The organism is Lewinellaceae bacterium, assembly GCA_020636105.1.
Classification (GTDB): Bacteria; Bacteroidota; Bacteroidia; order Chitinophagales; family Saprospiraceae; genus BCD1.
Window position 1 is genome coordinate 3,979,335 of record JACJYL010000001.1, and the last position, 57,671, is coordinate 4,037,005.

Below are 57,671 nucleotides of genomic sequence, written 5' to 3' on the forward strand. Positions count from 1 at the left end.
ATTAAAGAAGTCAAATAACTTTTCCCCTTCGGTAATGCCTTTCCAGCATAAATAATTTACCATTTTTCGCGAAATGCGGATTAACAATTTGGGATCTGTTTTTTTTAACATATCCAAAATTACTCTCCACTCTGGCTTTTTTTCTTTGCTTTTTAGTTTCTCCTCTTCAAAGACTGATTTTAATTGTTTGTGGAAATAATAGGCTCCCATTAAATCGGAAATGGTTTTAATAAGTTTTTTTTCTTCTTTTAAAAAAGGGCCATAATCGCATACGGGTCTTTCTTCGGTATAGAAAACTTGTATATTCCCGAGTTTTTCATCTTGTACTATAACATCTGACTCTAACACCCAGGAGGTTTCTTTATAATCAGGAGATTGAAAAACTGAATTTCGATAAGTAATTTTTACGGTGCAAATTTCAGGATATTGCCAACCCTGTGGAATGACTTTAATGATTCCTTTTGAGATCTCTTCCTCAGTTAAATTTAGATCACTTAAGAGTTCCTGAATTTGGTACAGGCAGTTGAGTTCTTTGGCTCTTTCCTTTAATTCATTAATTAAATCATTTTGGATGATTGACTTTTTCATATTTTAAAAATTACCCAGGCTTATTATCATTTAAAATGACTCCTTTTCCTTTACTGCCCGCTGCCTTAATAATCAATGGGTTTTTCGTTTTTACATGTTTTAGGAATGCGGTTTCTTCTACTATTTCAAAATCTGATAACCGGGCTATAATATCGCTATAGGGTTCCGAAGAAGGGACAGAAAAATAAAGCACCTGAAAACTTGATACATTATGAAAAAAATGAGATGCCTGGCTCATTTCCTGAATCATATTTTCCATAGTAGCCTCCACAATTACCTTTGCGCCGGAAATCTGGCTCCAATCAACAGGTATGCCTGCCCAGGAGTCTGTTGTACCCCAGCGGCCAAAACCGATTAATAAATATTGTCTCTTTTCGTTGACGATTTTCTTATTTATGGTCTCTATTTCTTTGGCAATTTCAAAGGTGTATTTTGCATCAAACGATCCGAGTTTAACAAAAACAATATCCGTCAAAGAATCGACTACCCCATTACCCAAAACACTTTCAGAAGCAATTAACACATTACTTCCTGTCATTTCATTGTCCGATAAATCAATTTTTTCCGATGAAACGACCATAGGTCTTACCTGCAAAAAACCGAATCTGTGGGGAGCCTCCTCAATGTTTTCAGAAAACGTAACGGCGAATTCAATTTCAACGGGAGCTTTAACTGCTTTTTCGCAAGCATCAATTAATTTTATAATGAGATCGTTTAAAGGAATACTTGACATTTTTAGGATAGGCGCAAAGTTCAGTATTTTTGCGCCCTGGCCTGACTGCCCCATCCGAATGCGATCGTTCTGTGCATCGTAAGTTGACACAATATTTTTTAAAGTGCCGTCTTTTTGAGCTTCGCTAATATGGTGCTCAAACATATACTCTGTTTCATTAATAGGGTCGTAAGCAGGGAGTTTACCTAAATTTACTGCCCAGAACTTCAACTGGGTATGTTTGAGCATTTCACCTATTGACTTAAATGGAGGGTCATTCCGTGGGGAGGCGGGAGTATAGGCCCAGGAGACTCCACCATCAACGATGGTTTTACCTAAGCCAAGAGCCAGGTTGACAACGCCGCTTTCCGGGGCAGCTCCTCCTGTAGGGTAAAAATTAAACGAACGCGCGACACCTGATATTTCAGGATAAAATTTTTCATCATGTTTTTTACCGACAACCTCCTGGATGATAACCGCCATTTTTTCATTGGCTGTTTTGTGTCTGGTAACTTTTATATAATTTTTTGGGGCTTTAAAAAATGTTGACGCATAAACATATTTTATTGCCTCAACCAATTTACGAAAACGGGTGTCAATATCCGGTTGATTATTGGGGGTCATTTTAGTACCATAAATTCCGGCAAAAGGTTCGTGCAAGGCATCTTCAAGCATACTCGAAGAGCGAATGGCGAGCGGACGTTTTACCTCCGATACAATCAAACGCAAATCTCCGAGAATATTAAAGGGCAGGTCTGCCTTTTGAAAGGCAAGCGCTATGCGGTCATCGGGCATATCAGATAAGGCTATCTGCGACAAGTCATTTAATTTCATGAAATCGTCAAAAACATCCGTTTTGATGACGATCATTTTTGGAATACTAATATCAAAATCGGGAAATTCTTCTTTGTTTATGCCAGATGTTAATATGTCATTGATGAATTCCAAACCTTTTGCTTTTCCTCCAAGTTCCCCTGTGCCGAGGTAGCAAATTTGATTGGTTGAAGTAAAGAAATTTTTATCTAGTTGCATTTTTGTTGATTAATCATGCTTCCCAATAAAAAGTCATTCAGAAAGCCATTAATGGGTTATCTGTCAAAGTATTATGAAAATTGAGTTTTACACAAGCCCAAACTTATCAAACCCAACCTCTTACATGGCATGCCCGTGCAACTCTGTCAACAGAAATGGCATAGGCTGCATCTCTCATGCCCAAATCATTTTGTTTGGAAAAATCACTCACCGCCGCAAAGGCTGTAGTCATTTTTACATCTAATTTGGCAAGCACCTCATCCTTTTCCCAATAATAGTTCATATTATTTTGCACTTGTTCAAAATAGCTGCAAATAACACCACCGGCATTCGCAAGAAAATCCGGGACAATGAAAATGTTCTTTTTATTTAAAATGATATCTGCTTCAGGAGCCGTAGGTCCATTGGCTCCTTCGGCTATTATTTTTACTCGCTTACTTATTTTTTCAGCATTTTCTCCGGTAATTTGATTTTCCAATGCTGCCGGCACAAGGATATCTACCTCCTGTTCCAGCCATGCTTCGCCTGGTAAAACTTCATAACCTAACGCTTTAGCTTTAACTTTATCAATACCGCCAAAAGTGTCCGCTATGCTGCGTAATTCCTCAAGATCGATGCCATCTATTTTCCTAAAAGAGTTGCTCTGTTTTTCTTCATTATCCCAGGAAGAAACGCACAAGGCTTTACCCCCCATTTTTTCATATAACTCAATGGCGTATTGAGAGACATTCCCAAATCCCTGGAAACTGGCTGTGGTATCCTCGGGTTTAATATTTAATTCTTTCAAAGCCTCTCTGACAGTAATAATGGTACCATAACCTGTTGCCTCTGTTCTTCCTTGAGATCCTCCCATACCAATGGGCTTCCCTGTAATAACACCCGGATATTTCGCCCCGGTAATCGTTTCAAATTCATCGAGCATCCAAAGCATATGTTGAGCGTTCGTCATGACATCAGGAGCGGGGATGTCGGTAAAAGGCCCTATATTTTTTACAATTTGACGAATCCACCCCCTGCATATTTGTTCTTGTTCAAATGGACTCAAATGGTGGGGATCACAAATGACGCCACCTTTTCCTCCTCCCAATGGGATATCGACCACCGAGGTCTTCCAGGTCATCCACATCGACAAAGCTCTTACGGTATCAACTGTTTCCATCGGGTGAAATCGAATACCTCCTTTGGCAGGACCGCGGGCATCGTTATGTTGTATTCTAAATCCACGGAAAATTTGTTTCGTACCGTCATCCATATGTACCGGAATAGTAAAATGAAATTCACGCATCGGGTTACGTAAAAATTCGCGTGTCGCTGTGTTTAATTCGAGTAAATCAGCTGCCCGGTCAAACTGTTTTTGTGCGGTTTGAAACGGATTATAAGTTTTCGTAGTCATAATTTCAATTGTCCAGATGGTTTTATTACCTAGACTTTATTTAAATAAATAAAAAATCTTAAACTTCAATTGTTCCAAAGCTCATCATTTTTCAGCACATTTCAAAGGAATATCGAGACCAATATTGAATAGGATTGTCCTTCCAAACAAAATAAAAATAGGCTTATTTGTTGGGAGGTGTTCAGAGGGGATTTCTACGTTAAAAAACATGATTAATGGGTATGTTCACATACTTATCAATGGCCTTTAAACAGCAATTGATGAATGGGCAGCCCTTTCAATTTAAAAGCCCTGTCACCATACTTTTTTTCAACCAAAGACACCTTGATTTGTCCCTCCCTTTCGCCCGGTAAAAATGTTCCTGTTTGGATCGTGTCCCATTTTTTATTCAATGGCCAGAAGTGTTGAAAAAATGGGACACGAACACCCCTTCATTTACATGGGCTTTGATACCTTTCATGTCTCCGCTAAACAGATAGTTATTTGGACCAATATCATTCAGATTCCTGTTTTATTTTTTGCGCATAGTTTTTAATGATTTCGATCGTACTTTCATCCTTTTCATAAACAGAGTACCAACCCTGGGATTCATGGGGAGGGTCTCCAATAAGCGGATCTCCTTTTTTCCAAAAGGCTCCCGGTTCCTTTGGCCTTCCTTCCCCTGCCCACGACCAGAAGTTGCAGCCCATAAATGCGGAGCCTGTGCTGATATTTTGAAGAAGCACATCAAAAAAGAAGGTGTAATACTGATCCCGGAGGATGGTCGGTGCTTCCGGATCATAATCTCGCCCGTCCCTGGAAACGCCGAACTCTTCAAAAACAAGGGGTTTTCCCAATTTTCCGGCAATGGCAATATGGTCATTCAAATACGCCAAAGAATTAACCAGCGCCTGTTCAAATGTCTCCGGTTGGTCAGGAGCATACCAGCTCCAGTTTTCCGCCCATAAATGGGCCGTGAGGTAATCGAGATTTTTAGATTTACTGACGTTTTCAAAATCCGTCCCGGTACTTTCGGCGGAAGTTTTTCCTTCGCCGCCAAGGCTGACGAGGTGATTTTTATCTTTTCGCTGGATGACCCCGGCTGTTTTGTCGGCCCATTCCAGGTAGGCCGGTACCTGGCCGAACCCACGGGGCTCATTTGCCAGTTGCCAGGCCATGATAGTGGGATCTTCCCGGTATTGAATACCGGAAACTGAATTGCGGCGGCGCAGGAGTTTTTTCATAAACTTTTTGCTGATCTGCTGCGCTTTTTTGTTGGAATAAAACTGAGCAGAAAACTGCTGGAATTCATCCCAGCTATGGCCCTCCAAATGAGGATAGGGAATAGGCTCTCCCGTAGCCCAGGAAACATATTGGGCCATTCCTCCCGACCATTGGAAAAAATTATTCAGGACCAGGACGGCCTTCATTCCCCGTTTATCCATTTCTGCCAGCAAAAAGTCCAACCCTTCCAAAAGGGTCTCGTCGTATTTTTTGGCTTCATATTGCACCGCGGGTTGTACCCGCCAGGGCGCATCAACAGGGCCTTCGCTTCCCGCTGTTACCCTTAGATTATTTACGCCTAAGGCCTGTAGTCGATCCAGCTCTCTGACCAGCCGTTCCCGGTCACCGGCGGCTCCGGCTGATCCCAGCCACATGCCAAACCATAAATTGGTGCCGATGAAATAATAAGGTTTCTCATCCAATACAAATTTTCCATCCTCAACGGTGATGAAAGGATTTTGCGCAGACAAACCAATAGATAAAATCAGTAAAAGAAATGCGGTGGTGATGAATTTCATAAGCCTTTAAAATGGTTGTGATTCCGTAAAAATAAAAATATAAAAAAAGACAGGGGCTAAGATAGGCCTGGAAAAGTGACTGCCAGGGGGGAAGTCATGTACATTTTAGGGGCTTTTGTTGCAAGGGGGGGTATTTGATCAAAGTTGAATTAGCATGAAACCGATTTTCTTCATTGCTCCGACTCACTTCTAAATGGAATATTGGTTATTTTGCGGAGTGTTTATTTTTTGCGCACGATTGGCGGATGCCGGTGGCGGCAAAATGGTGGCCGGTTGCGGAGATCGGGATATTTGGGTTGGTCGGGCAGGTATTTATGACGAAAGCCTTTCAGTTGGAAAAAACCAGTGTACTGGCGCCTTTTAAATACATGGAACTCGTGTACGCTCTTTTGCTGGGATTTATCTTTTTCGGAGAAACCTACCGATGGCTTCCTTTTGTTGGTATTCTGCTTATTATCCGGGACAACGGAGGGGATCTGCGCCCCAATCAACTGTTCCTTCGTCAATTGTACCGGCAATACAGCAGGCGGAGTAGCGGGAGGTTATACTGTTTTTACACCGTCATAAACATTGTGAGTATGATCAGGCATTTAATGTTCGTCGTCTTTATGTTATCCTTCTTTGATCTTGTATCCCAGGATTCCGGGCCCATTTACGATGTTTATGCTTTTGGAGCCATGGGAAACGGAATAGCCAATGATCAAAAAGCCATCCAAAAAGCCATTGATACCTGTAGTAAAACCGGTGGAACGGTATTGCTGAGAAATGGAACATTCCTGACAGGTCAACTCCTGTTAGTCAGCAATATGACGTTACGAATAGATTCCACAGCAGTCATTTTGGGGATCAAATCTGATGAAGAGATTTATTATCCGCATCACCTCATCGAGACTGAATATCCTAACCGGATGTTGGAAGATTGCCAAAGAAGACTGATCTATGGAAACAAGGTGAAAAACGTGATCATCACCGGCGGCGGCACCATTAACGGGCAGGGGGATCATGCCAAATGGGTGAATGTCAAAGGATTAGGGACTGAAAAAGACCGTCCTTCCCTCCTGGCGTTTGTGGCAAGCAAAAATATTACCGTATCCAATATCACCTTACTTTATCCTGCCTGCTGGACTCAGGTTTACATCGAGTCAGAGAATATTATCATTCAAAACATCAAGGTTAATACCGGGAAATTATCTCCTAATCGGGATGGGATCGACATTGTGGACTGTCACCACGTACTGATTGAGGATTGTTATATTCAGTCGGAAGATGATGGCATCTGTTTCAAAAGTGGTAGCGAGTATGGTTGTAAGGATGTCGTGGTAAGGCGATGCACGATGGATAAACTGAATGTGATGGCTGGTAACTGTATTAAACTTGGAACCGATGGATTGGGAAGCTTCGTTGACTTTGAATTTTCCGACCTGAAATTGATAAATGCGTATGCTCAAACCGCCATCGTCATTGAATCCATGGACGGAGCTTTGATCGACAATATCCAAATCCGGAATTGTGACATTGAAAATTGTGGCCAGGCCTTTTTTATCTTGCTTGGCGACAGGAAAAGAACGGTCCCCGACCGAAAACCCCGTATTGGTACCATTTCAAATGTTTATTTTGAAAATATAAAGGGGCGTCGGTTTACCCAGCAGTTCCCTTCGATTATTACCGGAATAAACGGTCATAATATTCAAAATGTCACTTTTGAAAATATTGACCTCGAGTTAAAAGGAGGCATCCGCTCCACGGACCAAAGTGTCATGGAATACGAAGGTAAGTATCCCGAAGGCAATAGGTTCGGAGAAACCAATGCCTACGCCTTTTTTGTCAGGCACACCGATGAAGTGTCATTTATTAACTGCAAAATCAATGCGGAGGAGAATGATCTGCGTCCGTGGTTGATTCCGGAAGATGTGAAAAAGTTGATTGTCAAATAGTGAGCACAAAAGCTGTCATTAGTATATTTCAATGAGTGATTACAATGGGAATACAAAGTTGTTCATTCATTTTTTTAATTGGATCAAAATTTAAAATTCAAAGTAATATTTCAATCAAAAAAATAACATTCATAAAATATGAAACTTATTTTCTCAACGATTACGATACTACTGCTCTCAGGAATACTTAATGGTCAAACGAGAGATACGATTTATTTATGGCCGGATGAAGTGCCAGGAGAAACAGGAGCAAAACATGCCCCCATCCAAACGGATAATACAAGTGGCGATGTCATTCGATTGACGGATATTACCAACCCCGCTTTAATCGTTTTTGAACCTGACAAAAAATCTGATTCGGGAGCCGGTATAATCATTTGCCCGGGAGGTGGTTATAATATTCTGGCAATTGATAAAGAAGGTTACGAAATAGCAGCATGGTTTAATAACCTTGGGCACACCGCTTTTGTCTTGCAATATCGTGTGCCAGACAAACAAAAAGGTGCATTAAATGATATTCAGAGAGCGGTACGAATTGTCCGTGATAAGGCTGAGTACTATAACATAAATACAGAAAAAATAGGTGTGTTAGGCTTTTCTGCAGGAGGAAGTTTATGTGCCCGGTCATCAACCATGTTTACCGAAAATTCATATTCTCCAATTGATGGTATAGACACCTTGTCTTGTCGTCCGGATTTTTCAATGTTAATTTATCCGGCCTATTTGGATATGGGAGAAAATAATAGCCTTACCCCGGAATTAACCATAACGGAAAAAACACCTCCTTTTTTCATTTTTGGAACTGCCGATGATAAATATGGTAACAGTTCTTTGATCATGGCAAAAGCCCTGAGAGATAACAACATATCTGTTGAATTACACTTATTACCAAAAGGAGGACATGGTTATGGTTTGCGCCCGGGAAATATCGCTGCGGAAACATGGCCTTCACTGGCGAAAGACTGGCTAAACAAGTTAATAAACTGAGGGACTTAAAAAAATACGTAACCATGGCTAAAATAAAAATTCTACTACTATTGATTTTATTTTCCAATAGTATTTATTCGCAAGCCGGTTATCCTGTTGATACTTCCTATACGGTTCGAAGCGCTTTTGAAAAAGAGGTAAAAAATATCCCTTCATTGAAATCGTAAAACCGGTTAAACATAAAGGTGTAAAGCAGAAAAAGGGTATCGTTTATTAAGAATTTGGACATAGATCCCTTGTTTTAGACGCTTTTTATCCAAAAACCCAAAGACCCAAACCATCAGTTATGCTCATACACGGTGGCGGATGGAAATCGGGCAATAAATCCCACATGGAACCTTTGGCGTGTATTTTATCTTCAAAAGGTAATGCCTGTTTCACTATAGAATACCGATTGTCTCCGGAAGCCATCTTTCCAGCCGGGATCTATGATGTCAAAGCGGCTATTCAATTTATCAAAACCCATGCAAACGAATTTCATGTGGATACCACAAAAATGGCCGTATTTGGATGCTCTTCCGGAGGACAGATGGCCGCCTTGACAGGGAGACAACAAACGGGATGAAATATTTAAAAGCCATGCAGCGTTGAAGAAAACAACTGAAAGAGCAACCCCGAACTTCGGAAGGCGGTTTTTGGCATAAAAAAAGATATCCGTCGCAAATGTGGCTGGATGGGGTATTTATGGGTTCGCCCTTTTATGCACAATATACCGTCCAGTTTGAAGAAGGGAATTACCTGGAAGCTTCAGGAACCGCCATGTTTGCTTACGCCCTGGCAAAAGGGGTAAACAAAGGCTATTTGCCGGAAGAATACAAAGCCGTTGCCAACAAAGCTTTTGATGGATTGACCAGAGATCTTGTTAAGCTTGGCGAAAATGGCGAGGTCATTATTACCCAGGTCTGCGCCGTAGCCGGATTAGGTGGCGATCCTTACCGGGACGGATTCTTTGACCGGTAAGGGAAAAACTTCGTGCCTGTGTAGCCCAAACACCTGGATAATTCAATAAAAACAAAATTATGGAACCCATCAATACAGCTTTATGCTCTTTTGGAATGAGCGGATATGTCTTTCATGCACCCTTCATCAACGTCCATCCCCTGTTTAATTTATATGGTGTTTGGGAAAGGACTAAAAACGAAGCGGAGCAACAATACCCGGGAGTAAAAACTTTCCGGACACTGGAGGAACTGTTAGCCGATACGCACATTGAACTGGTTGTAGTCAATACCCCGAGTGTTACGCATTACGATTTTGCCAAACAGGTACTACTGGCCGGTAAACACCTGGTGGTGGAAAAACCCTTTACCGCTACCGTTCAGGAGGCAGAGGAATTAATTCAATTGGCTGAAGCGAAAAATCTAAAACTCTCCGTTTTCCAAAATCGCCGATGGGACAGTGATTTTCGTACCGTAAAAAAAATCCTGGACGAAGGCTTGCTCGGAGCAATTGTGGAGGCAGAAATCCATTTTGACCGTTTCTCCCCGGAGCTGAGTCCCAAGATCCACAAGGAGACGCCAACCCCTGCCGTCGGCGGGTTGTACGACCTCGGTTCACACCTCATTGACCAGGCGCTCCAATTGTTTGGACTGCCCATCGCTTTATTTACCGATTTACAGGTAACACGGCCCGGTTCACAAGTGCAAGATTATTTCGATCTGAAACTCTATTACCCTTCCCACCGGGTGATCCTCAAGTCGAGTTATTTTGTCCGGGAAGCCCTGCCCGGATTTGTTTTGCACGGCACCAAAGGCTCTTTTTTGAAATCCAGGGCTGATGTCCAGGAAAAACAACTCATTGCCGGAAAAATACCCGGAACAGCAGGTTATGGCATAGAACCGGAAACAGAAAAAGGATTATTGCACACAGAGCAGAATGGGAAGATTATCCGCGAACAGGTTCCCACCCTGAATGGCAATTATATGGATTATTATGAAGGGATATACAATGCGATACGAAATGGCGAGCCCGTACCTGTGTCTGCAGCCGATGGCATGAACGTGATCAGGGTGATTGAGGCGGCGGTTCAAAGCAGTAGGGAAAAGAGGGTGGTTGAGTTGTGAGGATGAGGCTTGATTTTTTAATTACGAAATCTTGTTGGTTGTTTTTTTGATGTTTGCACTTTGCCCGGAACAGGCCCCATCCTGATCCTGACAAAAAAAAGACCCATCCGCAATGATTGCAAATGAGTCTTTTACTTGCGCCCCTTCTAGGACTTGAACCTAGGACCTACGGATTAACAGTCCGGCGCTCTAACCAGCTGAGCTAAAGAGGCTTTTATTGTATTGGAGCATCTTTCTCTAAAAATGCGAGTGCAAATGTAAACTATTACTTACAAATGTGCAATAGTTGCCTCTTAATTTTTTCATTTTTTTTATCCCTTGTTCTCGGGCCTGGCCATAATATCCATTAGATCAACTCATTCCAAAGGAAGAAAACAACAAGGCATTCCGTTTACTTGCTCAACCGTAATACCTGCCCGATGCTGATGGTATTGTTTGAAAGACCATTCAACTGTTTAAGATCATCGACCGTCAGATTATGCCTCTGGGAAATATTCCATAAGGTATCTCCTTTTTGGACTGTGTAGGTCAAAACCGTTACTGCAGGAACCGTTTCCGTTTCCGGAATGGTCGCCCTTTCCGGCAGTTCGGTAATATTGGGCAAAACAGGATTAACGGGTGGATCGATGGCCCAGTCCATAAAAGTTTCATCGGTTTCCTCCCCGGGTCTTTCGGGCACTTCGATTCCGGTGGCCAGCTTTGGCCTTACTTTTACCCGTGCTCCCCGCAGCATGATCTGGCTTCCGGGAGCGGGTTCCATGCCTTCCTTCATCCTGTTTTTATAGTTCAGCCAGAATAAACTGACGCCATACATCTGTGAGATATCCAGCATCGTCTCCCCGACCATCACCTGGTGGTAAGGCAACTCACTTTCCATATTGTTCCATTTCTTCTGCTTGAGAAAAATGATCTGCCTATCCTTAAGGTTTTGATTGTCATCCTTCAAACCATCGTTGTACTTAATCAACTGACGGACTGAAACGCCAATCCTGGAAGCCAGCACTGCAAGGGTTTCCCCGGCATTGGCCGTCACATAGGGCAGGCCATTGATGTAGAGGAAATCAGTCTCAACATTGGCTACCGGAGGCAAAACATAATTATCCGCATCATACTGTTGCAGTGCGTAACGCTCGATAATACCAATCAACAGTTGCGGGTAGTCCGGATTGGTGGCATAACCCGCCTGGAGCAAGCCTTTGGCCCATGCCACATAATCTGTGATACTGAGTTCGAACAAGGGTTTGTACCAGGGCTTATTGGGATGCCTCAAAAAATCGGAATGCGCCACGAAACTCTCTTCCGGGGTATCGTATTTTCTAAAGCAGGACATGACGAGGTCACCATTGGCATTCCGATCATCGTCCTTCTTGTAGAAGGTTTCTCCATACCAGTCGCTGCCGCATTTGATCCCAAAATGGTTGTTGCCTTCAACGGCCAGCCAGCTCGTTCCAGCACTGGATTCCAGGATGCCCTGCGCCAGGGTAATACTCGCCGGTATGCCTGCACGGTGCATCTCCTGGATAGCTATAAATTTGTATTTTTGAATGTAATCGAGATGAGCCTGGCTTGGGATTTGAGCCACAAGGCCTGTGACGCAGGTCATTACCCATGCGATGGGGAGAAAAATGATTCGATTGCACATGTCTTTCTTATTAGGTTATGTAGGTTTCCTGTGCATAATAGAATGGTTTGGTTATTGATTTATGATCCGATTGAACTATAAAACGGTTCCCTTTATGGTAAATTTCAGGAAAAAGGAATTTTAAAACGGATTTAACAGGGTGGTAAAATTTTTAACGTTTCCGGCGTTGTTTGCAAAAGGCTTGATATTTTGTTTATTTTCAAATCCCCAATCATACCAATCCTAAAATCAGGGAAATCCTGATCCTGACAAAAAAATAGGCCATTCAATTAAATTTATATTGATGGTAAAGTCGAGCGTAGTTCTCCTCAAAAAATGATTAAATTAGCCGAATTAACATTATTTTAGAGCAATCATTTTTCGCCAAGACTCGTGAAAACTATTGTCCGATGTACAAAACACTTTTGAATGCCTTATTTTTCTTTTTGTTGGTAGTACCTGTTTCAGGCCAGGAAATCCTGAACACTTCAAACAACTGGTATTTTGGTGACCGGGCAGGGCTGGATTTCAACACCTCCCCACCGACAGTGCTTACCGATGGCCAATTGGACACCCAAGAGGGCGTTGCCACCATTTCCGACAATAACGGAGCCTTGTTGTTTTATACGGACGGCGTAACCGTCTGGGATCAAACCCACCAAATCATGCCGGGGGCCAACGGAGTGCTTAATGGCCACTTTTCTTCCACACAGTCCTCGATCATCATCCCCAATATCGGCAACAACCACCTGTACTATATTTTTACAACGGACGAACTGGGCGGCAGCGACGGTCTGGCTTACACCACCATCGATATGTCGCTCCCGGGCAACGGTTCTGCGGGGACTCCTCTGGGGGATGTAATCCCCGGAACGCTCAATATTCAACTATCCACTCCCGTCACCGAAAAACTCACCGGGGTTCTGAAACCCGACTGTACCGGGTATTGGGTCATCGCCCATGGCTGGAACAACAACCGGTTTTTGGTGTACGAGGTAACTTCTGATGGGGTAAACCCTGTTCCGGTGATCAGCAATGTCGGAAACATCCATTCCGGGGGTAGTAACAACAACAATGCTGTTGGTTACATGAAAATTTCATCCGATGGACAAAAACTTGCGCTGGTCAACAGGGCCAACGGAACAATCGATGTGTATGATTTCAACAATGTCAACGGTGCTGTATCCAATGAGGTCGAAATTGTTCCCAATGATCCTTTGACCTATGGCATTGAATTTTCGCCTGGAGGCCATTACCTCTATATCGGGGGAGAATTTCTTGTTTCGAGATACGAATTTGGTTCCGGGACCCTGACTGACGTTCCGATAGACGATCCCTTCGCCTGGGGTGGCTCGGAAGTGGTTCGTGCGCTGCAACTCGGCCCTGATGAGAACATCTATATTTCCGTCAGATACAGCGAGTATTTGAGTGCCATTTATGACCCGGATGGGATGAACCCCACTATAAGCGCCTACGCCATTTTTCTCGACCCCGATAATACAGGCAGGAATTGCCGATTCGGATTGCCAAATATTTTTTACCGCGACTTCAGTCCAAACGCGGGAACCGGCATTACCCTAAACACCTGCCCCGGGGGAGAGGTATTTTATAACGGCAGTTTTTACCCGGAAGGTTCCGTCAATGAAATCAGCCTCATGGGAACCAACGGTTGTGATTCTTCGGTGATATTAACCGTTGAACCTTTTGTTGTTTCCAACGAAATAATCGAGACAACAACCTGTGAAGGCCATTTTTATGACTTCAATGGAAACTTAATTGAAGCAGGCAGCCAGCAAACGTTTACTTTTTCCGATGCAAACGGCTGTGATTCTGTCGTTACCGTGGTAGTGAACATCAGTGATGAAGAATCGGATCTGGCGATCAGTCTGTGTCCTGGGGAAACCTACCTGTTCAATAATGCCATTTATACAGCAGGTACGGACACCACATTTTTCTTTCAGAATGCAAACGGCTGTGATTCCCTTATTAATCTAACCGTTTCAGCCAGCTCGGAAGTGAATTTTAGTTTAAATACAGAAAACGCCTGCTGGAATATGAATACGGGAAGCATTTCGGCTCAGGACATAAACGGTGGGGTGCCTCCTTATACATTTTCTTTGGATGGCCAGCCTTTTGTGGCGCAACCTGTTTTCGAAAACCTCCCATCCGGAGTATATACCTTTTTTGTGCGTGATGCCAATCAATGCCTGTTCGAACAAACTATTGAAATAGCAGAGACCAATGAACTTCAAATCGAAGTGACCGATCCGGTCTTTCCCTGCGATTTGGACAGCCTCATAATTTCCGTGAACCTGCTCAGCGGGGACCCTAACGGCATTTCGTGGAACTGGTCCAACGGATCTGATCAGCAACAGACAACCATTTTCCAGACAGGAACCTATTCATTGATCATGAGTAATCCATGCCAAACATTGGAAACAACCATAAACGTACAACGTGAAGGAGAGAATCCGGAAAATTTTTTTTACATCCCCAATGTATTTTCACCTAATGGTGATGGCTTCAACGACCGGTTTGAGATATCTCCAAAAAAAGACCTGGAAGTAGTGGATTTTGAAATCCACATATTCAATCGTTGGGGAGACCTGCTTTTTGAATCCAGGGACCTGGATTTTTCCTGGGACGGCAGTTTTTTAGCCACAAAAATGAACAACGGGGTTTATGTCTGGTGGATCAGTGCTACAGTCATTTCCTGCCATGAACCCATTGAAATTTTTGACAAAGGCGATGTCGCGGTGATCCGGTAAAGGTGGAACAGGCTTTTGCAAAAAAAAATAAGTCCGAAAATTCCATTTCCAGTGACCAACCCTTATCTTGAAGCGTCCAAATGTTAAACTTAGTTTAAAAATAAAGCTAAGTAAGTAAAAAACCGTTATCTTTGTACCGGCAATGATGCCCAAAACTATTACACCATGGATATTTACACTTATGCAGCCACCAAACTCGATCAAACCGGCTTCCTCGATGTAGAGGTAGATCCTACCCTGGACCTGGTCGCTGAGATCAAGCGATTGAAAAAAGAAAAAAATGCCGTCATCCTGGCCCACTACTACCAGGATTCCGAGATCCAGGATGTGGCCGATTATATTGGAGACAGTCTCGGGCTTTCCCAGCAAGCCGCGGCCACAGATGCGGATATGATCGTTTTTGCAGGCGTACACTTTATGGCCGAAACAGCCAAAATGCTCTCTCCCAATAAAAAGGTTTTGTTGCCCGACCTTAAAGCCGGGTGCTCCCTGGCCGACTCCTGCCCGCCGGCGCTGTTCAGAAAATTCAAAGAAAAATATCCCGATCATGTGGTCGTCAGTTACATCAATTGTACCGCAGAGCTTAAAACATTGACGGATATTTGCTGTACCTCTACCAACGCCAAACATGTGATCAACAGCATTCCCAAAGACAAAGGCATCATTTTTGCGCCTGACAGGAACCTGGGCCAGTACCTCATTAAGGAAACCGGCCGTGACCTCGTGCTCTGGAACGGCAGCTGTATGGTGCACGAAATTTTCTCCCATGAGAAGATCACCAAACTCATGATGCGTCACCCGAATGCCAAATTCATCGCCCATCCGGAATGTGAAGCACATTTATTGGAAAAAGCACATTTCATCGGTTCCACTACCGGACTGTTGAAATTCACCCAGCGCGATGAAGCCACTGAATTCATCGTTGCGACGGAACCCGGCATCATTCACCAAATGCAAAAAGCTTCTCCCGACAAAACATTCATCCCTGCGCCACCCACCAATAACTGCGCCTGCAATGAATGTCCGCACATGAAACTCAATACCATGGAAAAACTATACCTGTGCATGGAACATGAATTGCCGGAAATTATCCTGCCTCAATGGATCATCGAACAGGGCGTGGCTTCCATTGATCGTATGCTGGAAATTTCTGCTAAAGCGGGATTGTAATTTCCATCAATACTCACGGTTTCAGAGAAGTATGTGGGCAAAAATAGGTTCAAATTGTTTCAAGTTGAGCAAAGTGAAATCGTATCCGGAGGTTAGAGTAGCAAATCACTTCTACATTCGGTGCCTGCCTGCTACTGCGTGAAGCGGAAGGCAGGTTCATTATTCGGTGTTCTGCGGTTCTGAGCCGTTATTCCTTGTTGAACCTTCCATCAATCAATAAGATTGGGAATGTATGGAAGGCATTACTGAACAACTGAAAATCGAATATCGAATAATGAAGTATTGTCATTCACTGATATAGATTGACTGCTTTTTAGGCAAATTCATGTATTTTTGTTCTCCACCGCAAACCACTAAAACGAAGTCATTCAAATACATAAAATTTACTCCTTGTTATGAAACCTACTTTATTGATACTCGCTGCCGGAATGGGCAGTCGCTACGGCGGACTCAAACAACTGGACGGCGTTGGCCCCAATAACGAAGCCATTATAGAATATTCCATTTTTGATGCCATGCGTGCTGGTTTTGGCAAGGTGGTTTTTGTTATTAGGAAAGATATTGAAGATGTATTCCGGGAAAAAATCGGCAGCCAGTTTGAAGGCAAAATAAAAGTGGAGTACGTATTCCAGGAACTCGACACGCCCGTCAAAGGGATTACAAAATGGCCCCACCGGGAAAAACCATGGGGTACTGCCCACGCCATGCTGGTCGCTCATGAAGTGGTCAAAGAACCCTTTGTAGTGATCAATGCTGATGACTATTACGGCGTTTCCGCTTATACGGATATGGTCAGGTTTTTGACAACATCCTGCACCCCCGACCATCATGCCATGGCCGGTTATTTTCTGGACAATACCCTTTCCGAACATGGGGAGGTCAACCGGGGAGTTTGTGAAATGAATGAAGACAATTACCTCATCGATGTAGTGGAAAGACTCAATATCCGCCGGAATCAAAATGGGGTAGCGGAATATTTAGAAAATGGAAACCGTTTCCCGCTCCAGGACGGCACCCTGGTTTCCATGAATTTCTGGGGTTTCCATCCCGCCATTTTTGAAGACATCCGTGAAGAATTTGTCAAATTCGTCGAAGCCAACCAAAACAACCCTAAGGCTGAATTCTTTATTCCGCTTTTTGTCAACGCTTTTATCAAAAGGGGCAAAATAAAAGTCAGCGTGCTGCCCTGTAACGACAACTGGTATGGGGTAACTTATATAGAAGATAAGGAAAAAGTGCAGGAAGCTTTTGCAAAATTGATCGCCGATGGCGTTTATAAAAAAGATCTTTGGTAGATCAGCTGAATGGCGGACCTGACTTAAAGCCAGGCCCGCCATTCATGATCATTATTTTACCAAAACCAGTTTTTCCACCACTCTTTTACCTTCGCTAATCATTTCCACAAAATACATCCCTCCCGACTGGCCACCGAGGTCCAGGCGCTCTTCCAGCGATTTACCTGAAACTTCCCGGGAAAGCACCACCTGTCCGGTTACATTCCTGACTTTAAGTTCCACTGTTTTGTAGGTACTAAAACCTGCCGTGAAATAAAACAATCCGTCCGTCGGATTCGGCGATAAACTCAAATATTCCAGGCCCGCTATCTCGTGGATTCCATTGACTACACAAGTGGCCGTAGCCTCCGAGGTACAACCATTGGCATCCTCCACACTGACCAAAATTTCATCCGTCACCACCTCCGGTGTCCAGCTGATGGAAAACGGAGCCACTCCGCCTGAAATATTAATAAACGGCACACAACTTTGATTTTCAGAATCAGGCATCAGTTGGATATTGATCACTATCTCATTCGGATGTTGAATTTCTACCGCTACGGATTCTGTCTGAACCTGATTGGCATCAATGGCCGTCAATGAATAAACTCCCGCAGGAATATTGGCGATACATTCTCCTTCAAGGGTAAAACCGTTACCATCTTCCCACAGGAAAGTATAAGGAGGCAACCCTCCGAGGGCCGCCGCACAGGCCATTCCGTCATTTTCACCAAAACAGGAAACACCTGTCGTAGAGGTATTTTCAACAGAAAGGGCCGCACCACAATCGGCAAGAACCACTGCATCCGACCAGATAAACTGACGTTCCGTAAGCGCTTCGAAGGTCACAAAAGGAGGATTGGGGAAATAGGTCTGAACGAATCCAGCATAAAAAGTCTGGAAAAGATTTCCCGAACAATCAAAGAATGAGGTATATCCTCCATCATCTGAGTTGCCATGCGAAGCCAGGAAAACCGTACGGCCATTCCAATTCGCTTTTTCTACCCAATCGTACAAATCCACATTATGACTAATGGTATCCCGCAGCCACTGCATGCAATGAAAATTTTCCTGGCAATCGGCACAATCCACTTCCGAATCACGGACCGTAAGCAATTCAACATTGTTATCATTGATCAACAAATGCCATTCAAAAACAAAACCATTATCATTCCCCCAGGTATCCTCGATCTCCAATGACCAGGTACCATTCAGCGGGCATCCGATAAAATTATCAAATGATTCATAAGCAGAATAAGTTCCCGCCGGCAATGTCTGCAATCCCCCTTTTATATTTTGAAGGATCGTTCCGCTAATGGAAGTGGATTTCCAGCAATACTGGTAGCCCGTTCCTGGTATCGCCACATCATTATCATTATCAATGGGCTCCCCCATAAAAACTTCTCCACCCACATTTCCGGGGTGGTCATGCAGGATGATCTTTGTGCCGTCAGGGCATCGCAATCCAATAGCCAGATCTCTCAACCAGGAGTGCTCCATCGTTACACAAATCTCAAAATCATCCCCTGAAGTGACTACAGCATCCGCCGCAAACTGATCGACCACCATAGGAACGATTAGCGACTGGCCGGTAGCATCAGGAATGAGTAAAGGCATCTCTATGGTATTGACTGCGGGGAATTGAGCCACACATCCTAAACTGTCCGTCACCGTAACCGAATATCCCCCGGGAGAAAGCCCGGCGATATTTTGAGTAGTAGTTCCGGTATTCCACTGGAAACTATAAGGAGCCACCCCGTCTGTAACCGATATATTGATGATTCCATCGCTGGCTCCGGCACAGGAAGCCCCCAAAACCTGGGCTGAAACATTCGGACAATTCACCTGGGCAGAAAGGGAAAACAGCAGCAAAAGAAAAGAAAGGGTCGTAAAAAACTTCATACGGAAATCATTTTAAGCGTAAATAATGCGCCTAAAGATATTAATTTTTATTGCTCGTTGATTTTTATTTTCAAAACAATGCTTTGGGCGTGTCCCCAAGGGGCCGGGCTGTTTCGGGGTTAATCAGCCTGCGCCGCTTCGCGTCTTGTCCGGTGCCCTGCACCGCCCCTGCTCATCCCTCACGCAAAAAATCCCTCCAGCAAACAAACAATTTTCAAACCTCCACCTTACTTCCGTTTCCCCGGAGGTTTGCTCCTCGACCGTTTACTCCTGTCGTAAAAAGAAGGCCCTTTAGAAGAAACCCACTTCAGGAATTTTTGAATTTCCGGATGCTCCCGGAGTTTTTCAGCCGTTTTGTATTCGGCGGCAAGTTCTTTTTCGGTAAACAATGAATGGATCTTGGAGTGGCACACTTTATGGATATACTCGGTTTCCCGGCCTCCCTTGCTTTTGGGAATAAAGTGATGTTTATCCACCGAGCCGTCATCATACATGAGCCTTTGGCAAATCGGGCAGGAGCCCAGTTCTTTCTTCATAACCAAAACATATTTTCACCAATAAAAGCCACTGACAAGGAAAAAGTTCAGGTATCTCACCAAAAAAAATCCCGAATTTTGACAAAAGCCAAAATTCGGGATGATTCAATCTGTTATTTGCAAATATTCCTTACAACTCAAATTTAATGCCCTGGGCCAAAGGAATACTGGTGCTGTAATTCACCGTATTGGTCTGCCTGCGCATATAAGTTTTCCAGGAATCCGAACCGCTTTCGCGACCTCCGCCTGTTTCTTTTTCACCTCCAAAAGCGCCTCCGATCTCTGCACCACTGGTGCCGATATTTACATTGGCAATACCGCAATCTGAGCCGGCACAACTGAGAAATGCCTCTGCTTCTCTGACACTATCCGTTAAAATAGCAGAAGAAAGCCCTTGAGGAACATCATTTTGCATGGCAATGGCCTCATCGATATCCTTATATTTAATCATGTATAATACCGGGGCAAAAGTCTCTTGCTGAACAATTTCCCAGTGATTCTCCACCTCTGCGATACATGGTTTGACGTAGAATCCTGTTCCATACTGCGCTCCTTCCAGTACACCGCCTTCTACCACAAATGAACCTCCTGCTTTTTTTACTTCTTCAATGGCACGTAGGTAATCATTAACAGCCGTTTCATCAATTAACGGGCCTACGTGGTTGTTCATATCCAAAGGATCCCCAATCCTTAACTGGGCATAAGCATTTGCGAGTTTCGCTTTCACTTCATCGTAAATAGCTTCATGTACGATGATTCTGCGCGTACTGGTGCAACGCTGCCCTGCCGTACCTACCGCTCCAAAAACAACACTGGGTAATACCAGTTCCATATTGGCATTAGGCGTAATAATTATCGCATTGTTTCCTCCTAACTCAAGGATGGAGCGACCAAAACGATGAGCGATCTTAGGAGCGATCAATTGTCCCATGGCGGTACTTCCTGTAGCAGAGATCAGTGGCACTCTTTTATCATCCACCAACAGTTGTCCTGCTTTACGGGAACAAACCAGGCTTACGACTCCTTCCTGAATATTGTTGTCTTTCAAAATAGATTTAAAAAGATTCATGCAGGCTACAGCACTGACCGGCGTTTTAGAAGAGGGCTTCCAAACGACCACGTCACCTGCAATCAAAGCGATCATCGTATTCCAGGCCCAAACGGCTACCGGGAAGTTGAAGGAAGAAATAACCCCAACGATTCCAAGCGGATGCCATTGTTCCATCATCCGGTGCTCCGGACGCTCAGAGTGCATGCTCAATCCATACAGCTGGCGTGATTGCCCTACGGCAAAATCACAGATATCGATCATCTCCTGTACTTCGCCCCAGCCTTCCTGGAGGCTCTTTCCCATCTCATAAGATACCAGGCGGCCGAGCGCATCTTTATGCTTGCGCAAAGCTTCTCCATACTGACGTACGATCTCTCCCCGCTGCGGTGCGGGCATTTTTCTCCAGGTCTTAAAAGCCGCTGCTGCGGTACTTAAGGTAGCTTCATATTCCGCTTCCGTTGATTCACTGACGCTTCCGATAAAAGCCCCGTCGACGGGAGAATATGATTTTATATAACTTCCTGAATTAGAGGATTTAAGTCCGGTGCTTGTCCCGTCATTTTGTTCCTTAATCCCCAATTCTGTTAAAAAACTTTTGTCCATGAATGATTTTATTTTGGTAAGAAAATGGTAGCGCAAAGGTAGTAAATCTTAAAAGAAAAACAGTCTTGAAACCGGTATTGATTTTGGGTAAAACCCATGCTGATTAGCAGCTTTCTGTTTTAAAAAACATCTAAAATCAGTGCCATACAACATCCTGTTTTTTCTAAACAAAATGCTTCAACATAATTATTTCCCGATCTGTGAGATGGCGGAAGAATCCGCGGGTAAGGTCTTTTTTAGTCAGCCCTCCTATATACACGCGATCCAGGCGTTCCACAGTATAACCGAGGTGCTCAAAAATTCTGCGGACGATACGGTTTTTGCCTACGTGGATCTCAATGCCGATTTCATTTTTTTCCTGTCCTTTGACATAATCGACACCATCTACTTCCACGAGGCCATCTTCCAGTGTCAGCCCAGTTCTGATTTGCTGGAGATGTTCTTCCGTAAGTGGTTTATCTAAAATAGCGTGATATAACTTTTTGACCCCATGGCTGGGGTGGGTCAGTTTTTTGGCCAGGTCACCGTCATTGGTCAGGAGTAATAACCCCGAGGTATCCATATCCAGCCTTCCTACCGGGAAAATGCGTTCTTTGACCTTGCCTCCGATGATATCCATAACCGTTTTCCGCCCGCGGTCGTCTTTGACGGTGGTAATCACTCCTCTCGGTTTATTCATCAAAAGATACACCAGGTTTTCTTCGGGTTCTATTACCTTGCCTTTATAGGCCACCACATCTCCTTCCTGTATTTCGTATCCGGGCCGGTCGAGTACTTCGCCATTTACAGTAACCTCCCCATCTTTAATAAAATCAGCGGCCTGACGACGGGAACAAACCCCGCAATGAGCTACATATTTATTCAACCTCATGCCTACAACCTCTACCGGCGGGTTCACCTTGAGGGGTTTATCCCTGAAAGAGCCCTTGTTTTTATTTGGCGTAACCTTCTTCTTGTTCCTTTGCTTCGACATAAATCCTTTTGAAATGAACCACAAAGATAACGATTACGGTTGGGATTTGTAGATTGGTTTTGAAAAATGGAATAAATGTTAGGTTGGAGAGGTTTCTGGATGGTTTCAAGGTAGTTCCAGGTGTTTCAAAGTTGTGTCCTGGCAATGCGTGCACGAGGATCTCTCTTTGGTCGATTTCAAGCTGGTTTCAGAATAAGGGAACGGGAATCCTGCCGTTATTTTCCGGGGGCAGGTTTTCGTACCTTATTTAGGGCGAAAGGTTTTTCAGCATTTTAGGGAGCGACAAATTAGTTTTTGAAATTTACCAAGGAAAAAGCGTAAAAAAAGAGGTATTGTTGTATCATTGAATTCCTAAAATTTAATGTCAAAATAATGCGCTTTTTATTCTCTTCATCACTTTTACTTTTGCTGTTTTCCTTTACCGGTTTTGCCCAAAACGGTGCCTCCTCCTTTCAATCCCCCATAAAACATACGATAAGGCTGTCGGGTACTTTCGGGGAGTTACGTTCGAATCACTTTCATTCCGGTATCGACATCAAAGGCATGGTTGGCGAACCGATATTGTCTGCCGAAGACGGATATGTTTCAAGGATAAAAGTAAGCGGCTCCGGTTATGGAAAAGTACTGTATGTTACCCATCCCAACGGGTATACCAGCGTATATGCCCATTTAAGGGAGTTTAAAAAAAATATTCAGGAATACATTGAAGATTACCAGTATAAGAACCAAAAATTTGATATCGAAATTTTCCCTAACCCGGAACAATTTGTGGTCAAAAAGGGAGAAGAAATCGCAAAAATGGGGGTGACCGGACACAGTTTTGGGCCACATCTTCATTTTGAGGTACGTGAGACTGATTCGGAAAAACCGGTAAATCCGCTCCTCATGGGTTTAAAGGTGGAAGATAATCTTGCTCCGCGTTTGCATGAAATAAGGGTCTACGAAATGACGGATCATTTCGAGACCATCGATGCCACCACCTTTGCCCTGTTCAAAGGCAAAAATTCGCAACAATACCAAGTCAAAGGAGACACGGTTTTCGTTAGATCCAATGTGGTGGGCCTGGCGCTAAAAGCCTACGATCACATGACAGGGGTTACCAACTGGAACGGACTTTTTTCATGTTCCATGCTCAGGAATGATTCCCTTGTCTTTGAATTCAAACTAGACGGCTTTTCTCTTGATGATACCCGCTATATCAATGCCCATCTTGATTACCAGCAACAGCTTACAAAACAAAGTTATTTCAACCGGTGCTTCCAGTTGCCCGGCAACCTGCTCCCGATTTATCATCATGTGAAAAATAAAGGTATAATTACCCTAAAGGAGGGCAAGGCTGAGCGCATCACGCTGATCGCTGCTGACGCCAACGGCAATACAACAAAGGCCGAGTTCTGGATCAAAAAAAGCCGCCTGCCCGAGAAGAAATTTCAACCCGTTTACAATTATTTTCTTCCTTATGACGAAGAAAATATGATCGATAACGGCTCCATGATCCTGTACATGCCAGAGGGCACCCTTTACGAAAACCTTTACCTGGATTTTGCTTCCACTGCTGAAGAATCGGCTGATATCTATTCGAGTTATTTCCACATTCACGATTACAAAACTCCGGTTCATAAGTTTTATGATCTGAGTATCTTTCCTTACAAACTGCCAGAAGCCATGAAAGACAAAGCATTCATTGCTTATTGCCCGCCAGGAGGTTCAGTGGTCAATTACGGAGGCAAATGGGAGGGCAAAATGCTTAAAACCAAAGTCCGTGATCTGGGTGATTTTACGGTCATGATTGATACGATTGCCCCGACGGTCAAGCCCTACCAGTTCAAGGCCAATATGCAGGGGATAGCGTCCATGATGTTCACCATCCATGACAATTTTAGGACAGCAGGAAATGCTGAAGGCTTATCCTGGTATGCCACCATTGATGACCAGTGGATACTTATGGAACTCGACGCGAAAAAGAATCGGCTCATTTATACTTTTGACGATAGGATCCCCAGGGGGAAACATACCTTAAAACTATCGGTATGGGATGGGAAAAACAATAAAACAACATTGGAAAAAGATTTTTTGAATTAACAGGTTGTAACGAGCATTATTTTTTTTATGAAACGTCATTGATTGCTTTTTGGCTTGTAGGCTCGTTTTTTACCGTTGATCATTGCTCAGCAGAAACCATTCCTGCCCATTCTAAAATCCTGATCCTGACAGAAAAGAAGCGGGCGGTTGTAACGAGCATTATTTTTTTAATCATGAAACGTCATTGTTTGCTTCTTGAATTATAGGCTCATTTTTATCGTTAATCTTGCTCAGCAAAAAATAATCCTGCCAATCCAAAAATCCTCCCAATCCTGATCCTGACAGAAAAGAAAAAGCGAAATTTCTTGTTGGTTTCCTTTCACCTTTTAAACGTTGCCTGGAACGAGCCATGCCAATCCTGCCAATCCTCCCAATCCTGATCCTGACAGTTTCCGGTAAAAAACAATCCCAAAGTTTGAACAATCCTCATTAAAAATCCTTTATGTTTATGTCAACCATTTAAAAGGCAATCCCGGGTCTCGTGAAAAAAATCAACACGGGCAACCAGTAACCAGTATCAAGTAACCAGTATCAAGTAACCAGTAACCAGTAACCAGCAATATGACACAATTAAAACCAGGCGATAAAGCTCCTGACTTTTCGGGCTTCAACGAAAAAGGAGAAAAGGTTTCACTCGGTGATTTCAAGGGCAAAAAACTGATTTTGTTCTTTTATCCAAAAGACAATACCCCGGGCTGCACGGCAGAAGCCTGCAATTTACGGGACAATTATGCCCTGCTGCAATCAAAAGGATATGCCCTGCTCGGGGTGAGTCCGGATGGTGAGAAGCAACACAAAAATTTTATTGCCAAATACGACCTGCCTTTCCCACTTTTGGCAGATACGGAACAGGAAACATTGAATGCCTATGGAGTATGGGGGAAGAAGAGTATGTATGGCCGGGAATACATGGGCGTATTCCGGACGACTTTTGTAATCGATGAAAAGGGAATAATCGAAAAAGTATTTGAGAAGGTGAATACTAAATCACATGCCGAGCAGATTCTCGAATAATCTTGGAGAAATCATGACTTTGGGCTGCTGTTGAAAATGGCAATGAACACCATTGCCATTTTTTCTGCAAAAGAATAGGCATCGCCTAGTTCGTCCTGTATGATCCAGTCACGGGGGTCACCATCCCAGTTGGCGTAAACCATGAAAAAGTCGGCACCGTTTTTCAGTTGCCACTCATTCCAGTTATTCCCATAACGGCAGATGAAATCATACTGCCCCCCGGAACCAGCAATACGCCATTGCCGGAAATCGTCTTTCCAGATGGCTCTCATGGTGATCAATTCATTTCCGCTCCTCAATTCCCACTGCGAGGGGTCATCGCCCCATTTTTGTTTGATCGTTCCGAATTGTTCCCCGATAGAATATTGCCACTCCGTCCAGTCTTTACCGCCACTCCATCGCAGCGACAAAGTTCCGTCAGGCGCTTCCTCTGGTGTATAGACCGTCCATTCCATGAAAGAATCGTTCCATTGGGTCGCAATACCGGTAAGTATTTGGGCATTGGAAATTCCTGAAGTGGCCATCATCAACAGGAATGGCAGGATGCATCGGAGCGGATTCAATTAAAACGGTAAATCGTCATCAGCCGCCACGGAAGGCTCATCTCCTGCTGAAGGGAAGGCACTGGCATCTGAAGGTGGTGGGGTAGCAGCAGCTTGTGCGGCGGCCGCGTTTTCAATACGCCAGGCATTGAGGTTGGTGAAATACTTTTCGTTCCACTCACGTCCTCTCAGGTCGAAATGAACCTTAATAGTATCCCCCACTTCATACTGATCCACCAGGGCACAACGATCCTGAACAAGTTGGAATTTAATGAATTGAGGATATCCTCCACCATCTATTTCAATGACAAATTCTCTTGCCTGGAAAGATTCCGTTTTATTTTCAGTGTCAAACTTCCTATGGAGTCGACCTTCAACTTCAAATGACATGTGTTATTTTTTTTATTTTTAAAAATATGGTGCCAAAAATACGAATTCAGCACCGATAATTAATCAAGTTGGCGGATGAAAAATTATTTTAGAATACTATTCCGCTCCTCTCGACGAACCCGGCGCCGACAGTTCATTGATGGCTTCCCTCAATTCCTTCCAGTCCGGGTATTTTTTATACAACTTCATCAGGGCATCATAATCGAATTCCAAACGGGCAATATGAAAAGCACAGATAGCCTTTTTCCGGGTTCCGGGCTGTAGCGTATCCCCGTGCTCATCCGTCAATGATTTATGGGAAGGAAAATGACCTTTAGCCCGATTGATGATTTTAGATTGAATCCTCCAGAAATTGGTATTTTCCAGTAGGCTGGAAGACAGATAAAACCAGTCGCGTTGACTCAGGCGAATATTTCCTTTTTTGAGCTCCAGTGCTTCCCAGCATTTCAGCGCTTTGTCGGTTTTTCCCAAAAAAGAATAACAACTGGCTTTGAGCAGCAAAGCTTTTTTGGACGGATCGTCCTTGAGTAACTTCAGGGCACTTTGAGCATCTCCTTTGGCAAGTAATTCACGGCATTCCATACGTGTGGCCGCTTTTTCCCTGAGGGTTAAGCCATCGTTAACCTCATCCTCCATTTTTTCAAGTTCCTCAGCAGGGTAAGCATTTTCCTTATCGTACTTCACTGCCTTTTTATAAGCAATTGCGGCCTGCCGGGGGGCTTCCAAAATATCGAAAAAATCGCCGAGTTCCGTCCAAAAATCAGACAACAACTCTTTATCCCGACAAACCTTTGCGGAGATATTCATAACGTCGCGCAGGGTATTTTCAAACCACTCAAAACCCTGCTCCCTCACCCAGGTAAAACCGTTGTCCACAACGGTTTGCATCATCTCCGTGACAAATGATTTCTTCATCCGAATGTTTAATTTAATGGCCGGTTAAAATGATTATTTTGGTTGGCTTTGCATTTTGTTTTTCATTCAGTCCATAGGCCTTTGATTATTAACACCATTTTATTCTGTTTGTTGGAGCAAAAATCCAACAAACAGAAAATTTAGGCAACTATTGCAGCAGTTGCTTCACCACAAGGGAGATGGCTTTCCCATCGGCTTTCCCGGCCAGTTCTCTTGAAGCAAGTCCCATCACCTTTCCCATATCATTCATGGAGGAAGCACCTGTTTCTGTAATAATGTTTTTGATGAACGCTTCGAGTTCCGCAGCATCCATTTGTTTAGGGAGGTACTTTTCGATGATGGAAATCTCTTCTCTTTCCGTCTGGGCAAGGTCTTCCCGGTTTTGTTTTTCGTAAATATCTAGGGAATCCTTCCTTTGTTTGACGAGTTTCTGGAGTATTTTAATTTCCTTATCCTCTGTCATTTCCTCGTGACTGCCGTCCGTTTGCGCCAGTAACAACGCCGCTTTGATGGCTCTGATTCCTCTTAAGGCAACCTTGTCTTTGGCTCTCATAGCCTCTTTAAGATCCTGGGTGATTATTTGTTCTAAACTCATTTTATGATTGTTTATGATGATTGTTTTTTATTTATTAGGTACCTTTTATCAAATTCTAAATAAAATTTCATCAAAAAAAGTTCCCTTCCTGACTCTTGGCTCAACCCCTTGCCTCACTCACCCTGTTCGTCAATTGAATAAAGTCTTCTACGCTTACTTTTTCCGGCCGCTGCAAGAAAAAAGGTTCTTCCAGCATAGGGTTATCTTTCAAAAAAACCTTCATCGTATTGCGTAACATCTTACGCCGCTGACTAAAGGTTTGTTTGACAATAGTTTTAAACAACTTTTCGTCACAGCCCAGGTTGCTTTGAGGTTTTCTCTTGAGCCGTATAACGGCGGATTGTACTTGAGGGGGCGGATCAAAATTTTCCTTATCCACTGTAAACAAATATTCGCCCTCATACCAGGCTTGTACCAAAACACTGATCACCCCGTAAACCTTGCCACCGGGTTTTGCCACCACTCTTTCTCCGACCTCTTTCTGGAACATTCCCACCATTTCCGGGATACTTTCCTTGTAGTCCAGCATTTTGAATAAGATCTGGGAAGAAATATTATAAGGAAAATTCCCAATGAGGCCAAAAGGTTCCCCGGGGAAGAATTTTTCTAAGGGAACCTTTAAAAAATCAGCGGAAAGAATCCGATCCCTGAGCGCCGGATAATGCTTTTTAAGGTATTGCACCATATCCGGATCGGCTTCCACAACCAGTAAATCGTAGGGTTTTTCAAGCAAATACTTCGTCAGCATCCCTTTTCCCGGTCCTACTTCCAGTACTTTTTTGAAGGCCCCGTCATCGGTAAAACTATCAGCAATTTGCCGGGTAATTTCCTCGCTTGTTAAAAAATGCTGTCCGTAAGACTTTTTTGCCTTCAAATCTGATGGTTTTAAAAAAAAAGCAAGTTACGGTAAAATTAGAAATAGCTTAAGTAATTGATTAAATTTGTGACCACGTAAAAAACAATAGCATGGAAAAGCTTAGAATTGGAATAAGTGTAGGAGATATTAATGGGATTGGATTAGAGACGATCATTAAAACGTTTTCAGATGAAAGAGTGCTGAACCAATGTATTCCGGTGGTGTATGGATCAACAAAAGTAGTTTCTTATCATAAAAATATTGTCGGGATCGAATTTAGATTCAATGCCGCCAGAACAGCTGAAGCTTTGATGTCTGACCGGATCAATGTCGTAAATTGCTGGCAGGATAATGTCAACATCACCTTGGGTAAGGCTTCCGAATCAGGAGGTATTTGTGCCTTAAAGTCACTCGATGCTGCAACCGATGATCTCAAAAACGGGCTTATCGACGCTCTGGTCACGGCGCCTATCAACAAACATGCGATGCAAATGAGTGGCTTTAAATTTCCCGGTCATACTGAATATCTGACCGATAAATTTGAGGTGGACGAAAGCCTGATGCTTATGGTCAGCGACAGTTTGAGGGTGGGGTTGGTTACCAACCATCTTCCGGTTTCGGCAATAGCAGAATCCATCAGTAAAGAACTCATTATTAAGAAGATAAAAATAATGAATGAGACGTTAAAACTGGATTTTAACATTGAACGCCCGCTTATTGCAGTGCTGGGACTGAACCCTCATGCCGGAGATGAAGGAGCCATTGGTGATGAGGAAATAAACCTTATTCGCCCGGCCATTATAGAAAGCAAGAAAAATGGCATTTTCGCCATGGGACCTTTTGCCGCAGACGGTTTTTTTGGAAGCGGTCAATTTTCAAAATTTGACGGGATTCTTGCCATGTATCACGACCAGGGACTCGCCCCTTTCAAAACGCTTTCTCTTCAAAACGGGATCAATTTTACGGCAGGGCTCCCTTACGTCAGAACGTCCCCGGATCATGGAACCGCATATGAAATTGCGGGTAAAAATGAAGCAGATGAATCTTCTTTCCGCCAAGCCATTTTTTCAGCACTGGATATTTGCAAAACACGAAATGCAAATCTCGATCTAAAGAAAAACGCTTTGGTCAAACAGGGAGCACTGGCGGATGCAGGAGGAGACGATGGTGTTATTTTGGAGGATTAAATTTTTTGATTATGGAAAATGATATTAACAAAAACAGGTATTCTGATCAGGAACTTGAAGAATTTAGAGAAATCATTGAAGAAAAACTCCATATTGCTAAAGAACAACTGGAATTTTACGAACAACAGCTGGAAGATTTGGGCGAAAATCCGGACATTAAGCTTCGAGGGCTTGAAGATGGTACCGGAACCGTGGAAAGCGAAAGATTGATTGGCCTGGCCGGCAGGCAAAAAAAGTATATTCAGCACCTGGAAAATGCATTGATTCGCATCAAAAATAAAGTTTATGGCGTTTGCCGCGTTACCGGAAAGTTAATCTCCAAAGAACGCCTGCGTGCCGTGCCGCATGCTACGCTGAGCATTGAAGCCAAGGAAACCCGATAAATATTAAAAGTTTGAAGAAGTCTGTTATCATCATCTCCGTTATTTTTTTAGTGCTTTTGCTAGACCAGTCTCTCAAGATCTGGGTAAAGACCAATATGGTCTATAACGATTATTTTTCCCTGCTTGGCCTCAACTGGGCACGCATCCATTTTGTAGAAAACAACGGTATGGCCTTCGGCATTTCCCTGGGAGGTGAGTATGGCAAACTGGCTCTCAGCCTGTTCAGAATTGTCGCCGTGGTTGCTCTGGCTTATTATATTCGGTTACTCATTAAAGCAGGGGTTGCTACAGGCATCCTAGTTAGTTTTGCCTTGATTCTTGCCGGAGCAGTGGGCAATATTCTCGATAGTGCTTTTTATGGATTGATTTTTTCAGAATCCTATCATGGGCAGGTAGCGATGATTTTCCCTGAAGGCGGCGGATATGCCGGTTTTTTGCATGGCAAGGTAGTAGACATGTTGCACTTCCCTCTATTTACAGGAATTTATCCGGAATGGGTTCCTTTTTTAGGCAACTCAACCTATACTTTTTTTAGTCCTGTTTTTAATCTTGCCGACTCGTCGATAACCATAGGCGTATTGTATATCCTGATTTTTCAAAGGAAATTTTTCAAAACTACTGCCAAAGAGGAGACTACAGGAGAAGAGGGAAGTCAAGCCAATGAAGCAATGTCCGTCCCGGTTGACGCCGCGAACGAAATCCTTATTTCTGAAACAGAGAATAAGGAGAATCAATCTGAAAAAGATATTTAGCAGCGGTTATAAAAGGGGGAACAAAATCAATTTAGATTAAGGAGGAGAAGTCCAATAAGGCTAAATATCTTCATCCAGAAAATTGCGAATCGCTTGAATAGCCTGTCCGATTTTTTTATAATCTAGACTATAATGCATGTATTTTCCGTCTTTTTCGGCAATGACCAGCCCTGACATCCTGAGTACTTTCAGGTGCTGCGAAGTAATAGATTGTTCCAACTTTAACGTATTGTAAATTTTATTGACGTTGATGGTATCATGCTGGTCAATAAAATGAAGGATTTTCATCCTTAAAGGATGGGCCAATGCACGCAAAATCTGAGTGGAATCATCAAGCTTTTCGTGATTGATGTTTATCACAGTTTTTCTCATAGTATGTATAGTTTCTCAAATAGACCCGGAATGAAGTGGTGTAGTGTGTGTGTAGTTTCCTTCATCCCGGACAGCAAATATGCGTCTTTTTTTTATTCTTTTCAAATTCACAGAGAATGGATTAAGATAAAAGGCCTTATTCTTAAACTCATTCATCGTTGAAAGTGCTATAAATCATTGACCCTCTGGAGGGGACCCCTTCCCTCCATGATTAACTCAAAATCAGTTTTTTCTGATTTAATTAGCTAATTCATCGATTAGTTTTGAAATTTGCTCCATGCGATCTTTATCTACTGAATAGTAGATGAATTTCCCGTTACGCTCTGTTTTTAAAACGCCTGCCCTTCTAAGAATGGCAAGGTGCTGAGAAGCCACTGATTGCTCGAGGCGCATTTTTATGTAAATATCCGTAACGGTCATATTTTCATTATGCTCGAGTAAATCAATGATTCTTTGTCTTAATTTATGATTGATGGCCCTAAGTACCAAAACTGCTTTTCGTAATTCGGCATAATCAAGTGAGATGTTGGCGTTCCCTTTTTTTAACAGGACAGTTTCATTTTTTGACTTTCCCATATGGTATGTTTTTAAAATCATTGAATATTTTTGTCGATATTGTAAAGCCAAATATCGTGCCAAAAACATTACAACAACTTTTAATACAAGATTAAACTTGTACCTATTTAGACGAATTGGATTGATTGTATATATGCAAATTTAATAAAATATTTATATAAATAAAATATATCAACCACTGAAATTGAGAGAATATGAAGGCAATTATTTTTGCAGCGGGGTTGGGGACCAGGCTCCGGCCCTTAACCGATACCCGTCCTAAAGCCCTTATTGAAATAAATGGGGTTCCTCTTCTTGAAATTGCCGTTCGGAAATTAATAAAAAACGGTTGCCTGGATATCATCATCAATGTCCATCATTTTGGAGAACAAATCATTGATTTTTTAAAAACCAATGACAACTTTGGAATCAACATAGCGATTTCAGACGAAAGGGACTTGCTGCTCGACACTGGCGGGGGATTGAAAAAAGCGGCCTGGTTTCTCCACGACGAGCCTTTTATGGCCATTAATTCCGACATACTCACCGATATGGATTTCAAGGCCTTTTATGAAATACATTGCAGGTCAAATGCCCTGGCCACCCTGGCCGTGCGTGATCGGGCGAGTTCCCGTTATCTTCAGTTTGACCAGGAGAATAAATTGTGTGGCTGGAAAAATATCAAAACAGGAGAAGTTAGGGCCTCAAGGGATACTGAATCGCCCCGGCATCTGGCTTTCAGTGGCATTCAGGTAATACACCCCGATATTTTTAAACTCATGCCCGATGAAAGTAAGTTTTCCATCATTGATGTTTATCTCGAAGCCGCTAAAAAATACGATATACTGGCTTATCCCCACGATGAAGATTTATGGCTGGATGTGGGTAAACCGGAGGCTCTGGAAAAAGGGCGAAGTCTTTTTATTTAGGCTGAAAAAGGAATGGGTGGATTTGGGCGCGGTGCTAAAGAGTGCCGTTTAAAAAATGAAGCTAAAGCTAATCCAGGGTATTCTTATAAAAATGGAACATTGGTTTAAGGATATTTAAAAATCCGTTTTACCCGTTAAATCCGCGTGCTATTCTAATCAATAATTTAAATCTATCTATTGCCAAATGACCTCTTCCGCTACAATTCCTTTCTGAGGCGCGCCACCGGAACGCCCAATTGCTCCCTGTATTTGGCCACGGTTCGGCGGGCAATGTTGTACCCTTTTTCCTGAAGGATGTCTTTGAGCTTTTCGTCCGAAAGGGGTTTTCGTTTATTTTCTCCTTCGATCATTTCGTTAAGGATCTTTTTAACTTCCAGCGTGGATACCTCAGCGCCGTCATTCATCTGAAGGGATTCGGAAAAAAACTTTTTCAATTTTTTTGTGCCGAATTCGGTTTGTACATATTTGCTGTTCACTACCCGCGAAATGGTTGAAATGTCGAGGCCTGTGATATCGGCAATATCCTTGAGGATCATGGGCCTCAGTTTCTTTTGATCCCCTGTCAGGAAATAGTCGTACTGATATTGCATGATGGCATACATCGTATTGTGGAGCGTGAGCTGCCGCTGACGGATGGCATCGATAAACCATTTGGCCGAGTCGATCTTTTGTTTGATAAAGATTACGGCTTCTTTATTTCTTTTGTTTACTTTTTTTTCTTTCTGGGCGCTGCGGTAGCTCTTCAGCATATCCATATAATGGTCATTGATATGTAAATCCGGGGCATTCCTTGAGTTTAGGGTGAGTTCAAGCTCCCCGTCACGATTGGAAATGATAAAATCAGGAACGATGTATTGTAAATTCCGCTGGGAGGAATCTGAAAATCCGCTGGCCGGTTTAGGATTTAATTTGATGATCTCGTCGATGGCTACTTTGAGGTCGTCCGAACTGATATCCATTTTCCGCATCAGTTTTTCGTAATGTTTTTTTCCAAACTCATCAAAACTATTCCGGATGATTTCAAGGGCCAGAGCAATGGATCGGGCCTGGTCTTCATTTTTAAACTGCTCATTTTCCAGCTTGAGCTCCAGCTGGATGACAAGACATTCCTGTAAATCCCGCGCTCCGGTTCCCGGTGGGTCAAAACGCTGTATCTGTTTTAAAATATGATTGATCTTCTCCTCGGAGGTGAAAATATTCTGGGCGAAAAGCAAATCGTCCATAATGGACGCAGGCTCCCTTCTCAAATAACCGTCCTCGTCAATGGAGCCTATGATCTGCAGGGCAATGATTTCCTCATCCTCACTTTGCAAATCGAGCATCCCGATCTGTTTTTCCAGGTGATCGTGAAAAGAATTTTCGACGGCAATGGGAATCGTTTTATCCTCCTCATCTGCCCCCGCATAACTATCTCCTTTTAGTTTATAGGAAGTAGGATCATCTTCCATATAGTCTTTCAAATAGTCATCCAGTTCAAAAGCTTCTTCCTGGTCATTATCATTCTCCTGGTCGCCAAAATCATCTTCCATCGGGCTTTCCAGGTTATCCAGATCATCATCTTGCATACCTTCTTCAAGGGCAGGGTTGATCTCCAACTCTTCCTTGATACGCTGCTCCAGGTTTACTGTCGGTATTTGCAACAATTTCATGAGCTGAATTTGTTGCGGAGACAGCTTTTGCAGCATTTTCTGGCTTATGGTCTGCTTGAGCATGAATTAATTATTTCTCCGGCTTTTTATGCTAAAACTACTTAAGTACTTTGATCCAATCAATAAAACATTCCTAAATATTGTAATACGAGCAATCAATAAAAATGTTTGGTTTTTTACTCGCAATTTACAATTTTTAATAGAAAACTGCACCGGCAAAGGTTGCAGGGAGCCATTTTTAACAAAACAAATGGTGAATTGTTCAGGGCATTTTTGTTGCACGGGATTAATTTTGTTACAGAAATACAGAACCGAGAAGGAAAGGTTTGTTTATTGCATGGCTTACACTCGCTTTTTACCTTCAGTTTTTCAAAAAATCATAGGCTGATTTGTGATTCAAAGAAAAGCCCGGACCTTTTTTATATTTTTGCAAAAAACAATCAACCCATGCTGGAAAACTGGCTTTCTCCCATATCTCCGAATCCGTTTAAAGACAGTCATCTGCAGGATTATCAACTGGGCACCAACATCGGTTGCCACACCAGTGAAATTCCTGATCTTACCCATACCAAACTGGCTATTATCGGAATCGGTGCCGAGGAGGCGAATATGGTACGCAATGCGCTGTATAAAATGAGTTTTCCTTTCAAGGGACTTGGTATTTCCGACCTGGGTAATTTCAAAAAAAATGCCCATGCCTTTATCATTCCCCTGATTAAAGAGTTGCTCGAAAGTAAAATAATTCCTATCATCATTGGGGATTCCGCTGATTTTATCGCTCCTCAATACAAGGCTTTCAAAAGCCTGAAGGAAATGATCAACGTGGCGCTTGTTGATGATAATATCCCTTTTTCCGGTAATCCCGACGGCCCGAATGCCCTTTATCTTGATGAGATCCTCACGGAAAAAAGATCCCACCTTTTTCACCTGGGGATCATGGGATGCCAACGCCATTACATCAACCCTGAATCGAAAAAATTCTTTGACAAACTTCATTTTGAATATATCGGCCTCGGCGATGCCCGCAACAATATGAGTGAAATGGAACCCGTGGTGCGCGATGCAGACCTATTGGGGTTTAATATTTCAGCCATGAAGCAGGCCGAAGTGCCTGCACAATCCCGTCCCACTCCTACCGGATTTACCGTTGAAGAGGCCTGTAAAATTTCCCGGTATGCTGGCATGAGCGATAAGCTGCGCTCCTATGGCGTTTACGGGTTTAAAAAACATGAGTATGGCAACGAGCAAACGGCAGAAGTCATCGCACAGATGATCTGGTATTTCATCGACGGGTATTACAACCGTAAAAATGACTTTCCCGTTTCCACTCAGGGCCTGATGGAATACATCGTCAATTTCAACCATGAGCAGATCGTCTTTTGGAAAAGTCAGCGCAGCGGCCGGTGGTGGCTCCAGATCCCGGTTATGAGCAATAAAAAATACCAGCGCCATTATCTCGTTCCCTGTTCCTATAATGACTATAAACTCGCCTGCAATGAAGAGTTACCGGATAGGCTGGTCAATGCTTTTAAGCGATTCCAGTAGTGTCATTCCACAATCTTAATGCCCATATTCTGCATCAGCAGGGTGGCATTGAAGCTTTTACTCACGCCTTTTTTTAGTTTATAGTCAAAGTGAAGTTGTCCGTCTTTGATCTCTACCTCGATGCAGAGATTTTCTATACGTCCATCGTAGTTTTTTTCAAGCCCTCCAAGTTCGAGGTCGTGTGTGGCGATGATGCCAGAGCCTTTGCTTTCAATGAGTTGCCGAATGAGGGCTTTTGAGCCGGTATGACGATCGACAGAGTTGGTACCTTTGAGGATTTCATCCAGCAGGAAAAACACGTGTTGCTTTTCAAGGGATCCCTCCGGAAGGTTGGCCTGTTCCTCCACCGCTTCGATGATCAGCTTCAGTCTTTTAAGTTCGGCGTAAAACGAAGAAGTACTTTCGTGTAGGGCATCCTGGGTGCGCATGCTGGTGTAAACGGTCATTTGCGGAAGGGTCATCTTTTTGGCGCAAACCGGAGCCCCGGCATGTCCAAGCACGATATTCAGGCCTACCGTGCGCAAAAAAGTACTCTTTCCGGCCATATTGGAGCCGGTCACCAGTTTGATATGGCCATCGAGCGGAATGTTGATATCGTTGCAGACACGCTCCGCCGCTGAGATGAGGGGATGGCCGAGGTCAACCGCCACGAATTCACTGAAATCCCCGACTGCCGGGAAGGTCCAGGACGGATTGTTGTGATACAAATTCCCAAAACTGCACAAGGCTTCAAAAGTAGCCAGGGATTCGAACCATCCGGGCAGGCGGGCCTTTTCTTCTTTCTTCCATTTTTCCAGTTGATAGACCCATTGCAAATCCCAAATGGCGGATAGGTTTAATACAATAGCAAAAGCATTGTACCGGACATTCAACTGGCTAATGATATAAGAGAGCCTGGCGATTCTGCCGGAAGCCAATACATTACTTTCGACAAAGGCACTTTGTAAACTTTGCAGGTAAGGCGCCTCGAAAGTGCCCGATTCAATGTGTTGGATCAGTTTTGAGTAATGGCCGAGCATTCCTTCGGCATGAGTGGTTCGCCGGTGGGTATCGTTCACTTTTTCCAGGGTTGTTTTTAAAATAAACGCGATCGGCAGCATCCACACCAAAAATAATTGCCAGGAAAAAACAAATATCCACATCAGCACTCCGGCGAGAAACCATAGCGGAGCCAGGTACAATGCTGCTTTTAGCCAGGGTGTTTTGGATACAAAAGGCTCGTCTTTTAGCCATTGTTCCAACGCCAGTAGGTGAACGGGATCGTCTTTTGTTTCTTGTCCGTAAGCCTGAAAATGCTGACGCCATTCCAGTTTTGCCGACAATTCCTTCACGGCCTCATGGCGTTGTTCGATCATGATTTTGGGAACGCGGTTTAGCAGGAAATCCGCCAGTTTCCTTCTGCCAATGAGAGAGGTGGTTCGATTGCAATATTGAAAAAAAGAAAAGTCTCCGAAAAGATCGAGATCCAGTGCGTAAGGATGCTGAGGGTCGAGAAATTCTTTTCCTGAAGCAAAAACGCCGAATTGATGGTCGATCACCCCGGCCTCCTGTTCATTGATGAGAGCGAGACGGTCTTGGTGTAATGCACTGGTTTTAATGGCCTGGTGCCACTGAACAAACCGATAAAAAAGAAAAAAGAGCAGGGCCAGTATCCCGATTCCCCAAAGGTAATTCAGCGACCAAATGAAAATAATGGCTGCGACAGCAACGATAAAAAACGCCAGGCGTGCGTAGGAGAATCTGCCGTATCGGGCATTGAGTGCCTTTGCGGTATCCCGGAAAGTGGTACTTCTTTGAAGGTATTTGTCTTTGAGTTGTTGCATTTTCCTTTTTTTCAGGCGTTTTGCCGGATGCTGCCCGGTTAACAATTTATCTCAAAGGTATAGCCATTTTAAAAAAAAGCCACTCGGGCGCGAATAGGATTTAAAAATTATTCGTGCCCGAGTGGCTTTACCGTATTTCTTTAGATGTTAGATACTACATATTATCGTTACCTCCAGCTTCTTTCTGATCATCATTATTGATCTTGCTGTTCACTCTTTTCTGTTTGAAGTCCAGCTTGCCAAAGCGGTAGCTGAAACTGATGCCGAATGAACGGAAAGGCAGTTTGTAATCACTTTTCTGGCTGAAATTTTCACCGACGAGTTCGGAAGGGAATGATTTGTATTTGCTGAACGGCTCAACAATGGTGATGCCCAGGCTGGCACGTTTGTCCCAGAATTCTTTTTTCGCTCCTACGCTGAACATGCTGAAGGAGGAATTATATCCCTGGATGGTTCTGCTTTTCGGGCGGAAAAAGCCGAATGCTTCCACCTTAAAGCCTTTTTTGAAGGATAAGGTGGAATTGAGGTTCGCGTTCCACAGGATTGCTTGTTGGCTCAACTCAACGCCATTGATGGTGCCTTCGGCATTGTAAGTTGAAATGTTCCCTCCTCCACGGATGGACCAAATTTTGGCGATGGTCATGGAAGTGAAAAAATTGAACCCAACGGAACTGTTCGTTCCAATATTCTTGTAGGTAGTAACAGAAACGCCATCATCGTTAATATCGAGGAAATTTTCAATGATGTCAGTAGTGTAACGGTAGTACAGGGAACCATTGAGCATTACTCCTTTGACCATGGTATTGTAACCCAGTTCGACCTGGTTGGTCACTTCCGGCTTCAAAGCAGGGTTTCCGTAAGAGATATTACGATTGTCGGATTGATCCACGAAAGGGTTGATGTTTCTCAACCCGGGGCGTTGGATGCGCTGGGCAAAACTCAGCTTCAGCATGCTGAAATTTTTGAGCTTGCGGCTGAATACGATGCTGGGCAAAACATTTTCATACCCTTCGCTGAATGGTTCCGTCTCTCCGGAATCGACATTTCCGCTGATTCCTGTATGCTCGTAGCGCGCGCCGGCCACCATTCCGTAATTTTCACCCAATTTTACATTGAAGGACGCATACCCGGCATAGACATCCTGCTCGTAATTAAATACGTCTGAACGCAGATAATCCGGTACAAATTCCTGGGTTAAAAAGTCGTAATTTTCAAAATCATAGGTACTGGTGATCTTACGAAAAACGCTTTTTGCTCCTGTTTCCAGCTTTATTTTTGCACTCAGGGGATGTACGTAATCCAGTTGCAGGGTCGTCTCCAGGTTCAAACTCTTATTGTCCTGGTTTTCCTTGAAAATAAGATCGGTGTTACTGCCCAGATCATCTGACTGATCTATCTCGTTTTTGGTGTCGCCTTTGGAGCCACTGAGCTGGATGGCGAAAGTCAGTTCTTTCTCAGGCTGCTTGAAGGTTTTGCGGTAATCCGTCGTCCAGTCAAAACCGCCCCGAATAGAGTTGCTTTTATTGTCGCGGGAATATTCCTGGTGGATTCCGGCGATGGGATCGTCGAATAAAGCATTGGTCACTCCGTCACGGCCACCTGCGTGAGCCCGCAAAGAAAAAGAGGTGGACAAGGTATTGTAAGCGTTAAAATCGTAAAAAGCTCCGAGGGAGGCATTCGGGCCATAAAAGGAGGTTTCTGTAGTACCTTCCTGATCCAACACCCTTGTTTGTCCGTCGATGATATCTTCGCGGTGAAAAGTCGTGATCGCTTCCCGTGGCCACGAATACCAGGTACCAAGGTTGGTATTAATGCCGAACCTTCCTTTTGCTGCGGAAAGATTGAGGGTTCCACGGTTTTGTCGTGTGCCAACAGAACCGTCAAAAGAGCCGGTAAATCCCTGGACGTCTTTTTTCTTGGTAATGATATTGATGATGCCCGCCGTACCTTCTCCGTCGTATTTGGCAGAAGGCTGGGTGATGACTTCAACGGATTTTATCTGATCTGCAGGGATAGTTTTTAGAGCATCTGCCAGATTTTCTGAAAAGAAATTGGAAGGCTTGCCATTGATCAGCACCCGTATGTTGGAAGATCCTCTCAACTGCACATTTCCGTCAAAATCGACCACGAGCATAGGCACCTTACGCAATACATCTGCCGCATCACCTCCTGCCGAAGTCACATCCTTATCCGCATTGTACACCATTTTATCGATCTTGTTTTCGAAAAGGCCCGCTTCTCCTGTAACAGTGACTTCGTCGAGGGTCAATCCATCCGCGGCTAGAAAAATATCGTCCATCCTCACATCGGGATGTTCTGGAGTCAATTCAACATTCTGAATTATTTTGCTGGTATATCCGAGGAATGAGACATATAACTGGTAATTCCCCATGTTGATATCCTGTAATTTAAACTGCCCCTTATCATCGGTAATACCTCCGTCTATCTGTTCTCCGCTTTTGGTATTGACTAAAACCAGTGTAGCAAATTCAATGCCTGTCTGACTCATTGTATCGACGACCGTTCCGGTAATTTTGCCTTTTATCGTAGGGCCCTTTTGGAAATTTTTTGCTGCGTCTCCTCCCTGCCATTGGGCAAAGGATGAAAAACTTAAGAGCATGATGAAAAGCAATAGATTTAGCTGCTTCATGGTTAGATTTAGTTAAAAGGTGATTCCAAATTTTATTTTCATTCAAAAATCCGCGCAAAAGTACTCATTTTCAATAAAGTAAAATGTTAAAAATAAGCCCTACGAAATGAGAAAGCCGGATTTCATCTTTTAGGTGTTTAATGCAGAGTGTCCGAATACCCTCCGGGGAAATGCATAAAGTGGTCTTTTTTCAATTTATGTCAAAGGGTCTCGTCATGACATTTCCTAAAAACGTTAAATACTGTTAAATAGTTTAATGGTTTGTTAATGCAGGGGGGATGAAGGCTTCCTGAATTGTGTTAAATAGAAAAAAAATGACAACTTTGCGTGTTTTCTAAAAAATACAAACAAGATACGATGCACGTTGACATAGAAGCTCTCAATCAACAAATCTACGCAGACAGTGCGATAGTTGAAAAAATAAACCATGAGACCAGTAAGGTCATTGTAGGTCAGGACAGTATGATCGAGCGGCTAATGCTCGGTTTGCTTACCAGGGGCCATGTCCTTTTAGAGGGGCTGCCGGGGTTGGCCAAGACCCTTGCCATTAAAACCCTTTCGAGCGCCATTGATGCCAAGTACAGTAGAATACAATTCACCCCTGACCTTCTTCCTGCCGATATCATTGGTACGATGATCTACAACCCGGGGAAAAATGATTTTTCGGTACGTAAAGGTCCCATTTTCGCCAATTTCATTCTGGCTGATGAGATCAACAGGGCTCCCGCAAAAGTTCAAAGCGCCTTGCTTGAAGCCATGCAGGAACGCCAGGTGACCATCGGCTCGGATACTTTTTTGCTGGAGGAGCCTTTTTTGGTTTTGGCCACTCAAAACCCCATTGAACAGGAAGGAACCTACCCGCTGCCGGAGGCACAGGTGGATCGTTTTATGCTCAAGGTTAAAGTGGGCTATCCTAATCAGGAAGAAGAAAGAGAGATCGTAAGACGAAACCTCTCTCTTGACGGTTTTGGCAAAGTTAACCCGGTGGTCAAACCGGCAGAGATCATCAAGGCAAGGGAATCCGTCCGTAAAATATATATGGATGAAAAGATCGAACAATACATCCTCGACATCGTTTTCGCTTCCAGAAATCCCGGGGAATATGGACTTAAACATCTGGAATTACTGATCAACTATGGAGGATCGCCACGGGCGAGCATCAACCTGGCGCTGGCCGCCAAAGCTTATGCCTTCCTGAAACGCCGCGGATATGTCATCCCGGAAGATGTGCGAAACGTATGTCATGATGTGATGCGTCACCGTATCGGACTGACTTATGAGGCTGAAGCCGAAAATATCACTCAGGAAGATATTATCAATAAGATCCTCGATACTGTTGAAGTGCCTTAGGGAAATGTAAAATGATAAATGTAAAATGTAAAAGTGCTGATTTACAGTGATTTACAAGATTATGGATGTCATTTTTTTTATAGTTCCTTAAGCAATATTAAATGATAAATTTTAAATTTTGAGTACTTCATTCATCGTCATATTAACCGTTGTTGGATTCATCCTTTTGGTCGGAGGAGGGTTTTTCTATTTCCTGTGGCGCAGGCGAATGGAAGAATCGGCCCGTGACGAACCCGGGATGAATGAACAGGAGGATCCCACGATTGAGCTGCTCAAAAAGGTGCGCAAAATTGAGATCAAGACCAAAGGCATCAGCAGGCATATCTTTTCAGGGGAGTACCACAGTGCTTTTAAAGGCCGGGGAATGTCTTTCAGCGAGGTGAGAAGTTATCAATACGGGGATGATGTCCGGAATATTGACTGGAATGTGACGGCGCGTACCGGCGATCCTTATGTCAAAATTTTCGAGGAAGAACGGGAATTGACGGTTATGTTGCTCATTGATATGAGCCGATCCGCTTTTTTCGGTACCAAGAATCAGTTCAAGAACGAAATTCTCACAGAGATTTGTGCCATTCTGGCTTTTTCAGCGATCAACAATAACGATAAGGTAGGAGTGATCTTTTTTTCCAACCGTATCGAAAAATACATCCCTCCCAAAAAGGGCAGAAGCCATATCCTGAGAATCATCCGGGAACTGATCGACTTCAAGCCCCAGGGGCGCGGTACCGACATTGGCAAAACACTGGAGTATTTTAATAATGTAGTGAAAAAGCGAAGCATTTGCTTCCTGTTGTCAGATTTTCTGGACAAAGATTATGAACAGGCGTTGAGGATTGCCGCACGAAAGCACGATATCATTGGCATACAACTTACCGACCCCAGGGAGCTGGAATTGCCCAATGTGGGGCTTTTAAGGGTCGAAGATGCCGAAAGTGGTAAAATTAAATGGCTGGATACGGCTTCAGCTACAGTGAATGCGGAATATCTCAAACAGTTTAAAGATTACCGGGAATACAGCCGGGAGGCTTTTGTGAAAACCAGTGCTGATTTTGTCTCCATCAATTCTGAGGATGACTATGTAAATGAACTGCTGAAATTCTTCAAGAGGCGGACAAAATAAGCACGAAAAAAACAGGACAACCAACAGCATAGAAACGCTTTGAAAATAAATTAACCTCTTTAGGAACGGGGCGAGACGGCGGCAAATAGGTCAATTTATTTTTATCAAAGCCCATAAATTGAGAAAGCGTGTTTAATTTTTTGAACAACCGCTAAATTGATACAACGTCCATGAAAAAAATATTGACATTATTGTTTTTGTTTTTGGGGGTGCTAAAGGTGACGGCACAGGTGAGCGTTAGCGCAGCACTGGACTCTACTTCTATGCTCATCGGTGACCAGATTAACATAACACTGACCATCACCTGTGACAAGACCGTCGAATTACAAAATGCCGACATTACTGCTCTCGACACGCTGAAGGCCATTGAGATCTTAAAGATAAGTAACCAGCAAGAAGTCAAAAAATCACCATCGGGCCGGCTGATTCAGCAAAAGATCACCATCACTTCGTTTACCGAAGGCGTTTATAATCTTCCGCAAATCAGGATTCCTTATGTAAAAGACGGAAAGGAGGGAAGTGTTTACGCTCCTACCTTGATGCTGGAGGTCAAAACTTTTGATGTAACGGAAGCCACAGAGCTTCAACCGATCAAAAATATTATAGAGGAGCCGGTTACGCTAAGAGATTTTCTTCCCTATATACTCACCGGGCTCGCTTTGTTTTTGTTCGCCGGGCTGATTTGGTTTATCATCAAGAGGAACCAGAAAAAAGAGGCCTTTGCCGAATTTGAGAAAAAAAGGCTACCTGCTCATGTCATCGCTTTAAAAAAACTGGAGAAACTCAACGAGGCCGAATTATGGCAAAATGGAGAGATCAAATTATTCCAGAGCCAGTTGACTTTCATCCTGCGTGAATACCTTGAAAACCGATTTGAGATTCGGGCCCTGGAATCCACATCCGATGAAATTATATCCGCCCTGAAAAATGCGGATATTGACCCACAGGTAACGAATGAGCTCAGGAATATTCTCCAAACTGCAGACCTGGTAAAATTTGCCAAATCGGAACCTCCTTTGGAAGTGCATGACCAGGCTTTTCAAAACATTACCCGTTTTATCCAGGCTACTGCAGCCCGCCTAAACGAATCTGAAGAAAATACCGAAAATAAAGTATCCACAGATACAGGAAACTCGACTCATGATTGATTTTTTTAGCCATATTAATTTTGTTCATCCCTACTTTCTGAGCCTGCTCCTGCTGGTTCCTTTACTGGTATTCTGGTACATTCGCCAGTTAACCAAAAGGTATGCCAGTATGAGGATGCCGGCGATGGACAATTTTTCCGCCAGCTCTATTAGGGGACGGCTTCAGGTTATTTTGCCCATTTTGCGGGCCCTGGCCTTCATTGCGCTGGTCATTGCATTGGCCCGGCCACAAAAAAGCCTCAGGGAGGAAGACATCAAAGCAGAGGGCATCGACATCATGATGGCCATAGATTTATCGAGTAGTATGCTGGCCCAGGACTTTGATCCCAACAGACTCGAAGCCAGTAAACGGGTGGGAAGGGATTTTATCGCCAAACGCGCTTATGACCGGGTAGGCCTTGTCGTTTTTGCAGGGGAGGCTTTCACCCAATGCCCGCTGACGACTGATCATGACGTGGTGCAGCAATTCCTTGCTTCCCTCGAATGTGGCATCCTGGAAGACGGAACAGCCATTGGCATGGGGCTGGCCACTGCCGTAAACAGGATCAAAGACAGCCCCGTTAAAAGTAAAATTGTTATTTTATTGACCGACGGAGTCAACAATACAGGGTATGTGGCTCCGCTCCAGGCAGCACAGGTCGCCCAGGAATTCGGGGTGAAAGTTTATACCATCGGGGTGGGTTCCACAGGGCAGACAATGGCTCCCAGTGCAAGAAGAAGAGATGGTCGGTATGTTTTTAATATGGTCAGGGTGGAGATTGACGAAGCCCTGCTCACCCAGATCGCCCAGATGACGGGAGGGAAATATTACCGGGCTACCGATGAGGCGAGCCTGATCAACATTTACGATACCATTGATCAGCTGGAAAAAACCGAAATAGACGTCACGGTAATTAAACGATACAGTGAAGAATTTTACTGGTTTGTCATTATCGGTTTGATCTTCCTGGCACTCGAGGTGTTTTTAAGATATACCGTTTTGAGAACTATACCATAAAGAAGGAAAAAACAAAAGATGTTTCGATTCGAACATAGTACGTATTTATTTTTTCTGGCATTGATCCCATTGCTGGCTGTTTTCTTTTTTATCGCTCAGCGTTACCGTAAAAAGGCCATACAAAGGTTCGGAGACTCCCGGCTGATGGATCGGTTGATGCCTGAGCGGTCCAGGTACAAACACGAGCTGAAGTTTTTGTTGTTATCTCTTTGTATTGCCTCCCTTGTGGTGGCCTGGGCCAATCCGCAATGGGGCACCAAAAAAGAGAAGGTCAACAGGAAAGGAATTGATCTGTTTATTGCCCTCGACATCTCCGAGAGTATGCTGGCTCAGGATGTAACCCCCAGCCGGTTATTGCGGGCCCGTAAATTTGCCCAGGATTTGATCGATAATGTCAAGGGCGATAATGTAGGGGCTGTTTTTTTTGCATGTAACGCTTACATGCAGGTCCCCCTTACCGCTGATTATGCTTTCGCGGAAATGTTTATCTCCACCGCGGACCCGGGGATGGCGCCTTCGCAGGGTACGGCCATTGGAGAAGCTATCGACGTTTCGGCCCGTTCCTTCAAAGAGGACAATAAAAACCATAAAGCACTCATTATCATATCAGACGGAGAAGACCATGACGGCAATGCCATTGAAAGTGCCAAAGCCGCCCACGATGACGGTTTATTGATTTATACGGTAGGTGTTGGTTCTAGTGACGGAGCCTTCATTCCTATACAGGTTCAGGGGCGGTCAGATTTCAAAAGGGATGAAAGCGGCAACCCTGTTCGTTCGCAGTTGAATGAGGAGATGCTCAAAAATGTGGCCGATGCAGGAGGAGGAGTGTATTTCAACCTCGCTGCCGGTTCGGAAAAAGTGGCCGAATCCCTCCAGGAACATATTGATGCCATTGAAAAACAAGAGTTTGAACAACGGGTGTTCAATGAATATGAAAGCTATTTCCAATGGTTTGTCGGTTTGGCAATCGTCTTTTTACTGGCAGAGTTCCTGCTTTCATACCGTAAGAACAAATACCTGGCCTCCAGGGATTTATTCAGTTAACCAGTACACCAAAATTTGGAGAAAATCAGCCATGAAGCATTTTAATATTTTATTCTTTCTGCTTATCGTTCCTTTTTTCGCCCAGGCCCAAACAGGACATACCCTCCTGAGGGAAGGCAACAAAGCCTATAAATCAGAAGACTATTCCACTGCGGAAGAAACGTACAGAAAGTCGCTGGAAAAAGAAAAAACAAGTCGTGGAAACTATAACCTCGGCAATTCAATTTACCAGCAGGAACGATACAAAGATGCCATCAAACAATATGAAAATGCCATCAACCAGGCTAATAATAATGAAACGCGTTCCCGCGCCTGGCACAATCTCGGGAATGCTTATTTCCAAACGGAGGATTATGAAAAAAGCATTGACGCCTACAAAAATGCGCTGAGAGCCAATCCAAAAGACCTGGAGACCAAACTCAACCTGGCCAAAGCGCAAATGATCCAGCAGCAGCAACAACAACAGCAACAACAGCAGGATCAGGACGAACAGGATCAGGATAAAAAACAGGATCAGGACCAACAGCAACAAGACCAGCAGGATCAGCAAGACCAACAACAGCAGGATCAACAGGATCAGCAACAGCAGGATCAACAGGATCAGCAACAGCAGGACCAGCAACAGGATCAGCAGGAGAACCAGGATTCCCAAAACCAACAAGGCCAGGAAGAACAGACCAAGGATCTCAACAAGGAAGAAGCTCGCAGATTGCTGGAAGTGATGGATGATGAGGAACAAAAAGTACTTGAAAAACTTCGAAAAGCCCAGTCAAAGGCTTGTAATTCGAAAAAAGATTGGTAATTTTCTGATGCTATGATACTACAATACTACGATGTTTTGATTCTATGATATTTTGATCGCAGCAGCATTATTGCAGCATCGTAGCATTAAAACATCTTCGTATCATTATATCGGAGTATTTTTAATTCAAAATAGAACAGATGAAAAGAAAATATTTAATAGTGATATTGCTGGCCGGACTATTTTCCCTGGACGGATTTAGCCAGTCAGAGGAACCGAGCTTTAGTGTTTCAGTAAGTTCGGATTCTGTTTACTTTGGCAATCGATTTAAAGTTACCTTTACCCTGGAAAACGGACAAGGGGAAAATTTTCTGCCGCCTGATTTTGCATCCTTTCAGATGGCCAGCGGTCAGATGATGTCCTCACGCATGAGCATCGTTAACGGAGAAATGTCCCAGACAAGTTCTTATTTCTTTTACCTTGAACCCAAAGAGATCGGCCGGTACTTTATCGAACCGGCCAGCATAATGGTAGATGGAGAGGTTTTTGAAACGATGCCTTACGAAGTTTTTATTTTAGACAATCCTGAGGGTATTCGTCAGGAAATCGAAGAGGATAAAAGTCACAATTCCTTTTTTCAGGAGTTTGACATGACCTTTCCTCCTGCGCCAAATTTAAATAGCCCGGAACGCAGGGAAATGGAAAAAAGCAAGAGCAAGAGAAAAACGACAAGATTATAGGCATTGCCGGTTGGTAACGGGTATACTTGATTTAGGGTAAAGAAAAAAGTTCAATTGAACCAGCAAGAAGATGAGGATCAGATTTTTAACTATTATTGTACTGTTTTGTCTGCCAGTGCTGTTGATGGCTCAGCCGGCTACCTTCAAAGCTTTTTCTGATGCCCGGCAGATTCTGAAGGATGCTTATTTCGAGGTAAGTTTTACCCTTGAAAACGGAGAGGGATCCAATTTTAAACCGCCTGCTTTCAATAATTTCAAGGTCGTTTCCGGACCTTCACAATCAATGAGCACTACCATTATCAATGGTAAGATGACCCAGGAGGTTTCTTTTATTTACGGGTTAATCCCCAAGGCCGTTGGCCGCCTTACTATTGGAGCTGCGTCCATCATGGTCAATGGCAAAGTCTTAAAATCCGAGCCCTTTACCATTGAAGTGGTCGCGGGTAAAAAAGGTGCAGTGGAGAAGGATAAGGCTGTTTTTATCAAAGCTGAGCCTGCGGCTACGGAAATCTGGGAAGGACAACAACTCCCGCTCGTCTACAAACTTTTCTTTTCCAATATTCAAATTGCCAATATTTCCATCCTCGAAGAATCTGATTACACTGCTTTTTTTGCCCAGAATGTTCGCAATACAGACCTGCGGAATATTCGTGAGATCATCAATGGGCAGCAGTATGAAAGCAGGATCATAAAAAAGATGGTGCTCTTTCCACAAAGAACGGGTACCTTTACCATTGATCCTTTTGTTTTGCAACTGAGTATCGTCACCGGACAAAGCGGATTTTTCCGGCGCAGCGTTGCCTATGAAACAGAAAGCTCTGAACCCGTCGATATTCTCATTAAACCCCTCCCTTCGGATGCGCCGCCAGACTTTAATGGCTCGGTTGGTAAATTTCAAATAAGGACCCAAATAGATAAATCCAGCCTGAGCACTGACGATGCCGTTTCCTTGACATTCACCATAACAGGTACCGGGGATATCAAACGTATCCATGCCCCGGAGCTTCAATTGCCGGGAGATTTTGAGCAATATGACCCCAGCCTCGCCAATGAGAACAGTATTATGGGCCCGGATGGACTTATGCTCAATGAGAAGACTTTTGAATATATCTTTGTTCCCAATCAACCCGGTACCTATGACATTAAACCCACCTTCAGTTATTTTGATGTGGATAGTGCCAAATATGTATCCCTTTACGACAAAACGTATTCCATCTCCGTCACCCAGGGGAAACATAAAAAAGGAAACGTCGCCCTGCCAGAAGTAAAGCAGGAAACCAAAGACCTTCGTCCCATAGAGGCCGTCGCTATTTTGAAAAAGAACAACAATCCTTTTTTTAAATCCCTGCTTTTCTGGATACTCATCATCCTCCCTTTATCGGCCTTTTTGGGTGCTTTTATACTTAAGCGCATAGAAGACAAAAAAGCCAATATTGATCCTTTGGATCTTAAGCGAAAAAGAGCCAGGAAGCTGGCACTCAAACGGCTTGAAACAGCCGAAGCACTCAAAGCAACCGGAAAGACAGCCTCCTTTTACGATGAAATTTCACGGGCCATGTTCGGATATGTGTGCGATAAGCTTCATATTCCTTTTTCTGAACTGACTAAAGAAAACCTGCTCAACCAGCTGCATTCGCTTAAAATAAAGGATACCCTGATCGATGATTTCATGAAGGTGATCAAAAATTGTGAAATTGCCCTGTATGCCGGAATGGATAATTCCGCGGCGATGGAGGAGACTTTTGATAATTCTGTTAAGATTTTAATGGAAATGGAAGAAGGATTGAACGGGTAGTTTAGGTTGTTTCAGGTTGTTTCAGGGTTGCCCCGGCACTGCGTGCACGAGAATCTCCCTTCGGTCGATTTCAGGTTGTTGTTTTGAACCCTGGTGAACCATATTGAAACAACAATCGTTAAAACCTAGAGCATTCGGTACCCGTACGTTTCCGGTAGTAAAACAAGACTTAACATAAAATAGAGATATGAATATTGACCAGATTTTTAAAAATAACCAGGAATGGGTAAAGGATAAGCTGAATCTCGATGCTGAATACTTTAAAAATTTATCCAAAGGACAAAACCCTGACATTCTTTACATCGGGTGTTCAGACAGCCGGGTATCTGCGGAAGAACTTATGGGGATTTCCCCCGGAGAGGCATTTGTTCACCGGAACATTGCCAACCTGGTGCCCAACACAGATTTAAGTGCCATGTCTGTCATTGATTATGCGGTAACTTTTTTAAATGTAAGCCATATTGTGGTATGTGGCCACTATTATTGCGGAGGGGTGAAGGCGGCCATGCAATCCGAAGATTTGGGCTTGCTGAATTCGTGGTTGAGAAATATAAGAGATGTTTATCGGATTCATAAAAAGGAATTGAATGCTATTGAAGACGAAGAAGAAAGATATAAGCGACTGGTAGAATTAAATGTCCAGGAGCAGTGTATCAATGTACTCAAAACCGCTAAAGTCCAAAAATCCTATAACGAAAGAGGGCTGACGGTTCATGGCTGGGTATTTGACATTCATTCAGGTAAATTAATAGATTTAAAAATTGACTTCAGAAAAATACTGGAAGACATTCAGGAAATTTATCGTCTTTCCTAAGTTTATTCACTGACATGAAAAACTTATTCTTCCTATATCCTGATGGCTACCATAAAAAAACATGAACAAGGAATTCATTCCAAAATTGTTTACGATTCTCAAAGAAGGGATCACTAAAGAACAGCTTGTAAAGGACTTGGTTTCAGGATTGATCGTAGGTATTGTAGCGCTGCCTTTGGCCATTGCTTTTGCCATTGCCTCCGGAGTTTCCCCGGAAAAGGGGTTGATCACCGCCATCATTGCGGGGATCATCATTTCCACTTTTGGAGGGAGCAGGGTACAAATCGGCGGGCCGACCGGTGCTTTTATTGTGATCGTTTACGGCATTGTGCAGGAGTACGGGGTCAATGGGTTGACCATCGCCACCTTTATGGCGGGTTTTATCATTATCGGGCTGGGCCTTGCCCGGATGGGGAATTTGCTAAAATACATCCCTTATTCCCTCATCGTTGGGTTTACCAGTGGGATCGCCCTCATTATTTTTTCCTCACAGGTCAATGATTTTTTAGGGTTGGGACTGGCAAAAGTACCCGCTGATTTCATAGAAAAATGGAGCCTTTATTTTTCTTCTTATGCCAAAGTGAACTGGTATGCCCTGGTCATCAGTACCCTTACCATTTTAGTAACCATTTATTTCAAAAAAATAACCCCTAAAATACCGGGATCAATTGTCGCCATCCTGCTCTCGACTTTAGCGGTTACCTTTTTTAATCTGCCCGTTGAAACCATTGAAAGCAAATTCGGTGAAATATCCAATCACTTTACTTTGCCGGTTATTCCTCACGTTGACTACGAAACCCTTAAATCACTTATACAACCTGCTTTTGCCATTGCGCTATTAGGGGCTATGGAATCCCTGCTTTCGGCAGTTGTGGCGGATGGTATGATCGGGGGAAGACATCGTTCGAATATGGAATTGGTCGCACAGGGCGGGGCAAATATAGTGTCTGCCATTTTTGGAGGGATTCCCGTAACGGGGGCTATTGCCAGAACGGCCACCAATGTCAAAAACGGAGGCAGAACGCCCATCGCCGGAATTACGCATGCCCTGGTGTTATTTGCTATCATGATCCTTTTTGCCTCTTATGCAAAACTCATCCCGCTCTCCTGTCTGGCAGGGATCCTGATCGTGGTCGCTTATAATATGAGTGAATGGCAACAATTCAGGTCTTTGCTGAAGGGTAACCGGATGGACATTATCATCCTGCTGACCACTTTTTTTCTGACCGTATTTTTTGACCTGGTCATTGCGATAGAAATTGGCATTGTGCTTTCCAGTTTTATGTTTATGAAGCGCATGAGTGAGTCCGTCAATGTTGAAGCCATTACTACAGATAGCCGGAATGCGGAGTATTTATTTGACAATGAGCTGAAAGAGCTGCCCAGGGATGTGCTGATCTATGAAATTAACGGCCCTTTGTTTTTCGGAGCTGCCCGGCAATTCCAGGAGACCATCATGAATACCAATATTAAACCGGATACCGTAATTATCAGGATGCGGTATGTGCCGTTGATTGATGCGACCGGCTTCCAGGGACTGAAAGAGATCATCAAAACCTATAATTCACGAAACATCCATGTGATACTTTCCGGGGTGAGTGAAAGCCTTTTATTGGATTTTGAAAAAAATGGTTTGTTCTCCGTGATGGAAAAGGATATGATTTTCAAAGATATTAGCGAGGCCATCAAAAAATCCAGGGAAATCAAGGATGCTGCGAGGATTTGATGTTTTGATGCTGTGATCCTGGTTCCAGGAGCTGAAACAAATTTAATCTTCTGAGCCAGGACACTATCGTATCTGGCTCAGAAGGTACCGTCTCTACGAGACTGATCATAACCTATCGAATAGGCTATAGAGAAAATATGGCTAACTTAATGTCCGACGACATGCTGTGTTGGTAGATCAGGGGCGATGCCTGAAAAATGGGGATTTATTGGGTAGACGTTCATATTTTGAAATAATTTTCCCTATTAATGGTTATCTTTGAAAGCGGTGGCATGAATGAAGTTGATCTTTCAGTTTGTAAAGATCTCCCGGCATAGCGCTGTGAAAGGGTGGTGCGACAGCACCAGACCATCCCGAGTTATTCGGGAGCAGGCCGAACGATAGTGAGCCCTGGAACATAGCGACCCGCAGGGTATGCCCCAAAGGAAAAATTTAGTATCATCTAAAAATTCATCCTCATGAGTAAAATAGCAGTAAAATCAGGTAAAGGAAAACTCATCCTTGAAAAGAGCACGAGCCTTGTGGGTTTGAAAACCCATGAATCGGTGGAAACAAAAGACCAGGAATTTGTGGACAAGGAAGTGATACCCAGCCTTGGCGGATTTAACGTGGTTTCCCTGAAAACCGATGAGATGGGGGTCGATGCCAAACTGGATGAGGTGAGGGAAGAGAATGTGGTGGAAGTGGGGACACACGTATATTTTGCCGAAGGAAGCAACAAGCCTGTCATTGCGACAGGGGAGATTTTTATAGCGTTTCGGGACGGGGTAAGTGAAGGCGAGCAGCAGATGGTGCTGGAGGAGTACAAGCTTGAATTGGTGGAACGCCGCAGCAAGCAGCGGGTGGTTGCCAAAGTCACGCCTCAATCGTCCAACCCCTTGAAAGTAGCCAGTGCCTTGCAAACGATTTCAATGGTCGAAATGGCTGAACCGGATATCGATGTACCTATGGATGAATACTTTTCGCCTCCCCAGGACCAGTTGATCCCTCACCAATGGCATCTCAAAAATTCAGGCCACCTTCCGGATGTGAGCTACAATATAAAAACGGGAGCCGACGCCAAGGTGGTGGATGCATGGAACCGGTTGTCGAGCGTTGGAAGCAATAATGTGGTGGTGGCGGTGATCGATAATGGTTTTGATGTTACGCATCCTGACCTGACCAGTAAGGTTTATAAACCTTATGACATCCTCAGTCAATCAACAAATCTTCCGCAGAACCAGGGGTATTCCCATGGCACCCCTTGTGCCAGTGTGGCCATAGCGGCCAATAATGGAAACGGTATCGTCGGGGCGGCTCCGGGGGCACGGTTTATGCCGATCAACGGAACTTCTTTTGATATCCGCGATACGGAGCGGATGTTTGACTATTGTATAGATAAAGGAGCGGATATCATCAGCTGCAGCTGGGGGACGACGGATTCCCGTTTTCAGCTGAACCTGATGAAGGAAGAGGCCATTGCCAAGGCAGCCCGGAAAGGGCGAAATGGAAAGGGTTGTGTGATTTTATTTGCCGCCGGCAATGATAATCTCGACTATGTAAACTATTATGCCGCACATCCGGATGTGATTTGTGTGGCAGCGAGTACGAGCCAGGATGAATATGCCTATTATTCAAACCGCGGCAAAGAAGTATCGGTTTGTGCCCCGTCCAACGGAGATTGGCCCATCATTGCGGCGAGAGCCTGGTGGGACCAGGGATGGCCCGAAGAAACGGGAAATTTCAAGTTCTGGACCGATGGTCGTTCCCGGGGCAACCAGTACAAACATTTTGGGGGAACTTCCAGTGCTACGCCCCTGGTAGCGGGAATTTGTGCATTGATCCTCACGGCCAACCCTGACCTCACGGCCAAACAGGTGAAAGACATTTTGCAAAAGACGGCCGACAAGATCGGCCCTTCATGGGAATACTCCAACGGGCATTCCACCAAATACGGTTACGGTCGTGTCAATGCAGATAAGGCAGTGGCCGAAGCCATCCGTATGATGGATAGCGTAGCCCCTCCTGTCGTTGAAGTCAGCGCACCGGTGACCAGCGGACGCGGGTTGTTCCGGTTTGATGTAAAGAAACAGGAACCTAAAGGCTGGGGAGTCCAGATAGGCGCTTTTTACGAATACGGTAACGTACTGATCGAGGTGGAGAAGTTGCAGAAAAAATTCGGGGAGGCTGTCATTGTGAACATCAATGAATTGAACGGAAAAACCGTGTACAAGGTGGTGGTCGGGGCTTTTGCGACTAAAGCCGAAGCGCTTAGCCTGAAAGCCAAAATCAATGCCGGAGGCTATCCTTCTGCTTTTCAGCGTGATCTGGCGGATTTGGCGTGATGCTTTGCTGGTTGCTGGATGGCTTGTTGCTGGTTACTGGTTGCCCGAGGTGACTTTCTTCGTCGGGCGGGCATTGCGAAAACGCAAAAGGTGTCATCTCGTGCTGGATGCTGGTTAAAATAACGCCCTCCTACCCGAGGGCAGAAAGGCGTCGAAACCGCGTAAATTTTTCTGGTTACTCGTCACTCGTCAATAACTAGTCAACAAGTAACCAGCAACAAGTAACAAGTAACCAGCAACGAGCAACAAGTAACTAGTAACCAGCAACGAGCAACCAGCAACCAGCAACTAGTACGACCATAAATCCTGTTCGTAATTGAAAATTTCCTGTTGAATTCTGTCTCCTTCCAGGAGTAAATCCACACCGGAGAGGTAGCCTGCCAGTCGCCGGTCATGAACATTGGATTCTTTCATGATATAGCTCGAAAACATCCGCATTTCCAGGAGGTCTTCCCACGTCCTGTTTCCAAAATCATTTTGGGAATTAAAGACCTGGAATTGGGAAAGGTAATCCCTTGCATGGGGATAATAAATCCAGAAAAGGGGTTTTTCATACCGGATGCCACTGTTTTCTCTTTCCACTTCCAGTATCGGAGCGATGCCTAGAATCCTGACTTTCAACGTAGAGGCATTGTTATCGAAATACCATATCTCTTTGAGGCGGTAACATTTAATGTCCTCAGGATCCAGTGCATTGACCACTTCCCGGGGCGTAATTTTTCCCGTCACAGGGTCGATAATATCGACGGTATCTTTCCGGTAGAGTTGGTCAAAAAGGTCTTTTGGGGTAATGGGGGTCGTAAACTGATCATCTTCTGTATCGTAAGCCGTCAGCGCCCCCGAACGGATGCCTTCTTCCAACAGGTTGAACAAATATTGCTTTGGATAACGAAAGGGCAGGTTGATCTTCTCCCGGGTGTCAATCACTCTCCAGATGCGTTTCTCCCATAAAATATCTGCCGGCCGGGCAGGAGGATAGGCTAAAGCTCTTGCGGGGTTTAGTTTACTCCTGTCCACAATGCCGTCCAGTGGAGGAGCATACGATTCAGTTTTATTTTGTGCAAGTACAGATTGAACAAAAAAGATAACAGGGATAAGCAAAAGAATTTTTTTCATTTTTTAATGGTTTGAAAATTAATGAATTATTGAAGTTTTAACCGCTATTTGATTTTGAAGATCAGGCCGCTGATGTTACGGGTATGTTCGTCCCCCGGGCATTTCACGCGGATGTCATCAAAATAATAGATGTCGTTGGACCTTGCCTGCTGAACGATATCAAGGGCCCTGGGTTGAAATTTACCCCCCTGGTTATCGGCGACTTTGGCATCGTCGTTTTTGGGTACGCGAACCACTTCAAAGGAGACGATATTGCAGCGGGCATCAAAATCAAAGCCTTCCAAAACGGGGATAAGGCCTTCCTGGACACGCATTTCCCCGGCGCTTAATTGTCCGCCTTTGCGGCGGCCGAGTTGTGCGACGGGGTCAGGAATGCGTTTGACGCGATACTCAAAGGTGACCGGTGCCATGCCATCCCCGGAGACGCTGATCACGGCTGTTCCTGTATGACTTGGGTTGGCCCTGTATTTATTACCAGCTGTCCGGGTAATTTGGGTGCCACTGGCGTTCACGCGAATTGAACCGCTTGAAATGCCGGCCGCGGAAATGGAAATGGGGTTGTCCACGCCGATATACAGGACATTCATTTTATCGGCGGAAACGGTGACCGACCTGGTACCCACTTCATAGGAAAAATCCTTTTTGAAAACTTCTTTTTCACCGGTGACCGGGTTGCTCAGTTCCACCTTTACATGATGCGTATGAGTGCCAGAAGATCCTACGGGGCGGCTAAAAATGGCTTTACCGTTGGCCACCTCATAGGGTTGCCCATCGACCCATATAGCAATATTGTCGGAAGAGGAACTGTATGCCGCCAGGCTGATCTCCCCATTGAAAGTTTCCCCGCTGGTGAGGTAACTTTTTTCCATGGAAATGATGGGGACGAAAGCATCTGGTTTATTGATCTCAATGCCTGTTTTGCCGAGAAAGTAATTCAGCAGTACGGTTTCGGAAATGCGAATATCCTGTTGAAATTTGCTGAGAATAGGCAGAACAGCCGCTACGGGCATTTGCTGAAAGGTGAACTGGGCCCAGTTCTTTTTTTCTGAATCTATGGGAACCTTTTTAAGATTCAGCGGAATGGCGTTTTTCAAAACGGTGCGTTCCTCCTCATCAAGCAGCTGCAGGAGGTCATTCCGGGCTTCGATCACTTTTTGTTTTAATTCCTCGCCCCGGCCTTCATTGACAAGTATGCGGGTAGGGATATCTTTATCCGTTTTACGAACCGCTTGTCCGGATTCATCCAGGCCACCCGCTTCCCGGACCAGGTTTTGTTTCAATTGTTCTACATAGTCATAAAAAGTTTCGGTAAGGGTAAGAATGGCATCAGCTTTTTCCCGGTAGGGTTCAAATCGGGTATATGCCTCCGCCTGGGTTTTGATGGCCTGGTAAATTTGCTGGTTCGAGCGATTGACCACCTCGCTGCTCTCTTCCATACTTTCGTCAATGGTATGAAAGGCATTCAGTATTTCAGCCGAGACGTTCAGGGCAAGGATGGCGGTAAGGACGATGTACATGAGGTTGATCATCAACTGCCTGGGTTCTTTTGGAATAGACATGGTTTAGTCGTTTTTAAATTTAAGCAATAGGTTGGTTGCCTCCCGTGAACCCCTGCATAAAGCATTGGTTACGGAAAGAAATAAGGCAAAAAAATAACTTTTCGAAAGGTTGTCTTTCGATCGAATAAAAAACTAAAATACGCGGTGGAAATGCGAATACCCTGAATGGGAATCCACTATTTGTTTTGAAACAGTTGGCGGGTTTTGGTATTTAACCCGGTGCTTTTTTGATCCGGCACATACTAATAATGTGAGAATGTCTAAAAGTAACCATTGCGACAAAAAAAATTTCTACTTTTGTGCTTGATTATTTAAACTCCTGAAACGTTGGAGTATCCAATGCATTAAAAATGAGTGAAAAGATCAGTTCTAAAAAAAACAAAATGGCGCTGGATCAAATAGATGTCGACAAAGAATTTGCTGAGGAAGGACATGGACCTGAAATGAGCTTCCTTGAGCATTTGGAGGAATTGCGCTGGCGCATAATACGTTCCCTGGGCGTAATTGTTACTTTGGGGATCGCCTTATTTTTGGTTAAAGGGTGGTTATTCGAATCGGTCATA

48 protein-coding genes, 1 tRNA gene and 1 pseudogene (2 of these 50 cut by a window edge) are annotated in these 57,671 nt (G+C 43.9%); 28 read left to right on the forward strand and 22 right to left on the reverse strand.

What is annotated here, in order from left to right; translation table 11 throughout:
* The 4 genes from H6571_14910 to H6571_14925 form a co-directional block, all read right to left on the reverse strand.
* A protein-coding gene (locus tag H6571_14910; GenBank protein ID MCB9325029.1) for a nucleotidyltransferase domain-containing protein crosses the window boundary here: on the reverse strand, nt 1-588 show its 5' portion. 2,586 nt of this gene lie to the left of the window's left edge; only the first 588 of its 3,174 coding nucleotides appear in the window; its start codon is at nt 586-588; its stop codon lies beyond the left edge, outside the window.
* 10 nt (nt 589-598) lie between these two features.
* Nucleotides 599-2,332, reverse strand: coding sequence for a hypothetical protein (locus H6571_14915; protein MCB9325030.1), 1,734 nt, complete (start codon nt 2,330-2,332; stop codon nt 599-601).
* Nucleotides 2,333-2,438: 106 nt separating this feature from the next.
* A complete protein-coding gene (locus tag H6571_14920; GenBank protein ID MCB9325031.1) occupies nt 2,439-3,725 on the reverse strand; it encodes a Glu/Leu/Phe/Val dehydrogenase in 1,287 nt (428 codons plus the stop codon).
* 494 nt (nt 3,726-4,219) lie between these two features.
* Entirely contained in the window at nt 4,220-5,506 is a 1,287-nt protein-coding gene (locus tag H6571_14925; protein MCB9325032.1) for a cellulase family glycosylhydrolase, read from the reverse strand.
* 173 nt (nt 5,507-5,679) lie between these two features.
* On the opposite strand from H6571_14925, the gene H6571_14930 reads away from it, so the two are divergent.
* From H6571_14930 to H6571_14955, 6 genes and pseudogenes are all read left to right on the forward strand, one after another.
* Nucleotides 5,680-7,440 (forward strand): EamA family transporter, encoded by a 1,761-nt coding sequence (locus tag H6571_14930; GenBank protein MCB9325033.1) that lies wholly within the window; start codon nt 5,680-5,682, stop codon nt 7,438-7,440.
* Between the two features lie 138 nt (nt 7,441-7,578).
* Nucleotides 7,579-8,427, forward strand: a complete 849-nt coding sequence (locus H6571_14935) for an alpha/beta hydrolase (protein MCB9325034.1) — start codon at nt 7,579-7,581, stop codon at nt 8,425-8,427.
* A 23-nt stretch (nt 8,428-8,450) separates the two neighbouring features.
* Entirely contained in the window at nt 8,451-8,594 is a 144-nt protein-coding gene (locus tag H6571_14940) for a hypothetical protein (protein ID MCB9325035.1), read from the forward strand.
* A 68-nt stretch (nt 8,595-8,662) separates the two neighbouring features.
* Nucleotides 8,663-8,992: pseudogene (locus H6571_14945) on the forward strand (alpha/beta hydrolase).
* A gap of 35 nt (nt 8,993-9,027) precedes the next feature.
* Complete coding sequence (locus H6571_14950; protein ID MCB9325036.1) at nt 9,028-9,387, forward strand: glycoside hydrolase family 88 protein; 360 nt, start codon at nt 9,028-9,030, stop codon at nt 9,385-9,387.
* A 59-nt stretch (nt 9,388-9,446) separates the two neighbouring features.
* Nucleotides 9,447-10,490 carry a Gfo/Idh/MocA family oxidoreductase gene (locus H6571_14955; protein ID MCB9325037.1) on the forward strand — a complete coding sequence of 348 codons (1,044 nt, stop codon included), beginning with the start codon at nt 9,447-9,449 and terminating at the stop codon, nt 10,488-10,490.
* Nucleotides 10,491-10,628: 138 nt separating this feature from the next.
* Here H6571_14955 and H6571_14960 read toward each other — a convergent pair.
* Nucleotides 10,629-10,702, reverse strand: a tRNA-Asn gene (locus H6571_14960).
* Nucleotides 10,703-10,881: 179 nt separating this feature from the next.
* Nucleotides 10,882-12,132, reverse strand: a complete 1,251-nt coding sequence (locus H6571_14965) for a LysM peptidoglycan-binding domain-containing protein (GenBank protein MCB9325038.1) — start codon at nt 12,130-12,132, stop codon at nt 10,882-10,884.
* A 389-nt stretch (nt 12,133-12,521) separates the two neighbouring features.
* Here H6571_14965 and H6571_14970 point away from each other — a divergent pair, with 389 nt between their 5' ends.
* The 3 genes from H6571_14970 (at nt 12,522) to H6571_14980 (ending at nt 17,344) form a co-directional block, all read left to right on the forward strand.
* Nucleotides 12,522-14,879: a gliding motility-associated C-terminal domain-containing protein gene (locus H6571_14970; GenBank protein ID MCB9325039.1), complete on the forward strand. Its 2,358-nt coding sequence runs from the start codon at nt 12,522-12,524 to the stop codon at nt 14,877-14,879.
* A gap of 165 nt (nt 14,880-15,044) precedes the next feature.
* The gene (gene nadA, locus H6571_14975) at nt 15,045-16,049 is read left to right on the forward strand and encodes a quinolinate synthase NadA (protein ID MCB9325040.1); all 1,005 of its coding nucleotides are present in this window, start codon (nt 15,045-15,047) and stop codon (nt 16,047-16,049) included.
* A 395-nt stretch (nt 16,050-16,444) separates the two neighbouring features.
* On the forward strand, nt 16,445-17,344 hold the full coding sequence (locus tag H6571_14980; protein MCB9325041.1) for a nucleotidyltransferase: 900 nt from the start codon (nt 16,445-16,447) through the stop codon (nt 17,342-17,344).
* A 51-nt stretch (nt 17,345-17,395) separates the two neighbouring features.
* Here the strand turns inward: H6571_14980 and H6571_14985 are convergent, their stop codons facing one another.
* The 4 genes from H6571_14985 to H6571_15000 all read right to left on the reverse strand — a co-directional run bounded on the left by H6571_14985 (nt 17,396) and on the right by H6571_15000 (nt 22,388).
* Entirely contained in the window at nt 17,396-19,225 is a 1,830-nt protein-coding gene (locus tag H6571_14985; GenBank protein MCB9325042.1) for a T9SS type A sorting domain-containing protein, read from the reverse strand.
* Between the two features lie 227 nt (nt 19,226-19,452).
* Nucleotides 19,453-19,761 carry an HNH endonuclease gene (locus tag H6571_14990; protein MCB9325043.1) on the reverse strand — a complete coding sequence of 103 codons (309 nt, stop codon included), beginning with the start codon at nt 19,759-19,761 and terminating at the stop codon, nt 19,453-19,455.
* Nucleotides 19,762-19,891: 130 nt separating this feature from the next.
* Nucleotides 19,892-21,415 (reverse strand): aldehyde dehydrogenase family protein, encoded by a 1,524-nt coding sequence (locus tag H6571_14995; protein ID MCB9325044.1) that lies wholly within the window; start codon nt 21,413-21,415, stop codon nt 19,892-19,894.
* A 163-nt stretch (nt 21,416-21,578) separates the two neighbouring features.
* On the reverse strand, nt 21,579-22,388 hold the full coding sequence (locus H6571_15000; GenBank protein ID MCB9325045.1) for an rRNA pseudouridine synthase: 810 nt from the start codon (nt 22,386-22,388) through the stop codon (nt 21,579-21,581).
* A 372-nt stretch (nt 22,389-22,760) separates the two neighbouring features.
* Here H6571_15000 and H6571_15005 point away from each other — a divergent pair, with 372 nt between their 5' ends.
* A complete protein-coding gene (locus H6571_15005; GenBank protein ID MCB9325046.1) occupies nt 22,761-24,470 on the forward strand; it encodes a M23 family metallopeptidase in 1,710 nt (569 codons plus the stop codon).
* A gap of 561 nt (nt 24,471-25,031) precedes the next feature.
* Nucleotides 25,032-25,484, forward strand: coding sequence for a thioredoxin-dependent thiol peroxidase (bcp, locus tag H6571_15010; GenBank protein MCB9325047.1), 453 nt, complete (start codon nt 25,032-25,034; stop codon nt 25,482-25,484).
* A gap of 11 nt (nt 25,485-25,495) precedes the next feature.
* On the opposite strand, the gene H6571_15015 is transcribed toward bcp, so the two are convergent.
* From H6571_15015 to rsmA, 5 genes are all read right to left on the reverse strand, one after another.
* Complete coding sequence (locus H6571_15015; GenBank protein MCB9325048.1) at nt 25,496-26,047, reverse strand: hypothetical protein; 552 nt, start codon at nt 26,045-26,047, stop codon at nt 25,496-25,498.
* Nucleotides 26,048-26,416 carry a DUF3127 domain-containing protein gene (locus H6571_15020; GenBank protein MCB9325049.1) on the reverse strand — a complete coding sequence of 123 codons (369 nt, stop codon included), beginning with the start codon at nt 26,414-26,416 and terminating at the stop codon, nt 26,048-26,050.
* A 96-nt stretch (nt 26,417-26,512) separates the two neighbouring features.
* The gene (locus H6571_15025) at nt 26,513-27,331 is read right to left on the reverse strand and encodes a hypothetical protein (protein MCB9325050.1); all 819 of its coding nucleotides are present in this window, start codon (nt 27,329-27,331) and stop codon (nt 26,513-26,515) included.
* A gap of 148 nt (nt 27,332-27,479) precedes the next feature.
* Nucleotides 27,480-27,926 (reverse strand): GatB/YqeY domain-containing protein, encoded by a 447-nt coding sequence (locus H6571_15030; GenBank protein MCB9325051.1) that lies wholly within the window; start codon nt 27,924-27,926, stop codon nt 27,480-27,482.
* 100 nt (nt 27,927-28,026) lie between these two features.
* A complete protein-coding gene (rsmA, locus tag H6571_15035; GenBank protein MCB9325052.1) occupies nt 28,027-28,800 on the reverse strand; it encodes a 16S rRNA (adenine(1518)-N(6)/adenine(1519)-N(6))-dimethyltransferase RsmA in 774 nt (257 codons plus the stop codon).
* A gap of 92 nt (nt 28,801-28,892) precedes the next feature.
* On the opposite strand from rsmA, the gene pdxA reads away from it, so the two are divergent.
* From pdxA to H6571_15050, 3 genes are read left to right on the forward strand one after another with little or no spacing between them, the layout of a single operon-like run.
* The gene (gene pdxA / locus H6571_15040; GenBank protein MCB9325053.1) at nt 28,893-29,969 is read left to right on the forward strand and encodes a 4-hydroxythreonine-4-phosphate dehydrogenase PdxA; all 1,077 of its coding nucleotides are present in this window, start codon (nt 28,893-28,895) and stop codon (nt 29,967-29,969) included.
* 11 nt (nt 29,970-29,980) lie between these two features.
* Nucleotides 29,981-30,352 (forward strand): TraR/DksA C4-type zinc finger protein, encoded by a 372-nt coding sequence (locus tag H6571_15045; GenBank protein MCB9325054.1) that lies wholly within the window; start codon nt 29,981-29,983, stop codon nt 30,350-30,352.
* Nucleotides 30,353-30,363: 11 nt separating this feature from the next.
* Entirely contained in the window at nt 30,364-31,104 is a 741-nt protein-coding gene (locus tag H6571_15050) for a lipoprotein signal peptidase (GenBank protein MCB9325055.1), read from the forward strand.
* Nucleotides 31,105-31,164: 60 nt separating this feature from the next.
* Here the strand turns inward: H6571_15050 and H6571_15055 are convergent, their stop codons facing one another.
* Nucleotides 31,165-31,476: a helix-turn-helix transcriptional regulator gene (locus H6571_15055; protein ID MCB9325056.1), complete on the reverse strand. Its 312-nt coding sequence runs from the start codon at nt 31,474-31,476 to the stop codon at nt 31,165-31,167.
* A 237-nt stretch (nt 31,477-31,713) separates the two neighbouring features.
* Nucleotides 31,714-32,052 (reverse strand): helix-turn-helix transcriptional regulator, encoded by a 339-nt coding sequence (locus H6571_15060; protein ID MCB9325057.1) that lies wholly within the window; start codon nt 32,050-32,052, stop codon nt 31,714-31,716.
* Between the two features lie 194 nt (nt 32,053-32,246).
* Between H6571_15060 and H6571_15065 the strand changes: the two genes are divergently transcribed.
* Nucleotides 32,247-32,960, forward strand: a complete 714-nt coding sequence (locus H6571_15065) for a nucleotidyltransferase family protein (GenBank protein ID MCB9325058.1) — start codon at nt 32,247-32,249, stop codon at nt 32,958-32,960.
* 197 nt (nt 32,961-33,157) lie between these two features.
* Here the strand turns inward: H6571_15065 and rpoN are convergent, their stop codons facing one another.
* Entirely contained in the window at nt 33,158-34,672 is a 1,515-nt protein-coding gene (gene rpoN / locus H6571_15070; protein ID MCB9325059.1) for an RNA polymerase factor sigma-54, read from the reverse strand.
* A gap of 384 nt (nt 34,673-35,056) precedes the next feature.
* Here rpoN and H6571_15075 point away from each other — a divergent pair, with 384 nt between their 5' ends.
* Nucleotides 35,057-36,154 (forward strand): hypothetical protein, encoded by a 1,098-nt coding sequence (locus H6571_15075; protein ID MCB9325060.1) that lies wholly within the window; start codon nt 35,057-35,059, stop codon nt 36,152-36,154.
* 2 nt (nt 36,155-36,156) lie between these two features.
* On the opposite strand, the gene H6571_15080 is transcribed toward H6571_15075, so the two are convergent.
* Nucleotides 36,157-37,977 (reverse strand): hypothetical protein, encoded by a 1,821-nt coding sequence (locus H6571_15080; protein ID MCB9325061.1) that lies wholly within the window; start codon nt 37,975-37,977, stop codon nt 36,157-36,159.
* Nucleotides 37,978-38,131: 154 nt separating this feature from the next.
* Nucleotides 38,132-40,627, reverse strand: coding sequence for a TonB-dependent receptor (locus H6571_15085; protein MCB9325062.1), 2,496 nt, complete (start codon nt 40,625-40,627; stop codon nt 38,132-38,134).
* A 357-nt stretch (nt 40,628-40,984) separates the two neighbouring features.
* On the opposite strand from H6571_15085, the gene H6571_15090 reads away from it, so the two are divergent.
* From H6571_15090 to H6571_15140, 11 genes are all read left to right on the forward strand, one after another.
* A complete protein-coding gene (locus tag H6571_15090; GenBank protein MCB9325063.1) occupies nt 40,985-41,977 on the forward strand; it encodes a MoxR family ATPase in 993 nt (330 codons plus the stop codon).
* Between the two features lie 238 nt (nt 41,978-42,215).
* On the forward strand, nt 42,216-43,100 hold the full coding sequence (locus H6571_15095; GenBank protein ID MCB9325064.1) for a DUF58 domain-containing protein: 885 nt from the start codon (nt 42,216-42,218) through the stop codon (nt 43,098-43,100).
* A 170-nt stretch (nt 43,101-43,270) separates the two neighbouring features.
* Nucleotides 43,271-44,248, forward strand: a complete 978-nt coding sequence (locus H6571_15100; protein MCB9325065.1) for a hypothetical protein — start codon at nt 43,271-43,273, stop codon at nt 44,246-44,248.
* On the forward strand, nt 44,241-45,245 hold the full coding sequence (locus tag H6571_15105) for a VWA domain-containing protein (GenBank protein MCB9325066.1): 1,005 nt from the start codon (nt 44,241-44,243) through the stop codon (nt 45,243-45,245). The genes H6571_15100 and H6571_15105 overlap by 8 nt, the downstream gene beginning before the upstream one ends.
* An 18-nt stretch (nt 45,246-45,263) precedes the next feature.
* Complete coding sequence (locus H6571_15110; protein ID MCB9325067.1) at nt 45,264-46,292, forward strand: VWA domain-containing protein; 1,029 nt, start codon at nt 45,264-45,266, stop codon at nt 46,290-46,292.
* Between the two features lie 31 nt (nt 46,293-46,323).
* Nucleotides 46,324-47,094: a tetratricopeptide repeat protein gene (locus tag H6571_15115; GenBank protein ID MCB9325068.1), complete on the forward strand. Its 771-nt coding sequence runs from the start codon at nt 46,324-46,326 to the stop codon at nt 47,092-47,094.
* Nucleotides 47,095-47,234: 140 nt separating this feature from the next.
* Entirely contained in the window at nt 47,235-47,774 is a 540-nt protein-coding gene (locus tag H6571_15120; GenBank protein MCB9325069.1) for a BatD family protein, read from the forward strand.
* Nucleotides 47,775-47,844: 70 nt separating this feature from the next.
* Complete coding sequence (locus tag H6571_15125; GenBank protein MCB9325070.1) at nt 47,845-49,569, forward strand: protein BatD; 1,725 nt, start codon at nt 47,845-47,847, stop codon at nt 49,567-49,569.
* Between the two features lie 187 nt (nt 49,570-49,756).
* Nucleotides 49,757-50,383, forward strand: coding sequence for a carbonic anhydrase (locus H6571_15130; GenBank protein MCB9325071.1), 627 nt, complete (start codon nt 49,757-49,759; stop codon nt 50,381-50,383).
* A gap of 61 nt (nt 50,384-50,444) precedes the next feature.
* Nucleotides 50,445-52,109 (forward strand): STAS domain-containing protein, encoded by a 1,665-nt coding sequence (locus tag H6571_15135; protein MCB9325072.1) that lies wholly within the window; start codon nt 50,445-50,447, stop codon nt 52,107-52,109.
* Between the two features lie 458 nt (nt 52,110-52,567).
* Entirely contained in the window at nt 52,568-54,433 is a 1,866-nt protein-coding gene (locus H6571_15140) for a S8 family serine peptidase (GenBank protein MCB9325073.1), read from the forward strand.
* Between the two features lie 288 nt (nt 54,434-54,721).
* Here the strand turns inward: H6571_15140 and gldN are convergent, their stop codons facing one another.
* Together gldN and gldM are read right to left on the reverse strand one after the other, a co-directional pair.
* On the reverse strand, nt 54,722-55,549 hold the full coding sequence (gldN, locus tag H6571_15145; GenBank protein ID MCB9325074.1) for a gliding motility protein GldN: 828 nt from the start codon (nt 55,547-55,549) through the stop codon (nt 54,722-54,724).
* 44 nt (nt 55,550-55,593) lie between these two features.
* Nucleotides 55,594-57,108, reverse strand: a complete 1,515-nt coding sequence (gldM, locus tag H6571_15150) for a gliding motility protein GldM (GenBank protein ID MCB9325075.1) — start codon at nt 57,106-57,108, stop codon at nt 55,594-55,596.
* Nucleotides 57,109-57,491: 383 nt separating this feature from the next.
* Between gldM and tatC the strand changes: the two genes are divergently transcribed.
* Nucleotides 57,492-57,671, forward strand: the 5' portion of a protein-coding gene (gene tatC, locus H6571_15155; protein ID MCB9325076.1) for a twin-arginine translocase subunit TatC. It continues 678 nt past the right edge of the window; the window shows 180 of its 858 coding nt (coding positions 1-180); its start codon is at nt 57,492-57,494; the stop codon falls past the right edge of the window.

Excerpts from the sequence above, each read along its gene's own strand:
- nadA (MCB9325040.1), top strand. The coding sequence starts at position 15,045 with ATGGATATTTACACTTATGCAGCCACCAAACTCGATCAAACCGGCTTC.
- H6571_15100 (MCB9325065.1), top strand. The coding sequence starts at position 43,271 with ATGAAAAAAATATTGACATTATTGTTTTTGTTTTTGGGGGTGCTAAAG.
- H6571_15110 (MCB9325067.1), top strand. The coding sequence starts at position 45,264 with ATGTTTCGATTCGAACATAGTACGTATTTATTTTTTCTGGCATTGATC.
- H6571_15115 (MCB9325068.1), top strand. The coding sequence starts at position 46,324 with ATGAAGCATTTTAATATTTTATTCTTTCTGCTTATCGTTCCTTTTTTC.
- H6571_14955 (MCB9325037.1), top strand. The coding sequence starts at position 9,447 with ATGGAACCCATCAATACAGCTTTATGCTCTTTTGGAATGAGCGGATAT.
- H6571_15005 (MCB9325046.1), top strand. The coding sequence starts at position 22,761 with ATGCGCTTTTTATTCTCTTCATCACTTTTACTTTTGCTGTTTTCCTTT.
- H6571_15025 (MCB9325050.1), bottom strand. The coding sequence starts at position 27,331 with ATGAAGAAATCATTTGTCACGGAGATGATGCAAACCGTTGTGGACAAC.
- H6571_15020 (MCB9325049.1), bottom strand. The coding sequence starts at position 26,416 with ATGTCATTTGAAGTTGAAGGTCGACTCCATAGGAAGTTTGACACTGAA.
- H6571_14970 (MCB9325039.1), top strand. The coding sequence starts at position 12,522 with ATGTACAAAACACTTTTGAATGCCTTATTTTTCTTTTTGTTGGTAGTA.
- H6571_15030 (MCB9325051.1), bottom strand. The coding sequence starts at position 27,926 with ATGAGTTTAGAACAAATAATCACCCAGGATCTTAAAGAGGCTATGAGA.
- gldN (MCB9325074.1), bottom strand. The coding sequence starts at position 55,549 with ATGAAAAAAATTCTTTTGCTTATCCCTGTTATCTTTTTTGTTCAATCT.
- H6571_15045 (MCB9325054.1), top strand. The coding sequence starts at position 29,981 with ATGGAAAATGATATTAACAAAAACAGGTATTCTGATCAGGAACTTGAA.
- H6571_15000 (MCB9325045.1), bottom strand. The coding sequence starts at position 22,388 with ATGTCGAAGCAAAGGAACAAGAAGAAGGTTACGCCAAATAAAAACAAG.
- H6571_14940 (MCB9325035.1), top strand. The coding sequence starts at position 8,451 with ATGGCTAAAATAAAAATTCTACTACTATTGATTTTATTTTCCAATAGT.
- gldM (MCB9325075.1), bottom strand. The coding sequence starts at position 57,108 with ATGTCTATTCCAAAAGAACCCAGGCAGTTGATGATCAACCTCATGTAC.
- pdxA (MCB9325053.1), top strand. The coding sequence starts at position 28,893 with ATGGAAAAGCTTAGAATTGGAATAAGTGTAGGAGATATTAATGGGATT.
- H6571_15095 (MCB9325064.1), top strand. The coding sequence starts at position 42,216 with ATGAATGAACAGGAGGATCCCACGATTGAGCTGCTCAAAAAGGTGCGC.
- H6571_14985 (MCB9325042.1), bottom strand. The coding sequence starts at position 19,225 with ATGAAGTTTTTTACGACCCTTTCTTTTCTTTTGCTGCTGTTTTCCCTT.
- bcp (MCB9325047.1), top strand. The coding sequence starts at position 25,032 with ATGACACAATTAAAACCAGGCGATAAAGCTCCTGACTTTTCGGGCTTC.
- H6571_15120 (MCB9325069.1), top strand. The coding sequence starts at position 47,235 with ATGAAAAGAAAATATTTAATAGTGATATTGCTGGCCGGACTATTTTCC.
- H6571_15065 (MCB9325058.1), top strand. The coding sequence starts at position 32,247 with ATGAAGGCAATTATTTTTGCAGCGGGGTTGGGGACCAGGCTCCGGCCC.
- H6571_15130 (MCB9325071.1), top strand. The coding sequence starts at position 49,757 with ATGAATATTGACCAGATTTTTAAAAATAACCAGGAATGGGTAAAGGAT.
- H6571_15135 (MCB9325072.1), top strand. The coding sequence starts at position 50,445 with ATGAACAAGGAATTCATTCCAAAATTGTTTACGATTCTCAAAGAAGGG.
- H6571_14995 (MCB9325044.1), bottom strand. The coding sequence starts at position 21,415 with ATGGACAAAAGTTTTTTAACAGAATTGGGGATTAAGGAACAAAATGAC.
- H6571_15060 (MCB9325057.1), bottom strand. The coding sequence starts at position 32,052 with ATGGGAAAGTCAAAAAATGAAACTGTCCTGTTAAAAAAAGGGAACGCC.
- H6571_14990 (MCB9325043.1), bottom strand. The coding sequence starts at position 19,761 with ATGAAGAAAGAACTGGGCTCCTGCCCGATTTGCCAAAGGCTCATGTAT.
- H6571_15085 (MCB9325062.1), bottom strand. The coding sequence starts at position 40,627 with ATGAAGCAGCTAAATCTATTGCTTTTCATCATGCTCTTAAGTTTTTCA.
- H6571_15080 (MCB9325061.1), bottom strand. The coding sequence starts at position 37,977 with ATGCAACAACTCAAAGACAAATACCTTCAAAGAAGTACCACTTTCCGG.
- H6571_15075 (MCB9325060.1), top strand. The coding sequence starts at position 35,057 with ATGCTGGAAAACTGGCTTTCTCCCATATCTCCGAATCCGTTTAAAGAC.
- H6571_14920 (MCB9325031.1), bottom strand. The coding sequence starts at position 3,725 with ATGACTACGAAAACTTATAATCCGTTTCAAACCGCACAAAAACAGTTT.
- H6571_14925 (MCB9325032.1), bottom strand. The coding sequence starts at position 5,506 with ATGAAATTCATCACCACCGCATTTCTTTTACTGATTTTATCTATTGGT.
- rpoN (MCB9325059.1), bottom strand. The coding sequence starts at position 34,672 with ATGCTCAAGCAGACCATAAGCCAGAAAATGCTGCAAAAGCTGTCTCCG.
- H6571_14965 (MCB9325038.1), bottom strand. The coding sequence starts at position 12,132 with ATGTGCAATCGAATCATTTTTCTCCCCATCGCATGGGTAATGACCTGC.
- H6571_15090 (MCB9325063.1), top strand. The coding sequence starts at position 40,985 with ATGCACGTTGACATAGAAGCTCTCAATCAACAAATCTACGCAGACAGT.
- H6571_14935 (MCB9325034.1), top strand. The coding sequence starts at position 7,579 with ATGAAACTTATTTTCTCAACGATTACGATACTACTGCTCTCAGGAATA.
- H6571_15105 (MCB9325066.1), top strand. The coding sequence starts at position 44,241 with ATGATTGATTTTTTTAGCCATATTAATTTTGTTCATCCCTACTTTCTG.
- H6571_15125 (MCB9325070.1), top strand. The coding sequence starts at position 47,845 with ATGAGGATCAGATTTTTAACTATTATTGTACTGTTTTGTCTGCCAGTG.
- H6571_14915 (MCB9325030.1), bottom strand. The coding sequence starts at position 2,332 with ATGCAACTAGATAAAAATTTCTTTACTTCAACCAATCAAATTTGCTAC.
- H6571_15055 (MCB9325056.1), bottom strand. The coding sequence starts at position 31,476 with ATGAGAAAAACTGTGATAAACATCAATCACGAAAAGCTTGATGATTCC.
- H6571_15140 (MCB9325073.1), top strand. The coding sequence starts at position 52,568 with ATGAGTAAAATAGCAGTAAAATCAGGTAAAGGAAAACTCATCCTTGAA.
- H6571_14980 (MCB9325041.1), top strand. The coding sequence starts at position 16,445 with ATGAAACCTACTTTATTGATACTCGCTGCCGGAATGGGCAGTCGCTAC.